Raw genomic sequence first — 57,671 nt, forward strand, 5'->3', positions numbered from 1 at the left:
GTCTCCCGTAAAGCTGGCGAGGAAAAGGCCTTCCGTTGGACGAGTGACGGCAAATCCGGTTTCGAGCTTGAACCGGCAGAGCGCTCCTCCTTTGGTACTACTGTGCTGCTGCACTTCAACGAAGAAGGCGCCCAGTATGCCAACAGCTGGCGTTTGCAGGAGATTGTCAAGCGCTACTCCAACCACATCGCTTTCCCGATCTTTATGACCTACGACAAAAGCGAGTGGAACGAGACCGAGAAGAAGTCGGAGAAGAAGCGCACCACCGAACAGGTCAACGCAGCCAGCGCCCTTTGGCGCCGTTCGAAGAGCGAGCTGAAGGACGAGGACTACAAGGAGTTCTATAAGTCGATCTCGGGTGATTGGGACGATCCGCTCTTCTGGTTCCACACCAAGGCAGAAGGCAGCCTCGAGTACACAACACTCTTCTATATCCCGTCAAAGGCTCCGCTCGATCTCTATCAGGCGGAATATAAGGTCGGCATCAAGCTCTATGTCAAGCGCGTCTTTATCATGGACGACTCGAAGGAGCTTCTACCGCAGTATCTGCGCTTTGTTCGTGGAATCATCGACAGCGAGGACCTTCCGCTGAATGTTAGCCGTGAGATTCTGCAGCAGAACCGGATTCTGACCAACATCCGCACGGCCAGCGTGAAGAAGATTCTTACCGAGCTGAAGAATGTCTCCGAAAATCAGCCTGAGCAGTACATGAAGTTCATCCAGGAATTCAACCGTCCACTGAAGGAAGGTTTGTATGGAGACTTCGCCAATCGTGAGACGCTGCTTGAGCTCGTCCGCTTCAAGTCGACAAAGGTGGACGGCCTTACCAGCCTTGCCGAAGTGAAGTCGAGGATGAAGGCGGAGCAGAAGAGCATCTACTATCTCACTGGCGGCTCGGAGGCTCTGCTTCGCACCTCTCCGCTGCTGGAGATCTACAAGAAAAAGGACATCGAAGTCCTGATTCTCGATGACGACATCGACGAGATTGTCTTCTCCGGCATCGAGAAGTACGGCGAGATCGACCTGAAGGCCGTCAATAAGGCTTCTACGAGCGAGGATCTGAAGGACGAAACCGAGCCGGACAAGTCCGAAGCCATTAAGCCTCTGATCGAAAAGCTAAAGACCACACTCGGTGATCGAGTGAAGGATGTTCGTGCCTCGGTACGACTGGCCGATAGTCCCTCCTGCATCGTCTCCGACGAGACAGAGCCCTCGTTGAAGATGCAGCAGATGCTTCGAGCCATGGGCCAGAAGGATCTGCCTGTCGCCAAGCCGACGCTGGAGATCAATCCTGATCACGAGATCATCAAGAAGCTGCTTGCGCGCCAGGAGGATGAAGTTGCCAACGATGCCGCATGGTTGCTGCTCGATCAGGCCCTGTTGATGGAAGGTGTGCCCCTGCAAGATCCGGCAACCTTCGTCAAGCGCTTGAACCATGTGCTGAGCATCTCGATTTAGCTAAAAGAACATTACCTACCGGCTGCCGTGGAGGTTTCGCAACGCCTCCACGGCGGTAATCCTTGAATATCCTCTCCTGGGATTTCCTTCATCCATTTTCAAAATTCGGGCGATACGCACTTGATGTAGGACTGAACTTGTCGTATTTTGAATGAGGCAATAGATTCTTCAGTGGTTTATACTATTCTTAAGATGCAACACTGTTGCAAGTAAGAAGCTCTGCGAGAGCTGAAGGCCTTGATTACCTGATACAGAAGTGAAATTGCTTTTTCAGAGATAGGGGAGTTTGAACGGAATGTATCCTGACGTGTCGTTTTATGTTGCAACTCGATTGCATTAACTTTCCGAGCTCTGAGTTTCGAGCGAGAGTTTGTTACTTGTTCTTGCTTAAATAAACCTCCTCGAGCGAATAGCTGCCTTGAGGAGAAAAATTAGAGAGGCTGTTCTATGTTCTTTTTGTCGCGTTGGCGGCTGGGGAGATCCCTTGCCATTTTCAGTTGCGCATTGTTTCTTTTTTCCCTCACCGGCTGGAGCCAGCACGAACACGTGCGTGAGATTCGTGGATCTGTATTAACCCGTCTGGATCATTCGGTTCTGCCTGGAGCAGAGATCTCTATTGCCGGCAGCGGTACCAGCGAGGTGGCTAAGGGTACAGCCGATGCCAACGGCTCCTTTTCTGTACAGCTTCCCGCCGCCATGCAGCCACCATTCGATGTCTCAGTGCAGACACCCGGCTTCCGTGGAGTCCGCATTACGCTAGATTCGCTCTCCAGGCAGACATCGAATCTGGAAATTGCCTTGGATGTAGATAGTGTAAATACGACAGTCACTATCGACGGTGAGACAAAACCTCTTGCTGAAGATGCACCCGTTATTTCGCAACTCATCGATGGGCGGTCACTGGATGCGTTGCCGGAAAATGGACGCAATCTTACTAAGCTGACCTTGTTGAATCCGCAGGTGCGCAATACCGCAGGCTTAGGCAGCGATGCAATCAATGGCGCACGACTGAACATCAATGCCGATATCTTCCGGCTTACGCGATACAGTATCGATGGCAGCACGAATTATGAAGTTGTTTATGGCAATGCTCCGCTGCAAGCGTTACCCATCTCGGCGATGTCTGAAATGCAGGTTCTTACGAACCAATACGATGTGCTCTATGGAGGCACGACGACAGGCATTGTTGCTACCAGCTCTCGTGCCGGAGGCCCCAAGTATCACGGAGAGATGGCCTTCTTCGGGCGTCCGAGTGGTCTGCAGTCGGCTCCTCCTGTCTCGACCGTTCGCATGCCAAATCGCATGATCGACGGTTATGGACGCCTGGGCGGGCCGCTTCTGGATAACAAGACGCACTTCTTTGCAACGCACGAGCAAGATAGCTTTCGGCGCGGTTCCTATATCCAGTCGCCCAAGGCGATGGTCTATATGGGGGAGGGATCGGATTTTTACACTCTCGGACGCCTCGACCGCCAGCTTACCAATCAACATCTTCTTACGTTGCGTGTAAGTGGACACAGAAGCTTCAGCAATAATCCAAATGACCGCGTGGGTGGAATCGTGCAGCCCTCCGCCGGACAGACGAATCGGACACAGTCCATTGGGACACAGGGCTCGCTGATTTCAACCTTTGGAGAAAAGATCAACACGCTGCAATTTGAGTTTGTACATGCCTTGCCCTATGTGCTGACTCCGAATCAGCCCTCGATTGGCATCTCTCGTCCCGGATATAGTACCGAGGGCGGATCGAACTCCTTGCACCTTCAGAGCAACACCGAAGATTTGAAAGAACAGTTAGGCTGGCGTTTAGGGAAGCATAGCCTGACGGCAGGTGTTGCGGGAACCCGGACACAGGCAATAAATACAAGTACGACGCTCTATGGGACCTATACCTTTCCTGCTGGTGCGCCGACTGCGGGAGAACAGCCCAGCAGCTATACCCAGACTTTCGGTGCTGCCCATGTCCGTTTAAAGAATTCTTTTGTTGCTGGATTTATGCAGGACACCTGGAGAGCCTTGCCGGGACTTACTTTGACCATGGGTGCACGCTACGAATATCAAGGCTTTACTCGCGATACGAATAACATCGCTCCGCGCATTGGTCTAGCATATGACGTCCTCGGAACAGGGAAGACGATTCTGCGTGGTGGCTTTGGCTTCTTCTTTGGTGAATCGTATTTGCAGATTCCCCTGAATGCACAGCTCCAGGGAGTAGATTCCCCAACCAAGACTTATACCTTTACCAAGGGTCAAGCCGGGTTTCCGACTTTTCCGAACAGCCTCACTTCGATTCCCTCGACCGGATTGGGCAAGCGGGATCTGTTTCTTATGTCGAACAATCTGCTCAATCCCTATAACATGCAGACGACCTTAGGCATCGAACAGAGCTTGGGCTGGGGATGGATGCTTAGCGTAAATGGCATTCATGGGATTACCCGCAAACAGTTTTCTTCGATCAATCTGAATGCGCCGTACTTTGTTCGCACAGCAGCCGGTCAGACGAATAAGAATGTGGTGCGTCCCTTTGCGACGTATCAAGGTATAGCCGTCAACAATGTTATTGAGATTCACAACAATAATTCCACCTCCTACGATGCTTTGCGTGTGGATCTGATCCGGAAGTCAGGCAGGTACTTCGATTGGAATACCTCGTATATCTATTCTGCGGCATTGACTTATAGCGTCTTTCAGGGCGAGGCTACCACGGGAGTTCCGAACGATTGGTACCATCCCAAGCAGGGAGAGTATGGGCCGACGGACTTCAATCAACGTCATCGTTCCGTTAGCTATGGAACCTTCCGCTTGCCCTACGAGACACACGTAACCGGAGTCATTACAGCTGCCGCCGGATTGCCCGTGAATCCAATCACGGGAGTCGATAACAACGGCGATGGATATACGACTGACCGTCCTGTTGGGCTCTCTCGCGATTCCTTCCGTGGTCCGAAGCAGGTGAGCATCGACCTCTCTGCCGGAAAAACCGTCCGCTTGAGCGAAAGGATTGCCGCCGACTTTCGCGTAGACGCCTTCAATTTGTTCAACCACAGCAATTACGTGGTTCTGAATAATGTCTATGGAAATGGAGCGACACCTGTAGCAACATTCCGTGCTCATCAGGCCGGTTTGTCTAACTCCGATCCCGGTAGGCAATTACAGTTTGGAACAAGAGTATCGTTCTAGACTGTGCAGGAGGTGGCGGTTTCTGACCGCCACCCGCTTCGCAACTTGAATGCAGAAATCCCATAGAACATCTTCCCTTGACGGAAAAGCCGTTCTTGGGATGTGTATATATAGGTTCTTAGTTCTCTGTAGGGCTTTTCTCGATGCCTTCAACAATAAGCTGCTGGATGTTGGCTTTGTCAGGAGTCAGTTTGAGGCCAAGCTTTTCTACAGAGGCGAAGACGGTTGCTCCTCCTCCCGGTTCGGGAAGGGCATCCGTTGAAGGTCCTTGCGGTATGTTGACTCCCGCTGCTCGCGCTTGCGCCATCAAGTCGGCAAGAGAGATATCGATTGCAACCTGATAATTGCCCTGCAATCCAGTCTTATCCACTACTTGACGTTTTGTGTCGCCACCCATCTGTAGCACTCGTGTCAGCATATCGGCAAAACCGGACATGGTTACCATGCTTGAATCAAGATGAAGCACTTTGGATTCCAGATCCATCCGCTGCGTGACCACACCCTTCTTCCCCATGTTGATGGTGACTGAACCATCGGAATTTTTCATCATGCGCATGGGACCATCCGGTCCATCCAGTTTTGTCTCCCCTGGCTTTAAGGGGGCCGTTTCATCGATTGGAGCCATGGAGGCGGGAGACTCTTTCATTGGCAGGGGACGTTTATTCACTACCAATGCGAGTACTTTGTGCTCCTGGGTCTCTCGATGAGCTTTCAACTTGAACCTGTCGATAAGTAGCTGCTGCAACATAGCAGGTGCATCGTCTTTGGTCGATCCTTCTGGCATCTTCGCCACAATGTCGAAACGCTGGCTGGCTAGCCATTCCGGTCCCGTAATCTGATAAGTCTTGATATCGAAGGCGAGGGCAATTAGCTCGTTGAGCGGCATGTAAATATACTCTGCTCGGGTGCCAAGGACATGTGCACCCAATCTAGGCATTTTCCCTGCTTGTACATCCGCTGCCAGCTTCATCATATCGAGAGGCGCAGACGGTCTTATTGTTGCAACCTCAAAGGATGGTTTTCCGGGAGCACTCTGCCCAAAGACAAAACTGTTGATAAAGATACTGAGGATTAGGGCAAACCACACCCGATGTCGTGCCATGATTGCATTTTCTCCTGAGGGAATGCTGATTCCATATCGAGGTTCGTTTATTCATAAGACAAATGGATTCGAGCAATCTGGATTTCTGTTTCGCAAACCTTAATTGGAATTACTACATAAGTTTGTGCTAAATGATAGCGGCACCATTCTAAAGCTTTGAATGTCCAGACGATAGACAAATTTCAGGGTTTCATGGAAATGTAAAGGGAAACGTCGATTTTCCTGGAGACTTTTCTCAAGGATGTAGACCCAGTCACAGTAGCTTACGCAGCGTCCGCCAAAGACCGGGGACCTCTGCAGATATGCCTTTGTGTTCTGCTAAGGTAGAGAGAAATGCTCGTCACCGTCTTCTTCAAGTCTATATCGGTGAGGGAAATCCTCTGACAGGCTCTTTCGTTTAATTGAGAGAGAATACCCTCTTTGCCTGAAGAAGGTGGGCTTTCGCATTCAATTATCGAATCGCAATTTTATACAGGGACCCAACATGGCTTTGAAGTTCACGACTTCCTACATTGAAGATTCTCTCTCATGGCTCCGCTATTACAAGAACTTGGCGGAACGAGCGATAGCGCAAGTAACGGATGAGCAACTCCTTCTTGCTCTCGATGAAGAAATGAATTGTATTGCTACGATCATGAAACATATCAGTGGCGGCATGCGTTCTCGCTGGACTGATTTTTTGACGAGTGATGGAGAAAAGCCAGATCGTAACCGGGATATGGAATTCGTCGATCCTCCGTCGACAAGAGAAGCCCTGCTCTCTGGATGGGAAGATAGCTGGAAATGCCTCTTCTCTACAATAGAAGCTCTTACCGAAGACGATTTACAACGGACGGTGACTATCCGAGGGGAGGCCCACTCCGTCTTGCAAGCCATCAATCGTCAGCTTACTCATTCGACGTATCACTGTGGGCAAATCGTGCTATTGGCCAAGCACTTTCAAAGCAAAAGCTGGAAACCTCTAACTGTTCCCCGCGGGCAATCTGCCGAATTCAATCGCCGGGTTTTGGCTGGGGAGATCAGCCAGCGTTAGGCATTTAGCCTGGATGATTCCTATGTATAGATATACGGGATGATATCGCTGTAGCGTGAAAGGGGATGGCCCAATATTCGCTTTGCTCGCGGAGATGGGCCATCGGGACATTCCTTGTGGATCTGGCCTAGTTCTCTGAAGGTCGTTCAATATGATCGATGATAAGGGTATCGACTGGTGCTGTTGTCGCTTTCAGCTTTAGTCCGAGCTGCTCTTTGATTGCACTGAGAAAAGAGGGACCTTCTGTCACGTCTTGGCTGGTGCTAGAAGTAGACGGTGCCGAGGCAAAGGTGTCGGGTGCCCATTCCAGGGTGAAGTCATATCGGCCACTAAGCCCTGTTTGGTTGTTTACGGGACGAGCAAGGGGAGAAACCGTCATCAGCATGGACGAGAGGAGATCGAGAGTTGTATTTCGAGATCCCAGAAGAAGGTTTCCAGCAGAAGCGCGTTTCATGGCATAGACATCACATTCAAGAGGGAATGTTTCTCCTAGTTGGCTGGAAGGGGTGTCACAAGCGGGTCCTTCCTTATGAGGCTTAAGCTTGGGTCCTATCTTTCCAGGATTCTCGAGAATAAGGGCGTAAACCGGTGTTTCCCTCTTCTCAAAGTGAGCCTTCAATTTGAAGCGGTCGGTTAGCAGGGCTTGCATCATCAGACGCATCTGGTCTTTGGTTGGCTTGCCCTCGGCTTTTGCATCGATTCGAAAACTGTCGTTTGCAACCCATTGGGGGAGATGTGCAAGTAGCGCTTCTTGTTGCTCACGGGACAAAGCCAGTTTGTAGGCAAATTGAATATAGACGGTGATTGGAAACTCCGCTGTAAATCTGCCTGGGACTGATGTATAGGAATCGTCGATGCTTAATGGGAAGTTTGGCGGATGGAAGTTGTTCGGATCTGCCAAATGGATAGAGGCTACTTCAAATGCCATTTTGCCTCCCGCCAATTTTTGCCATTCCGGACTGTAGCCTGTAGCGTTCGAGGCTAACTGTGCGTGCGCGTTATTGAGGCACGAAAGACAAGAGCAAAGAAGAAACCAAAACAATACGGCGACAGGGCGGTGAATCGAGAGAGAAACCCTTTTGTCAAAAGCGTGTTTCCCAAACGTTACAGCTTCTTGTTCCATTTCCTAGATCCTTTCGACTGCATCTCCGCAAAACCGTGTCATTCTACTCCCGCGGTCTTTAATAGAACCTGAAGGGGAGTGCTATTCCCGTATTCCTAAGTCACCGTGGTCGTGAAAAACTAGTCTTTCGATAGCAGACATATCTCTATTCACTCCCCTATGTAGTATGCTATATTTAAGCACGAATGGAAAGTTGAACAGGGAATTGCGACGAAATGTAAGGCAGGGTAGTCATAGTTAGGGGGAAAGGTTGGCATCGATATGTTCGATATGCAGAGTTCCGGACGAATGACAACAGACGGCTCGTCTGAGCTGGAGGAACAGCAGCAGATCGTCTCTCCCTGGTATCCGATTATCGCCGGAGTGATAGGGGGCGTGATCTTTGCATACTGGTTTTCCTTGATTTCACGATCACCGTCTACAGGATTTCCTTCGCTTCTGGCATTTTCGTTGATCTACTTATCGATGGCTTTGATTGAGCCGCGCCCACTCGCTAACGGTTAGCTTTGGAGGTGGAGCAAAAACTTTGGCGGCGTTTCTAAAGCAGATTTCGAGAGAGACTTTACCCTCAGGAGACGTCGCCAGCATCAGAGCCCTCAATATGGATGACTCCAGCCGACACGATTAACTCTCCGAGGATGGCCAGAATCTCATTCTCCACAATGGCTTTAGCCTGAGCGGGTTTGCTGGTATTTGCCAAATTTTGAGCCAGTTTTGCGGGCATCGAGAGGAGTCGACACCGGACAGTAGCAAAACAGCTGGAAAGAGCGTGCTCGATGTCTGCAATAGCGGCTACTTCTCCCCGCTCTCTCGCCAGCTTCAGTTCGGCCCGTTGAGCCTCAAACTCATACTTCCTCGCCTGAGCTTGCTCCAGGTCTGGGTGCTCGACTGAGGTGGATTTGGCTTTCGCGGCAAGCTGGAGCTTGTAATCCAGGTACCATGGAAACACCTCGCTCCAGATATAAAAAACTTGCTTGCCATTTCCGTGTTTTTTCAATCCCCGCTCGACGAGGTTCTGAAGCTGGCGCGTCGTAAGTCCTAATCTTTCAGCAACTTCCTTCGGTTTTAATCTTTCTTCTGCCATTTTCTGACCCTCCAGATGGAGGAAACGGAAACGCGCCTAAAATTTGCCATCGGTCCAAGCAATGTGTGCGGTGGCGCGTCACCCGCATACGCAAAGGTCTGGGAAGGACCCGCTATTTTTTTCCGTATTTACATATGAGACCATAGCCTAAAGCTCTCCCTTCCCTTGTTTAATAGCGCAAGTGTAAGAATTTGCACAATTTAGTTTCTTTGTGGGCGGCGATATACGTCATATCCTCATTGATTACTTGTCGTTGGCCCGTCCAGATGTCATGCTGTTTTTATGAGTACCGCGCGCCGTACAGTTTCACTACTAAAGAGTCACATCCAACGAGACGATCAAGAGTTCTTGTCGGTTGCGATGGAAATTGCTGCTCATGAGGCGCGTCTGGGGCATATTAAGATTGCCCAGCAGATACGTGATTTGATAGACAAAGCGCGGACCAAAGGGAGTGTATTTGACCCCAGACCCGTTTTAGTTCTTCCAGACAGGAGTGAGCTCTCGGGACTACTCTCCACAGAAAACTCGGATATTCGCCTGTCGAGCATGGTGCTCAGTGAAGCTATAGAAAAGCGGTTATCTCAAATTCTCCTCGAATATCGGCAACAAGATCGTCTCCGAAACCATGGTTTGCGCCCTCGCCGAAAGATTCTGCTTGTTGGTCCCCCTGGAGCTGGAAAGACCATGACCGCAGCTGCGCTCGCAGGTGAGCTAAAGCTTCCGTTCTCGACGATTTTGCTGGAAGGACTAATTACTAAGTTTATGGGCGAGACAGCTGCAAAACTCAAGCTCGTGTTCGAGACAATTGCTCACTCCGAAGGTGTTTATTTATTCGACGAATTTGACGCACTCGGCGCAAAAAGAACACAGCTAAATGATGTAGGTGAGATTCGTCGCGTCCTTAATAGCTTTTTACAGTTAATGGAAAAGGATGATTCACAAAGCTTGATCGTGGCTGCTACGAATCACCCTGGGATGTTGGATCATGCTCTGTTCCGCCGTTTCGATGATGTATTGGAATATGAACTTCCAGACGAGATGACTATTCAACGCATACTCGCCGCTAGGCTTGTGACATTTCTTCCTAAACGTTTAGACTTAGAACCCTTTACGAACGAAGCAAAAGGGCTAAGTCATGCAGATATCAGCAGAATCGCCGATGATTCGGCGAAACGTGCGATACTTGCAAATCGCCATTCTGTGACTTCCGACGATATTAGAGAATCGATGAGAGAACGATTAATCGCAGCTCGCAAGTTTGATCCACTGGAAAACATAAATGCCTGACCTTGACCGTAACCTCCCTCACCTATACATTGAAAAAACTGCAAAACCTGAACTTTACACATCCAAACTTCGACCGCAGACACCCCCTCCGCCTCATGTCAATCGTGAAAAACATGCAAAACATCTTATAAGCTCCCTTAATAAAGCTCTTGCTCAGCTTGATGAAAACATCTCAGTACGCCAGCAATCAGGGCAAAGTAACCTCGACGGATTCTATCTAGAATTCCAGTTACCTTCAGGTTCTGAGCGATTTGTAGAGAAGCTTGAGGATCGTCGAAAAAGAATCGAACTAGTATCGGTACGCAACGAAAAAGATCATGGTTATGCTGCGACGGTGTATGTGCCTTTACATGCAAAGTCACATTTTTTAGACAAGATCAAACAATACCGCGCAGAGAATACCAATTCTGAAAATCCCCGCCCTCGGCACGAAGATTTGGTTTCCCGAATACAGATGATAGCGCTGGGGAGTTTCAATTCTGTTTTTATTGGCGAAGCTGAAGCATTACCTAAGACCAAACAGAATGTATGGTGGGAGGTTTGGTTAAGGAATGGCCATCATGATCAATTTCTAAAAACAGCACGCACGCTAGGTATTGAGCTCTCTCCTGAAAAAATAATTTTCCCAGAGCGTGAGGTTATTCTTGCCTATGGAACTAGCGTACTGATGGGAAGGGCTGTCATCGATTCTGGCGCTGTTGCAGAGATTCACAGGGCACAAGATACACCATCGTTTTTTACCCAAATGGGAAACGCAGAGCAGGCTGACTGGACCTCCGATTTGTCCGAACGAATCACAAAAAACAAATCAGACGATATTGCTGTCTGCATATTGGATAGCGGTATCACCAGAGAGCACCCCCTACTTAAGGAAGGAGTTGCCAACAGCGATATCCATCTATACGACCCTAATTGGCCCAAAGGCGACAGTTCTGCATGGCATGGACATGGTACGGCAATGTCCGGCTTAGCTCTCTACGGAGATCTTTTCCCCCTTCTGAGCGGAAAGCAAAAGGTCGAGATGAGCTATGTTCTTGAATCGGTAAAGATGCTCCCACACGATGGAAGCCAACACGATCCTAAACTATACGGGGCAATAACTGCAGAATGTCTAGAACGCCCCGAAGTATCGAAACCTAAGCGTCGCCGTATTCACTGTATGGCTATAACTGCTCCAGACTTGCGCTGTAATGGTAAGCCATCCTCTTGGTCTGCAGCTATAGATAAAGCAGCTTGGGGCGATGAAACAATCCGCCGTCTCATCATACTGTCAGCTGGGAACATTGACGTTTCCTCTATAACCAGCAGGGAATATCTGAATCTAAACGACACCGAACCGATCCAAAACCCGGCACAAGCATGGAATGCGCTAACAGTAGGTGCTTATACAACAAAAACACAGGTCTCCGACGATTCTTATAAAGGTTGGTCTCCAATTGCTCCGGTAGGGAATCTTTCTCCGACAAGTTGTACATCCGTAATTTGGGAAAAGCAATGGCCTGTCAAGCCAGATGTCGTCCTAGAAGGCGGGAATTTATTGTCGCTTAAGGACAAGACAACTGCTGCAGACGACCTCTCGCTGCTCACTACGCACTACAGACCTAATATTAAGTTGATCGAGACTTTTGGCGACACGAGCGCGGCAACTGGCCTTGCAGCACGTCTTGCGGCATTGATTTTAGTTGATCGCCCAAAAGCATGGCCGGAAACCATACGGGCATTGATAGTGCACTCGGCGCAGTGGACCTCTTCTATGCAAGCAGCATTTGATTCGGCCAAAAGTGAACAGATCAAGCGCACTCTCTTACGACGTTACGGATATGGTGTTCCCAGAATTGAGCATGCCATTCGTAGTGCAAAAAATGATGCAACCATCGTCGCTCAGGAATACCTTTACCCTTATAGAAAGTCCAATGATCGAGTGTCCACTTATCAAATGAACATTCATGAACTTCCATGGCCACAAGAATTATTGCAAAACTTGGGGGCGAAGGATGTTGAGTTAAAGGTGACACTTTCGTATTTTGTGGAGCCAAATCCTGGGGAACGTGGTTGGCAATATCGTCATCGGTATCAATCTCACGGGCTGAGGTTCAAACTTCAACGATCCGGAGAGACGAGGGACGCATTTTTCGCTCGCGTTTCTGCTGCTATAAAAACCGAGGACGAAGATGAAGGGGCAGTGGAGGAATCGGATAATTGGACCCTGGGAAGAATTCGCGATTATGGTTCGATCCACTCAGATATGTGGAGCGGATCTGCCGCTGAACTGGCACGTCGAAATCATCTCTTAGTTCATCCGGTAGGGGGATGGTGGAAAGAAAAGCCCTATATGAGGCGCTATGACCAGCAAGTCCGGTATAGTCTTTGCGTTTCCCTCCGTGTTCATTCTGAAATCAATATCTACACCAGCATCAAAAACCTTGTAGAAGTCAGTACCAAGGTACAAACACCCATCATTATTGAATAATAATTCACTGTTATCGAAATAAGAGGAGTTACAGCCAGCAATGGCGTCTCCTCTTATCCTCTCCGCTTGCAACTTGCTCTCCCACTGTTAATCATTCCCGTGATCAAATACGCGATTTTCTTCAGAAAACTGCCGAGCGTCTCTTCTCTGTCCCGATCGGACAGCGTGACTTCGAAGCGATTCTCGACCGCTACAATGGACATGAAAGCTTCTTCTATCTGAATCCCCCTTATGTGCAGTTCAAAGACAATGGCAGATATGGACCGCTCTCGTCTCAACAGCGAAAAGCTCTGTTTGAGCGTTTAGCCAAACTCAAAGGAAGATTTCTGTTGAGCTTTGATGTCTGTTCGGAAAGTATAGACCTTAGCCGGTCCCATGAATTTTGGTAAGAGGTGTAGGTGTTCGCTACACGTTAGATGGAGCAACTAAACGAACATCCGCACAGTAAGTGATGATCAAGAACTACACTCTTGGGGCATAGAGGTGCGGACGCTGAGCAACAACTGCACTGCGTCCGTTAGTAGCTCCTTGTATTGCCTCTCAAAATCGCCACGTCATGTCTTCTTCCCGCTAGATTTCGCATCATTTCTAATCTTGTCTGCCGGATTCTTGGGTGTATTTCGAACCGCCAATAGAACACTGAGCGCATTCTGAATTTCCCTTGTGTCTTTAGTTGCTTCTGCTGCCTTCTGAGCAAGTTCTGCCAAGACGACTCGAATACTGCGTGCTAACTCTAAACAATGAGCATCTGTCATGTCTGGATTATGGAGCCCTTTGCTCAGAGCGGAGTGAAGCAGCGTTAACGGATTCTGACCATTGATCAGAAGTGTTTGCGGAATAGAATCTTTGGCCATAGATCTATGGGTGGCCCACCTTTGCGAGCGAAGTGAAGCGAAGGGCAGCAAAGGCTGGATAAGCGGGGGCTTTCATATTGGTAATCTAACGATAATTTGAAGTGTAACTTTGTCCTGCTATCGATATGGAAAGTTGTGTTTCCCCTCCCTTAACTCGTTACGCCCCTGAAGATGATCCCCGAGATTTGCTGTGACGTCACGCCCCTACAGATATACCATAAGTTCAGATCCATGGTCCGCGATGTGCAGTGCAGTTCTCTCTTGCTCTGATGAAAAAAAGAGCAATCAATCAATCGACAGTAAAAGCACATTCAATGTTCTCACCCCTCTTCCTGGTTGATGTTGGAATGCTTCAACCAGGAAGAGGGATTGCGAGCGTTTGTTTATTTTGTGGTTTTGAGAACCAAAACTGTTGCGATTGGATCCAGCGCTTTTGCCGGAAGCTGAATGTCGAGATTGTTACCCTTCTGTGTCAGCTTCAGAGGCTTGTGTGCTGGATCTGCCAGCAGATAGGCTTTTGTGACCTTGCGAGTCAGTTTATTGAGATGGAAGGTGCCATTGGGCCATTTGAAAATCTCAATAAAGATCTTGTCCGCAGTGGTTGTAGAACGCCAATCCCATGCCGGAATGAACTTTGGATTCCCCTCCTGATCTTTCTCTGTCTTGCTGAGGGTTCCGGCCTCATCCCCGAAGAGGGTTGGCTGCGTATCATAGATCGCTTCACCATTGACGGACAACCATTTGCCCACTTCCTGAAGGCGCTCGACTTCGGCGGCTGGAACAACGCCTTTGGAGTCCGGACCGATATTAAGAAGATAGTTTCCTCCCTTGCTGGCAATGTCGATCAGATTCCTCAGCAGGGTTTCGGTGGACTTGAAATTCATGTCGTCTGACTTGTATCCCCAGGTATCGTTGATCGTCATGCAGGACTCCCAGTCGCGACCAGGGAAGCCCTTCGCCGGGATGTACTGCTCCGGCGTTTCGGTGTCTCCCTTATAACTTCCTCCCAGGCGGTTATTCCAGATGAGGTTCGGATGCTGATTGAGAAGAGAAACGACTTCTCCTGCAAGTTGCGGCGTCATGTTTTCGGTCGGTGTATCGAACCAGATAACGGCGGGGAACTCGCCGTAGTTTGTCATCAGTTCCTTCAATTGCGGAATGGCTTTGGTGTGGAGGTAGGTAGCGAAGTCGCCATCCTGCGCTGGGTCCCAATGATTGCCGGGTCGGTCGTGATGATCGGTTTGATAAGCCGATCCGCCGGGAGCTGTCCAATCCTGATCCTGCGAATAGTAGAAGCCGAGCTTAATCCCTTGCTTGCGACACTCTTCCGCGAGTTCCTTTAAGGGATCGCGATGGAAGGGTGCTCCTGAGACGATATTGAAGGAGTTGGCTTTGGAATCGAACATTGCAAAGCCGTCGTGATGTTTAGCGGTGATGACGATGTACTTCATGCCTGCACCTTTTGCTAAGGCGACGATGTCATGAGCGCTGAAAGCTGTGGGATTGAATTGCGAGGCGAGAGCCTTGTAATCGGCGACGGGAATGGAGGCGTTATTCATGATCCATTCCCCGATACCGGGAATGGGTTTCCCTTGCCAGCTCCCCGCGGGAATCGAATACAGACCCCAATGAATGAACATGCCGAAGCGGGCTTCCCGCCACCATTGCATGCGGGCATCGCGTTGAGCCGGTGTTTCCGTGTTCTGAATAGCCGGGACGGGGTGCTGCCCGGTAGCTGTATTGAACTTGTCGCCTTCCAATTGCGCATAGGCAAGGGAAGAGGCGGCCAGTAGGGAGAGCGCGGCGATGATGCGAAAAGATCGATTCAAGATTGCTCCTTGACTACGATTCTGTGCAGACAAATTGTACAAAAGGTGACGAAACTCTGCGGCGCATCCGGGAGTTTGCTCTGATCCAAATCGCAACCAGGCCTGTAAGTAATGAGACTGGGCCTCAAGTCCTATGATTCTCTATTTTTGCCCTATTGCAACTATATCTGTTTACTACTGGAATTCCAGCGTATCCCGGTAACAATGAATGAGTTTCGCCTGGGTTCTGCAGGCTTTTCGTGATGTGAATAAGATATTTTGTTGCGGCTTGGTTTTGTAATCTCAAAGGGTGTAACTTGCCACCGTAGGTCTGTTCTGCTTGCTCGTTGCGCTTTTTCCCCAGTCTTCCTGTTTGTACTAAAACATCTCAATCTGTTTACTCGTCTCTATGCGGAAATCCCGTGTGCGACCCAATACAAAGGAGGAAGACTATGTACCGTGTGTATGGCAAGCTGTGCTGGCAATTATTGTTTGGCCGGCAAGTGGCTCTGACTGCGATTACGATTCTCGCGTTACTATTCTGTGTAACCGCAACTTCTTCAGCTCAACACGTCGCCAATCCCTACGCGGGAGCGACACAATATCTAAATCCTGACTACACCAAGGAAGTTCAGGCAGTAATTGCGCAAACAAGCGACGCTACTCTTAAGGCTCAAATGGGCGTAGTTGCTACCTATCCAACTGCGGTCTGGCTTGACAGTATGTCTGCCATTACCGGCAACTCCGCCAACGGTGGCCGCCTGGGTCTGGCCGGACATCTTGATGCTGCCTTAGCTCAGCAGAGCGGATCCCAACCTGTTGTGGTAACACTTGTTATTTACGATCTACCTGACCGCGATTGTGCCGCACTGGCTTCTAATGGAGAAATTAGTATAGCGGCTAATCCTCCGACACAACCTCTAGCCGGGATTGACACTTACAAAACAAAATATATCGATCCTATTGTTGCTATCCTGTCGAATTCCAAATACTCCAATCTTCGTATTGTGGCGGTGATCGAGCCTGATTCCATACCCAATCTGGTCACAAACACGGGACGCAGCTTCACAATTCAGAATTGTGTGGATGCACAGACGAGCGGCGTTTATGTTCAGGGTATTCAATATGCAATCAATAAGCTTCATGCACTGTCGAATGTGTATCAGTACCTGGATATCGGGCACTCCGGCTGGTTGGGGTGGTCCAGCAACTTTACTCCTGCCGTCACGGAGTTTACTCAACTGGTTGGAGGTACAACGGGCGGCCTGAACTCAATCGACGGTTTTATCAGCAATACCGCTGGTTATACTCCCACAAAAGAACCGTACATGACGGCGACTCAGAGTATAAATGGCCAGCAAGTTATGTCTGCCAATTTCTATCAGTACAACCCCTATATCGACGAAGGCTCTTTCGATGCGGCGATCTATCAGGCCTTTGTGAATGCTGGATTTCCTGCCAGCATTGGCATGCTGATCGATACCTCGCGGAATGGCTGGGGTGGTGTGAATCGTCCATCTGGGCCTGGCAGCAGCACCGATCTTAATACCTACGTTAATGCTACCCGGATCGACCGGCGAAATTCCCGGGGACAATGGTGCAACCAGAGCGGTGCAGGTTTGGGCGTGCCTCCAGTGGCCAATCCCTCGGGATACTTTGCACAATTACAGGCATTCGTCTGGATCAAGCCGCCTGGGGAATCTGATGGAACCTATGCCGAAAGTTCGCAGTATGTTTCCGGCGAGAATAGCGACGAGAATTGTAATCCCACACATGTGAATGCACTGGCGAATAATACCGTGACCAATGCTTTGCCGAACTCTCCTGTGGCGGGTTCGTTCTTCCCGACGGAGTTCTCGATGTTGATACAGAACTCTTATCCCGTGGTGCCAACCAGTCCTGGAGGGACCTGTACTACGGTACCATCGGCTCCATCGTCGCTGTTGGCAACAGCCACCTCCTCCAGTGCCGTTACTCTCACTTGGGGGGCCGTAACTCCACCGACAAATTGCGGCATTAGCGCCTACTACGTCTATCGCAGCACGGTCAGTGGTTTTACGCCATCAACAAGCAATCTGGCAGGGACGGTAACGGGCACAACTTTCTCCGACGCCGGGCTGGCGGCCTCTACAACCTATTACTACAAGGTTGTGGCGGTCGATAGTGCGGGTTCGTCCGGTGCCTCTGCGCAGGCGAGCGTGACCACGAAGGCAGGTGGCGGTAGTTCCAGCTGTCATGTAGATTACACAATCTCCAATCAATATCCAGGAGGGTTCCAGGCTGGAATTACGATTACGAACAATAGTTCGTCGGCAATTACCGGTTGGACGTTGACCTGGACCTTTGCTAATGGCCAAACGATCTCGCAACTCTGGAATGGATCGGCGAGTCAGAGTGGCGCGAATGTGACAGTCACCAGCCTCAGCTATAACGGAAGTATCGCGGCTGGAGCCAGTTATAGCGGGATGGGATTTAACGGGACTTGGAATAATACAACCAATGCCATTCCCGCATCGTTTGCTCTCAACGGCACAACGTGTAACTAAAACTTTTCAGGCTCAGTGCAGGCCTGATGGGGACGCTCGCGTGGCTATTCCTAAAAGGAATGGTTGCGCGAGCCAGAGATCTTCTCTCAAAGAGTAGAACAGAAGAGCAGCATTTCGGCAGTTTCCGCCGAGCCCAGATTTTCTGCAAACACACCCTCAATTACCACAATCCTTCGGATAGAGCAGATCGCCGCGACAGAACTTGTGAAAAGTTGCAGTTTTCTAACGCGATGTCTATTCCTGCCGTGTTCATCGAAGCCAAACAGTTATTCCAAAGATAATAGTTGGTGTCCCTGTGTGCTGGTATTTGGGATTTCAGTGAATATTTCTGCATAGGGAGGAAGTCAGATTCCTTCCCTAGATAGTTTACTGTTTGCTAATCAACACTCACAGCCTATCTTGAGCTATAGAAAATGAAAGCTTGCAAAGCCTACATATAAAGATAAAATTGGGCATACTATAGCAATTCCGGCGTTACTATGTCCGATCAGAGTGCGGTTAGGTGCCGCTTCCTTTGGCGGAAAACGGCTTCGAGCTTCGCAGCTCTCGGATATAGCTATGCCGGAATTACTATAAGCGGGTTTGAATGGATCGAATTGTAATCAGTCATAGCGAGCTGGCTGAGGCTCCAGGTTCAGCTACTTCCTCGGCGGCTCCCTCATTAAGGTTGGACCCGCCTATTCGCTGGTGGGCAAAGACTTGCATTTGGTTGCTTATCGTGGTACTCCCGGTTCTTTGCCTTGTAAGCGTAATTCTCCGGGTGGTGTATCGTAACGCGGCTCCGCGCGTTAAGCAGGCTTGGTTATCTCTTCTGGCAACAGCGCTAGCTGTTAGCGGTATCTTGTCATCGGCAGGAGGGGTGATTGCTTTTTTTGCGTCTCCGGTCCAACCTGCGAGCTTTAGCGAAGGTTTGGAAGAGTTCGATAGCCGGACAAAGTTCCCAGCGGTGTCTGCACGCCAGGATCTGACAACGGAAGAAGCGGCGGCACAATTGAAGCCATTAGTTACTGTAATTACACCGGCGAGGAAGAACTGGTTTTCAGGTAAAGATATTCCGTCTTCCATTCTGGGAGCCGGAATACTATTGCAGGCGACTAAAGATGGTTACCTCATTGTTACTGCCAGGCACGTTATAGATGGAGGCTTGGTTCCTACTAATCAAGAGCGGGCATTGGTTGCATCCACTTCCGGAACCTGGGCGGAGGCGCGGGTCCTGGCACGGCATTCCAACCTGGATCTAGCTCTTTTGTGGCTACCTCGTGTCCAGGGAGATTCTAATTTTGCTCTTCCCGTTATGAAGGTCGATCAGGTAAAAGACGGGGCTTCCATTTATGTGATCGGCCACCCGCAGGGGCTACGTTTCACGCTGAGTACTGGTATCGTTTCGCGAAAGGATAAGGATCTGATTCAGATTACAGCCCCCGTTAGTCCTGGGAATAGTGGTGGGCCTCTGTTCAATTCCCGCGGAGAACTTGCTGGAATTGTGACTTCTATGGTGGATCGGAGTCGCAGCCCGAATGCCGAGAGCCTGAACTTTGCTGTTCGCGCAGATGCACTGCTGGACTCTTCCGGATGGAAATTCCTTGGTGATGGGCAACATCGTTTAACGCTATTTCAAGAAAGCCAACGCACAATACACACAGAGGAAGAAAAGTGAATGGCAACGATTAATGTGACAGTTTATGACTCTACCGAGAATAAAAGAGTTCCCGTGGAGCTTCCGGACGATGCCCCTTGTAACAAGATCATTGCGGTACTAATCCAAAAGCTGCAGTTGCCAGTGAATGGCCCCGACGGTGCGCCGCTTAGTTATAAGTTCCATCATAAGAATTCCGGACGTCAGATTTTGGATGGGCAGACCCTCGCTGAAGCGCAGGTAAAGGATGGCGATATTCTTCGCCTGCAGCCGGAGATCACCGCTGGCGGTTTCTGAAAGGATTGGGATGGAAACTTCTTCGCAGGTTGACGCGCTTGAAGATCGTTACAGCCGTTTACGGCTGATTCCGTGGTGGGATCAAGCACGTATAGCTGCGAGCCGGATTCTGGTAATCGGTGCCGGTGCTCTCGGGAATGAGATTTTGAAAAATCTCGCGCTCCTGGGCTGCAAGCAGGTTGTAGTCGTCGATATGGACCGAATCGAGGTTTCGAATCTATCTCGGTCGATTCTTTATCGTGCATCCGACCTTGGAGAGTTTAAGGCCGTTGCTGCTGCCAAGGCCTATCGGGAGATCTTCGCAGAAGCAACGGTAATTCCTCTTGTTGCCCATGTGATCCATAGCTGTGGTTTGGGGCTCTTCGAATGGGCAGATGTGATTATTGCAGGCTTGGATAATCGCGAAGCCCGGCTCTGGATCAATCGCGCAGCTTGGAAGATGGGGCGCCCTTGGATCGATGGCGCAATCGAAGGCGTCAATGGCGTCGCTCGTGTCTTCCTTCCGGGACAGGCTCCTTGTTACGAGTGCACGCTTGGTGAGATTGATTGGGCAATTCTGGATAGAAGAATGTCCTGTAATCTTTTGGCTCATCGGAAGGACGTGGAGGGAAAGGTTCCAACCACTCCGACAATTTCTTCGATCATTGCGGGAATTCAGGTGCAGGAAGCCATTAAGCTTCTCCATGGTCTGCCGACCCTAGCCGGACGCGGTTTTGTCTTCGAGGGTATGAATCATACCTCTTATACAGTCGAGTACACAGAGAATCCGGATTGTATGAGCCATTACACTCTTCCGCAATTAATTCGGCTGGAGGAACGGTCTGAAGCCTGTACGGTAAAAGGGCTTTGGCAACGCGCGCAAGAGGATTTAGGAACGGAAGAGGTAACAATCGAGTTTAGCCGGGATGTCCTTTGGCGATTGCAATGTCCTCGTTGCGGCCAAACAGAAGAGCGGTTTGTTCCTGTTGGCAGTGTTCTTTATGAAGAGGGTGCTTGTTCCTGCGATGGACAGAGACGCATCGTAGAGACGATTCATGGATACACCGGCAGCGAAAGCTGGGGGGATCGTAACCTGACCGCGTTAGGTCTGCCCCTCTGGGACGTATTTGTAGCTCGCAGTGGCGAACGCGAAATTGGCTATCTTTTCGATGGCGACCGGGAGATGGTTTTGCAAGCAGTCCCGGCAAAAGAGGGCACGGAGGCATGAAACAGAAGCCAGGAAAAGTAAAGGGCATCGTGTTGCATATTCAATGCGAAGCTGTGCGACAGATACGGCAGCATGCACGCTCTTCCATGAAAGCCGAAGTTTGTGGGGTTCTTATCGGTTCGGAAGGGGGCGGAGTAACGACGGTTGAGGCTAGCATTCCCGGAGCAAATGCCGTGCAGGCCGGAACGCATGTGACCTTCACTCAGGATACCTGGGAGCACATCTATCAAATTAAAGATCGTGATTTCCCGGATGCTCGGATTGTGGGCTGGTATCACTCGCATCCCGGTTTCGGAGTATTCCTTTCCGATCACGATACCTTTATTCACAAGAATTTCTTTTCGTCTCCGCAGCAGGTGGCCTGGGTTTTCGATCCTCACTCGGATGAAGAAGGCTGTTTTGGGTGGGTAGGAGAGGATCTGGAACGGCTGGAGCAAATTACCTGGATTGACGATAAGGGTGGAGAGGGTGCAGGGGAGACAGGTAAACCCGAACCGCTAACGATAGGGGATGAGGAAGAAATAGAGGAAGATGAAACGAAGAAGGATGAAGATGGTGGCAAGCTGCTGCTTCATCTGGCCAGTGCGACGTTAAAGTATCTTCTTGTTTTTGTCGCCGGATTCTTTCTTTCCTGGTATCTGTTTCCGCGTGTGGTACCTATTCCTGTCGATCCTCACACCGGCCGGCCTCTTTTTAGTTCTCAACCTGATGCGGGAGGGGGGCTATCTGCTCAACCGCAAAGCGATGGTTCAAAGGCTGGAACGCCTGACGCCACTTCTGCCCCACAAGATACGAAAGGGAAGCCATGACCGACGGTACTCCGAAGGATGGAATTAAGATCACGCTGGAGGATCTCGATAAGGTACAGGTTCCTGAGAGTGCGCCCCAGCCAATTCTGCCCGCAGGCCCGGAAGCTCGTTCGTATGGCAGTATTACGGATGCTTCCGGCATGGCACCCGCTATAGAACATGAGCGCGGGAGCTTGTTTTTGCAGGGGTGGTTCTATCTCGGAGTAGCGGGACTACTTGGGGCATTTCTGGGATGGGCCATTTGTGAGCCGGGGTTTACCGATGGGATAGGACGAGGCTCCTGGGGCAATCTCATCCTGATGCCAGCAATTGTAGGTCTTATGACAATCGGCTTCGGGCTTGCAGAGAGTTTGGTTGAAAGATCTATACAGAAGGCCCTTCTGCGCACTGCTTTTGCTATTCCTCTCGGCGCCGTCCTGGGATTTGTATTCTTTGTTATTGCCAACATCGTCTTTAATATTGCTATTGGGATTACCTCTGCGGTGGGCATTCACTCGTATCGCAACCCTGTCTTCTGGTTAGCACGTGCTATTGCTTGGGCTGTTTTTGGCGCAGCCGGAGGTATCGTTTATGGCATCGTTGGACAGTCGTTCAAAAAGGGTAAGTTCGGAGTTCTCGGAGGCATAATTGGCGCCGCCTTGGGAGGCTTTCTCTTCGATCCGATCTCGATATGGACAGGAGGCCCTAAGGCTGCGGTGAGCCGCGCTGTAGGGTTTTCGATCCTGGGATTATCTACGGGCGCAATGATGGGCGTGGTGGAAAGCGCACTCAAGGATCGCTGGCTTTATGTGACGGCAGGACCGCTTGCAGGGAAGCAATTCATCTTGTACAAGAGCCGGACTCTGCTTGGCAGCAGCCAGCAATGCGATATCTATCTGTTTAAGGACCCCTCCATCCTGGCGCAGCATGCTGTATTTGAGACAAATGGAGCACGAATAACATTACGAGCTAGCGGACAGGCTTTTGTCGGAGGCGTTCCGGTTGCAAGCCGAGTTCTTCTCGATGGAGATCTGATACAGATTGGGCGCTATGCGTTTCGTTATAAGGAGAAGGTCCGGTGAGTGCGAATGCTGTATGCCCTTATTGCCGTACGGCAGTTGTAGAGACTGAGTCGGATTTCCTCCTGTGTCCTGGGTGCGGGACTCCTCATCACTCCGACTGCTTTGAAGAGAACGGCGGCTGTACTGTCTTCGGTTGCAGCGCTGCTCCGGCAAATGAACCGAAACTTAGTATCAGTGCTCCAGATCTGGAGGCGGCAAATCAGGTAGCTGCCGTATATCCTGCCGTAGGTGCATCTCGGCCTGTTCCACCGCCTCCTCCACCTCCTCGCCCTGGTGCGGCAGGGAACAATAGCGCTTCCTTCTATACCCCCCAGTTATTCAGCTCTACAGGATACTGCCCTCCGCAGTCTCCTGCTCCATGGGCTGCGGCTCCTGTGTTTCGTGTAGATCCCACGTTTTTGAATGCGCAGCAGGTGTCTACGAGAAACCGAACAACATATCAGCTGCTAGGAGTATTTCTTGGTCCGTTGGGCATTCATAACTTCTATGCAGGCTTCAATACGAAAGCACTCGTTCAGGTTCTGATAACGGTTTTCACCTTCGGGATTGCAGGGTTTATGGTGTGGATCTGGGCGCTGATCGACATATGCACTGTTACCAAAGACTATGACGGACTTCCATTCCGTATTTAGAGGGGGCGAAAGTTTTGGAATATCGAATTAAGCGTGGAGACCAGGAGTTCGGTCCATACAGCCTTGCGGATTTACAGCAGTATGTGCGGAGCGGCAATATAGACAAAAATGATTTAGCCAAGAGCGAGGGAATGGACAACTGGGTTCCGGTATCGCAGGTCCTGGGCGATATCCTTGCTCCCGTAACCTTTACGGCTCGAACAAATTTCTCGTCTGAGGCAGAGATGCCACCTTCGGGAGAATTCGTCGCTTTGCCTCCCAATCTGCATTGGGGGTGGGTATTAGCTCTAAATATTGTGACTCGTTCCGTCTTTAATATGATCTGGGCATTGATACAGGCAAATTGGGCCAGGAAATTATCCGGCAAGAATACCCCGATGGTTCTGATCGCTATGTATCCAGCAAGCATTGTTTGCGGAGTTATTGTTTCGGTAATTGGTGGTGTTCAGGATATGCAGGCATTTCAACTTCTGGGTGGGTGGTTTTTGCTTATGGGGTTGGGCTGTATGATCTTTGGTGTTTTCAAGATTAAGGACGCGATGGAAGAGTACTACAACAGCGTTGAAAACATGGGTCTGTATTTGAGCGGGGTGATGACCTTCTTTTTCAGCGTGATTTATCTTCAATATCACATTAACCGTATCGCTCGCTGGAAGAGGGAAGGCGTTTTCTCATAAACCTCTACTTGATTGGAAAAATATGTCGTCTCCACGTACACGCAGACTCTTGATCGATGCCGAATCGTTACAACGCCGCCTTGCCAATTGGCCGTTGATACAGATTAGTGGCCAGTCCGGTATTCCGCCTGAGATCTATCGAATCACGTACCACCTGAAGGGATTATGTGTCGATGCGGGAGGGAAGATTGTCGAACGCGATACTCATCTACTAGAGATCAATCTTTCTCTCGGCTACCCGAGGCGCGCACCACAATGCAGGATGTTGACTCCCGTCTTCCATCCAAACTTCGATGATACCTCTGTCTGCATTGGTGACTTTTGGGCCGCATCGGAGGGATTGGATGATTTGGTAATCCGAATCGGCAGGATGATCGCCTACCAGGAGTACAACACAAAGAGTCCACTCAATGGTCTGGCTGCAAAATGGGCTGCACAGAATACCCATCTGCTTCCTATCGATGGCCGGGCGATCTCTCCACCTCTTTCGTCGGATACTATTCCCGAAGCCGCTACAGGAGAGGTGAAGCCGCAGAGTCCTTCTGTCGAGACGGTAACATCGGCTTCGGTCGAAGCTGCGGCAGAAGCTTCCGATCCGTGGAATGAGAAGATCGTAATTCAGTCTCTCGGATAGAAAATAGCTCGCTAGGACAGTACGACTGCCTCCGGATCCTTCCTCCGGTGGCAGTTCATATTCGTTTTGGTTATTCAGCAGAGATGTAGAATCGCGGTTTCCCGGAACAATTGGTTTCCAATTGGCGTATGCCTTCATGAGGAAACCAATGAAAGTTTTGGTTGCATTCTTTGCAGGTGTGATTCTCTGCCTGTCTGCGTGGGGGCAAGACCGTGGACCTGATGTTCCCGCCCCGATTATCGATATACATATGCACGCTGTTTCTGCTGACTCACAAGGGCCGCCGCCGGTGAGTTATTGTGCGCCTCCGACGGTCTTCCCTCCTGCGGATTCGGGAAGCACCTGGGGGAAAACCTTCTTCGACATGATGAAGAATCCTCCGTGCGCGCATCCCCTTACTTCGCCAACGACGGACCGCGAGATGATGGATCGCACCTTGGCAATCCTACGTCGCTGGAATATCTACAGCGTCACGAGCGGTCCTCTGGTGAAAAAATGGCACAAGGAAGGTGGAGACCGCATCATTCCCAGCAGGATGCTTATGCTTGGTTCCGATGCGCCTTCGCTGACAGATCTTCGCGCTGAGTTTAAGAGTGGACACTATGCGGCGCTGGGCGAGGTCGGCATTCAGTATCAGGGAATCGATCCTAGTGACTCGCGTTTCGAGCCTTACCTAGCCTTGGCTGAGGAGCTGGATATTCCCGTAGGAATTCACATGGGTCCAGGGCCTCCGGGAGCGCCTTATTTCGCCTCGAAAGACTATCGGGCTCGGTTACATTCTCCGCTGTTACTGGAAGAAGCACTGTTGCGGCATCCAAAGGCCCGGATTTACGTTATGCACGCAGGTTGGCCCATGCTCGACGATACCTTGGCTCTGCTATGGACGCATCCCCAGGTTTATCTGGATACGGCCGTAATCGATTATGTGATTCCGAGAGTGGCATTTCACGACTATTTGCGCAGAATCGTGGAAGCGGGCTTCGGGAAGAGAATCATGTTCGGTTCCGACCAGATGGTATGGCCCGGCGCGATTGAAGTCGGCATCGATTCCATCGAGAAAGCAGATTTTCTTACTCCTGAACAGAAGCGGGACATTCTTTATAACAACGCAGCTAGATTCCTGCGGCTGACTCCGGAGCAGATCTCGCGACAGCAACATGGGGAATGATCTGCCATTCTTCGATACCGAATGTGGAGGGCAATATAGAAACTTCATACTCCCATCTACGAAATATGTGGATGGGAGTATGAAGTGAACGATGTGCATTCTCTGTGCATCCATACCGCTAAAGCTTATGGCCCAGCGGGCAGTTTATTGGTGCTGGTCCGAGCCCGAGGTCATCGGGATAATGAGCTCATCTTTGCTATTGAATTCGAAGTCCGTCACGATCAATCCCTGCTCCGACCGGTAAATACAGAACTTGGCAAAGATCGGTCCTTTGTCTAGGTCTATTACCAGGTAGATGACCCGTGCTCGCGGCGAGATTTCGCGGTGTCCAACGACTTCGAAACCCTGATAAGCGCCATAGAGATCCTGGATGTGGTGCAGTGAGATGGCCTGGTTGAGGGCAGATTTGTTTCCTTCGAGAGGGCCATCCTTGATCCAAGTCCGGATGGCTTCTTCGGGGCCTTTGGTCCGGTATGCGTCCAATCCAGCCAGAATGATGCGGGGCAGCCTGTCTCCAAACCGCCTGTCACCGGAGTCAGGGGCCTGAGCTGACAACGTTGGGTGCGCGAACAGCACAGTGCCTATGAGAAGAAAGAAAAAGATTCTACGCATATCGGGAGCAATTTAGGTCCAGCATTTTCAAATTCAGAGCCAGAGAAATGTAGCCGTTCATCGTTTGATCTATGCCGAACCCAAGCATTACCTTTCGTGAAATTTCAATCGCAAATTCTGAAAACAGATAGTAATTCGAGCGGACCTTTCAGTAAATGATTGGCTCAAGGTCAGTGTCCGGAGCAAATGCAGTACCACTTACAAGCTGTACACAGGAACGACGCAGCAAGATTGAAAGCGCTCTGAAAATACAGCGGAAGGGAAGATGGTATGGCTATAAACAGATAGAGCGGGGTTATCGAACCCCGCTCTATAGACTAGTCGTACTCTGTAGGTTGAATTTACTGCACGGTCAGGTTGACTACAGTGGTTGCTGTAGTTGAACCGGAAGTGCCGGTTACGGTGATCACATAAGCACCCTTTGTAGTGCCGGGATCGGTGGTAGTTCCCCCCGAGCCTCCCCCTGTGGTGCTGCCTTTCGAACCTCCACCGCAAGCGACCATGCTTCCCGTAATAACAATCAGGAAAGCCATTACTCCCAAGGTTGTTTTCCAACGACGGCGTCCAGGAATGAAGATCAGGACACAGGCCAGCGTTGCGCTTCCGGCTGCATACCAACGAAGGGCCGGTGCCGAAGATGCGAGCTGAGCCGATGTCGTGGGTGCAGTTGTCGAGATCGTCATCGTTGCTGTGACGGGATTGGTACCCGAGATTGTGGCTGGGTTGCCGGAAGTGAATGCGACGGTTGGCACATGCTGAGCGCCAGACGGGCTGGAGGTCACTGCTGCTGTCAGTGTTACGCTGCCGGTGAAGCCTCCGCTAGGCGTCAAGGTGATGGTAGAGGTGTTAGAAGTTGCCGATCCTGCGGAAACGGATGTAGCCGTTCCGCTTAGGGCAAAGGAGGCAGGGACCGCCGCGTTTACCGTGAGCGAGGCTGAGGTGGAAACCTTGTTGTAGTACACGGCACTTGCCGTATCCGGAGTATAGTTGGCCGGGATAGAGTAAGTCCCTGCCGTAAGCGTTCCCGCGGGAATAGTGAGAATTGCCTTCCCTGAGGAGAGTTGCACTGCCGATGCACTGGCAAAGCTACCGAAATCTACAGAACCTGTCGGGGTGGGCAGACCCGTGCCCCCGGCAACAGTGACCGTTACTGTTAAAGATTGCGTAGTAGATATGGTGGAAGCCGAAAGCGTTTCGGTTATTGTGGGATTGACCGGGTTCTGGGTGACAGACACAGAGGTTGTGCTTGTGGCCGTATTGTAGGCTGTGGAACTGGTTGTGTCCGGAGTATAGGTTACTGTGAAGGTGTGATTCCCCACAGTCAGGGAGCTTCCGGGGATGGAGATTGTGGCAGATCCTCCGCTAAGAGTTGTAGCTGCCGAAGTGTAGGTTCCATCGCTTGCGGCTACAGAGCCTGTTGGTACCGGATTTCCGCTGCCATTGGAGACGTTGATTTTCAGCGAGAGTGTATCGGTAAGAGCAATACTCGTTGCTGAGGGCGAAATCGTTATAGAAGGTGTTGCCTTTACAGAAACTCCATTAATAAAGGCATTCACATCGAAGGAGCCGAGGCCGGTGACAAGGTCGTAGCCATCTGTGACCAGATATCCCGCCTGCCCTCCGGTTAATCCGGTGGGAGAAGGAGCACTGTTGTTGCACATGCTCGGCGTGTTTACGCTACAGTTGGTGACTCCGCTGGTAGCGACAGTGACGTCGTGGAAGATGCTGGGGCTGCTTGCCGCCGTTGAGTAGAGCGCAGGATTCAAATTGCCCAGTGCTGACCCTTTCTTCTGATCGAGGAGCGCCGTAATTCCAGCCATGTCGGGTGCCGAGGCGGAGGTTCCGGAGAACAATGTAAAGTAAAAAGTTCCTGCTTGTGTGACGCAACCCCCTCCTCCTGCGGCAAAGCATCCAAAATAGCTATCGTGGTTGGCCCCGGAGAAGGAAACATCGGGTGTGTATCGTCCTGCTCTAGCAGTCGGAACGCCGGTTCCCGTTTGCCAGGATGGGGTTGCGATATAGGAGCTGACACCGCCCCCCGAGGATGCGACTACAGGGGAGTTGGAGTGCAAGGGATCGTTCCAGCCGCCTTCCGGAATATAACGCAGTGCCGACGAGAGTCCTGTGCTGTTGTTCGAATCCCAATAACTGCTGGGTGAGCTTGTGTCGGCAAACTCCGTTCCACCAACGCAGGTTACATAGCTGGAAGAGCAGATATAGTTCGGACTGTTCGGATTAGGATTGGCAGGAGGCGTCTCAAAACTCGTGTCACAGCCTGAGGCCCCGGAGTCACCGGAGGAGACGAAAACCGAGATTCCCTCGCCTGCAGCCTGTTTGAAGAGCGAATCCCAAAAGCCAACGTTCACCGAACCTGCCGCCGATTCGCATTCCCCGAAGCTGATGTTTATGATCTGGGCAGGAAGCGGCGACGTGTTCACCAGATACTGGACGTCGGCCCCGATGCCTCCACTGGCGTTTGTGGCTACAACCAACAAAATGTTGGCGCCCGGAGCAACACTACCTGCACGTAATACATCCAGTGTTGCCTCCTCTTGGTCGACAATATTTCCGGAGGCCGATTGCGTGGTGAGTGCAGGACCAGGATCAACTCCTCCATAGGTTGTTGGAACAACTTCCGTGGGCAAGTTGAAGTTGGTATTGGTCTTGCTCATGAAGTTTCGGAAATCGTCCATGTTGGTGCGTGCACGACCGACAATACCAATCGTGTAGCCGGTACCGTTCAGATTGGAAGGCAGATTATAGATGGTTGCGAAATCGGCTGGCGAGATGTAGTGTGTTCCACTTCCAAACGTTGCATTAGGGGATGACGTTTCCAGCGCTTCCATATGGTGGGCCGGGCGATCTTCAACTGTGTATAGACCCTGAATAGATTTTACGGCTGGAGCCAACGCGACAGGGATCATCGGATCGGTAGTTACCGACATGCGGTCGGTATTGTTTACCCGATAGTTTCTCAATTCTGTCTGAAAGGCACGGTTGATGTCGGCTGCCTTTCCACTGAAGCCGATGAATGTCTTACTAGGTGAGATCCAACCGACATTTAGTCCTTGAGATTGCAGCCATCCTGTGATGTTGTCAATGTCCTGTGCTGCCAGCCCGAAGCGTTCGCCTATCTCGATAGGTGTTAACCAGTGGTGATATTGGGGCGAGCCGGGGTTCTGTTGATCGGCAAGGAGTTGCTCGAAAGCAGCCTCTTGCTGCGGAGAGCGAGCCAAGACCATCGTCAGCTGACTGATTGTCTGGTTGGGAGAAACCAGCCCGATGCTGTTGCTCTCGTTTGCCCACTGTGGATGATGATGCGCCAAAGGCCTTACCTGCAGAGATGTTACCGGGCGCGTCAGCAGACTGTTCTGTGCCTGGATCACAGAACAGGACAGAAGGATTGCTATAGGTAGGGAGAAGATCGACAAGGATCTTATCCGACGAGAGAACTTATTTAGGCAAAGGCCTGCTTGTGAAGGCAAAAATAAGGTGAGAGCGTGCTTCAGAAGTCGCATTCAATAGTCTTTCTTTTTAGGCGCTGGTTCTTCTGTTATACGCTGAAACAGAGTCTTATCGATAGACTTACCCTGAGGGTATTAATGAAACAATTATGAATAAACTTACTTACTTGTTGATGTATTGTGTACGGCGGCTGCGGCAGACAAGACTACGATTTTAGATAGTGATGCATAGCTTTGGCGCGGAGTTGGTTGTAGTGACAATTTCTTAGGAGGAGCTATCATTGCTCCGTTGAGGGGCATCTTTTCCTACGTTACTTAAGTTTTTCGAGTGGATAAAGTGTTACATATCGGTAACCTGGGAATTGTCCCTCCCTCCTCTGATGATAGTGGGGCAGATGAAATCTATTGCACAGTGATGCTGATGGTTTGGCTGACCGTAATTGTGCCGGATATTCCCGTGATGGTCACAAGATAGGTTCCCTTGGTTGTGCCTGAAGTACCTGTATTCCCGGAACCTGCCCGGGCAACGACGTTTGCTCCGCATCCCACGGTGACGAAAGCAGTAGCAATAACAAGCAGAAGAAGTCCAAACGGCTTACTGGTCCGAAATCCTAGAGGAAGGCAGATAAGCAGAGCCGCCATAAGCGTGGCTGCCTCTACCGGTTGGTTTTGTAGCAGTGCCAGGACCGCAGGTCTTGTAGTGGAGATAGTCAGCTTGACTGTTACCGGAACATTTCCGGTGATCGGCACTAAATTGGATGGTCCGAAGCTCAACGTGGGAAGATTCTTGGCCCCGGAAGGGCTGGAGGTTATCCTGGCCGTTAGTATTACCTCGCCCGTAAAGCTCCCATTAGGAGTTAACGTAATGGTCGAGCAGATCCCTGCTGCTCCCTGTTGAAATACAACCGGAGTTCCGTCAATGGCAAAGGTAGACGCCGTGGTCACCGGTTCAACGACGGTGATCGTTGTGGAGTCCGATGCGTGATTGTAGACCGATGCGCTAACTGCATCTGGAGTGTAGATAGCGATTAGCCTATCCGAACCTGTGTCGAGCGATTGGGCTGTGACTGTGATGGTTGCGCTGCCGTTGTTCAGCGGCGTTGCCGCAGAGGTGTAGCTGCCACTCAAGAGTGTTACGACGCCGCCAGGAAGGGAATTTGTCGCCCCGCCGCTTACATTCACGGTTACCGGAAAGCTCTGCGCTTTTGAGACGGTAGCCGACAGCGGGATCACCTTCACGGCAGGCGTTAGCGGAGCTGTGCCCGATACCTCAATCGAGCGGGAATTCGAGGTACTGCTAAAGACCGGAGATCCTTGCGCGTCGGGAGTGTAACTTACCGTCAGAAAATAGCTCCCCGAGGGAAGGATTCCCGCTGGGAGCCGAAAGGATGCGTTTCCTGCAGACAAGGTCTTTGTGTCATTGTAATTAGCCACGAAAAGACCTACGGTTCCCGTCGGAAGCCCGGCGTCGGTTTCGGCAGAGAGTACGACGTTTACGGTCACATCTTCGGCGGTGGTAAGGCGGGATGCGGATAGCGTTACGTTTATCGCAGGAACAATTCGGTTCACAACCACCGTGCTGGAGCCGGAGGCGCTGTTAAAGATTGAGGAACTGATAGCATCGGGCGTGTAATCTACCGTCAGCTTATTACTGCCTAGCTGTAGCGATTCCGCCGGAATACTGATCGTTGCTCTGCCATTATTGAGCTTTACCGCTGTGGAGGAGTAGCCGCCGCTGGTTAAGACCACGGAACCGGTCGGCGCTGTCTGGCTGTTGGGACTTGAGACGGAAACTGTGACAATAAGCGATTGCAGAATAGTAATGCTCGTTGTAGAAGGCGTGACGGTTACAGCCGGGACAGGTTTTGCTGAGAAGTTTGCGAAGAAAGCTTGTACATCGAGCGATCCCAGGCCGGTGACAAGGTCATAGCCACTCGTGACCAGATATCCTGACTGCCCTCCGGAGAGTCCTGATGGAGAGGGCAGGCTGTTGTTGCACATGCTTGGTATGCCGGTGCTGCATCCTTCTACACCGCTTGTGGCAACAGTTACATCGTGGAATCCGGAAGCGGTTGAGGCTATTCGATAAAGTGCAGGATTCAGATTGCCCAGTGCCGTACCGATTTGTTGATCCAGCAAAGCCACTATTCCTGCCATGCTGGGTGCTGCATTCGATGTTCCACAGAAACCGAAAAAGCTATAGCTTGCGCCCTTGCTTATGCAACTGGCTCCACCTGCGGCAAAACAACCGAAGTAGGCGTCGTGGCACGAAGAGGAGAAGGCGAGATCGGGAGTATAGCGTCCGGCTCGCGCCGAGGGCACTCCGTTTCCTGTCTGCCAGGATGGAGTCGGGATGAAGGAGCTGACCCCGCCTCCCGAGGCTGCGGCCTGCGGATTGGCGTTGGCATCCAAAGGCTCATTCCATGCGCCTTCCGGTATGTAGTGGAAGGCAGAGGAGAGTCCTGAAGCATTTGTCGTGCTCCAGTAATCCGTGTAGTTCGCATCGTTGAACTGCGTGCCTCCGACGCAGGTAGCGTAGCTTGAGGAGCAGATGTAATTCGGGCTGATGCGAGTGGGGTTCGAGGGCGGCGTAGCGAAACTGGTATCGCAGCCTGCCGCACCCGAATCACCCGACGATACGAAGATGGAGATGCCTTCGGCGGCTCCTTGTTGAAAGAGAGAGTCCCAGAAGGCGACTCCGGCTCTTCCGGTGGAAGATTCGCAGGCTCCGAAGCTGATAGTCACTACCTGTGCGGGCAAAGGCGTTGTCTGGATCAGATATTGTGCGGCGGCGGCTAGCCCGCCTCCTGTCTTACTAGCGATGACGAGAAGTAGATTTGCCCCGGGAGCCACGCTGCCCGCGCGCAGTACGTCGAGCGTTGCTTCACTCTGGTCGTCGATGGAGACCCCGGCCCCCGGAGGTGTGGTGAGCGCAGGGCCTGGGTCCACGCCTCCGAAGTTTGTCGGCACAATTTCAACGGGAAGCATGAAGCTGCTCCCGGTTTTGTCCATAAAGTTTTGGAAGTCGGCTGGGTTTGTCCTGGAGCGGCCCACGATGCCAATCGTGTATCCGCTGCCTCGCAGGTTTGCTGGCAGATTGTAGATGGTCGCAAAATCGGCAGGAGAGAGATAATGCGTTCCATTCGGGATCGACATCTGCGGAGAAGCCAGCTGTGCTGCTGTTACAGCATGGGCGGGGTGTTCTTCCAAGGTATAAAGACCATGAATTGCGCGGATCGTAGAGGCCAGCGCCGTTGGAATCATTGGTTCGGAAGAGACCGACATCCGCTCTGTACCATTGACTCTGTACTTACGTAATTCAGTGTGGAAGGCGCGTCCAAGGTCTGCTGCTGTACCTCCAAAGCCAAGGAAGGTCCGGCTCGGGGAGATCCAGTTCACATGTAAGCCCTGCGACTGGAGCCATCCGCTTACAGTTGCGATATCCTGCTCTGCCGGTCCAAAGCGCTCTCCGATTTCTGCTGGTGTAAGCCAATGGTGGTATTCGGGTGCCGCAGGGTTCTGCTGCCCAGCAAGAAACTTCTCAAAGGCAAGTTGTTGCTCCGGAGATCTTGCGAGCACAAGTGTTATCTGATCCAAGACCTGATCTTGAGGGAGTAAGCCGATGCTGTTGTTTGCATTGGCCCAGAGTGGATGATGATTCCCCAAGGTCTGTAGCGCTGGTCCATCGGGTTGCGTTGCGATTCGATTTGACGATTGTGCCCGCAGGTTTGTGCCAGGAAGCCCCATGCTGATCGAGAGAAGATAGAGAAGAATGCACCAGATGCCAGGGAAGAGACGCTTCTGCAACGACGCCGTGCGCGTATCGATAGAGAATGCGGAACTGTGTACTGAGTAGCGCATACGATAGCTTTCTTCATCTCGGAACGCGCATGCACGGGAAGCTGGAGTGGTGAGGTTATCGTCAGGAGAAAAGACAATAGAACCGTTGCAGATATGCTGCCCGGCAATTCCGATGAGCAAGTCAGTTCACAAAACCCCCGTTGCGGAAACGGAGATATCGTTCAAACCGAATTCGATTTCGGTTTATATCTCTGCTGCCTGGTAACTAAATCAATGAAATGGTGAGAAAAGTGTAAGCCTGTGAGGAGGTAGTGCGCGGGGATATTCTCTTGCAAAGTTCCAATTTAGGTCGGGAATTGCGGTTGTCTCATTTTTGTAAAGAGAACTGTGATTGCTGGCATGCAATCAGTGGCGGAGGTACTTGACTTTTAGAGACTCACCTCGTTCTGAGGTGCGCCTCCGGTGATAACCGGACTACAGATAGGTTAAGAATCAAGCTAGTTACAGACGCCGTACTGTCATCCTTTTTCTCTGGCGCTTATGTAGCAACTTAAGCAGGAAGGCGCCACGGATATGTCCTACTCGGCTTGATGATGGTCAATGCTGATCACCCGAGTAATCTTCCATGTGCCATCTTTATAGCGCCAGATGTGCATGAATTTTGCTTCTCCCACGACGCCGTGGTCCTGCGTCCAGGGGTGAAGGAAGCGATGAACTCCAATCTCGACCGCTCCATAACCCGCGATGCTATACACCTGGAGAGTGCCGGGAACCAGCTCCCGCTTAACCTTTCCACAAAGGTTGTTCTTGATGGCATCGACAATTTGCGCTCCGCCCACCGTTAAGCCATTTTTATCGTGGTAGAACTCTGCGTCATCGGCCCAGAAGGAGGCCTCGGTTTTCATGTCGCATCGGTCAATCGCATCGAAGAGCTGATGATCAAGCCGTGAGATGGTTTGGAAGAGCTCCTCCGGGGGCTGGCCATTGTTTTCGCGGGCCGGGGACTGTGCAGCTGTTGTTTGGGCAATCAGTGGATTGCTCTGCAGAACGCATGACGAAAGTAAACCAATCAATAGGCCGGTTTGGAGTCGGAGATTCAAGTGGGTGCCTCCCTGGAGGGCAATAAAGTGCGTCTGCTCTGGATACGTCAAAAGCTCTGCAATCGTTCCAGGTCTGTGAATTGGCCGATGCCAAACTGGTTTTTGCAGTGTCTTGAGACTGTATCCACAGGATGGTTGATCCCAATCTCTCTGAAAACGGTATAGTTATTCAAGTGAACGGGCTTTTGATTTTAGACAAACCCGGCGGCATGACCTCTCAGGACGTGGTAACCCAGGTCCGGCGGCTGACCGGTGAAGATTCGATTGGACATTTGGGGACCTTGGACCCCATGGCGACTGGAGTTCTGCCTCTTTTATTAGGTCGCTATACGCGATTGGCTCAGTTTTTCTCCAAGGCTGAGAAAAGCTATTCCGGAACCATCCGTTTTGGCTTTGCTACCGATACTTATGATGCCGACGGGCAGCCGTCCTCGGCTCCTAACCCGATCAAGCTGACACTGGAAGAAGTTCGCAAGGCTGCGGAGCGTTTCCATGGACCGATGGAGCAGATGCCTCCTCCTTTCTCAGCGAAGAAGGTAGAGGGGAAGCGAGCCTATCAGTTGGCGCGGGAAGGGAAGCCTGTGACTCTGAAGCCCGCCAAGATCGATATCTTGCATTTCAGTATCGAGTCGTTCGAGGGCGACACGGCCAGTTTCCTTATGACAGTCAGTGCCGGTGGCTATGTCCGTTCCGTTGCGCACGAACTGGGGAACGATCTGGGGTGTGGAGCCCACCTCTCCAGTTTGAGGAGAACGGCTGCCGGAGACTTCTCGATTGAGCAGGCGATCTCTTTCGAACGCTTGCAGTCACTGGTTCGTGAGGGAAAGCTGGAAGCGTTCTTACCGCATCCCCGGCGAATTCTGCCGGAGTTTCCTTCCGTGAGTGTGGATGAGGTTACTGAAGGACGAGTGCGCAATGGAAATCAGGTGAACTTGCCTGAGTTCACTACGGCTCCGCTGGTGAAGGTCTTCGTCGGGCAGAGACATCTCTTGGCGATAGGGAAGCGTGTTGCCGGGACACTGTTTCAGCCGATTGTTGTCTTCGGATAGCCTTTGCCGAATCTATGGCCTGAAGGATATCCGTGCGGTATCCTTCAGTGCTCACTTTTAGGTCGAGGAAGTCTGTACTTTTGAGTTTGGTTGGATAAATAGCTCCATCCCTGCTTTGCAAGCTGAATTCGACTGACCGAACCAAAACGGTCCAATGGTTCAGCCCCCCAATTTTAGATACCAGCTTCTACACCACCTGACTCGGCAGAGTGCCTCTCCTCCATTTTGGGATTACACAAAAGTGCATAACCAAAGAGAACCTGTTCTTTTTAGGAGATGCCCTCAATAATAGTGGCACGTGAATCTGTCACCAAAGTTTCTCCGGGGTTGTGTCCCTCTGATCGCCCTGTTTGGCTTCCTGACAATGGGCTGGGGGCAGCACGTGCCGCTAAAAGTCTATGGCAGAATCCAGGGGCTTAAGAATCTGGATGTCAACTGCATGATTCAGGACCGTACGGGCTATCTCTGGGTGGGAACTGAAGATGGACTGTATCGCTATGACGGCAAGCACTTTCAGCGATTTACTCCGAAAGACGGCTTGGCGGATACCAATATCACCAATCTTGTCCAAGATGAAGAAGGAACAATCTGGATTGGAACTGCGATTGGAGTATCGGCCTGGAAGAACGGGCATTTCTATACCCTCCCTGATAGTCGCATTACACGCGGTGTAAGAAGCAACTCCTCGCTAGCCCCTTGGAAAGGTGGGGCGGTATTCGTGAGTTTGCAGACCCTCTGGCATGTGCGATATGAGTCGTCACCAGATACACAAGAAAAGCATTGGTTTCTCACTCCCTTTGCCCGCGATCATCTGGGAGAAGGAAGGGCTCGAAGTGCTTTTCGAGATATAACGGGTATTTTGTGGATAGGTTGCGATGAAGGCATCTGCCGTATCGGTAACGAAGCGGCTGGCGGTTGGTCCCAAGTTCCCTATATCCCGAAAGACAGATGGACAAGATTCGTTCAAACCAGGGACGGCGCCATATGGGTACGGGGTCAAAAACATATTCTCTATCTTCCTCATGGCAGCTCGAAATTTGAAGACCGTACTGGAGAGATCGGCTCCGAACTTATCGCTGACAATGGAGGCCCGATGGTGGAAGATGCTTCCGGTCGCCTTTTGGTCGGGATAAAAGGAGGCATTGTTTGGTGGAAAGATCGAGCATGGCAAAAGGTAGGTTTGTTTGACCGGCAAAGTCGAAGCAAGGTCTTCCCTTTAATTGGGGATAGAGAAGGCAATCTTTGGCTGCGAGAGGCCGGGCACGGAATCATTCGCGCTCTTGGCTATGGAAGATGGGAGAGTTGGACAGAAGAAGAAGGAATCATTGGTGGATCGGTTTACGGCATCCTCCACGATAGTAAAGATCGCCTTTGGGTAGCTAATCGTGAGGGACTTTTCATGAGCCCACCGCCGCATCGGCGGTTTCGGCACTTCTCTCCAGAGTTGCATTCCGCTGTGTTTCTGAAAACGATTGTTGAGACCAGTGATGGTGGGATCTGGGTTATGAGCGAGTCTGGAGCAGTTCTTTATATCGATCCTCAGACACTGCAAGTAACGGAAGTCCCAGTAGGGCCAGAACGAAGCTTACAGAAACTTGTGGGAGTGCCAGATGGTAATCTCTGGGTAGCCACTCGCGACGGTATTGCGATTCTCCAAAAAGCAGGAAACAGCTTTGCCGTCAATAAACTGTCTGATCCTGCGTCCCCTCAAGGCAATGTTATTGACATAGCCCGAGATAAAAATGGCGACCTTGTTGCACTGACGGCCGACAGGATATATCTCTACTCTCACCATCAATGGACTACGGTTGCTAAACCAAGCCGCTTGGCAAAGCTGGATCTCGACACTGTTGCTGCAACGGGAGACCATGCGATTTGGGTGAGTGCAAACGATACCCTTGGACGTCTAAAGCTGGAAAACAATACAGCTGGAAATCTCCAGTTGTTTCCCTCACGAGATCTGGTATCTAACATAGTTAATTTTATTGGAGCGGATTCGCGAGGGAATGTTTGGGTTGGAAGTGATAACGCTGTTATTCGCTATAGCGGAAACAATTGGCGAATCTATAGTACCGAAGACGGATTGTTGTGGGATGATACGGACCGGCATGCTTTCTTTGCTGATCGTGACGGGAGTGTATGGATTGGTACCGCCGATGGATTGAGCCATTTTCAGCCAGCAGGCCAAAGCCCTGAAGAGAACTTTCTCCCAAAGCCGATCATAGAAGCCGCCATGGGAAAAGAAATTTTAGGGACATCAGGCTCTTCGGCCTTTCCCTGGAATAATTCTACGCTTACGGCAAAGGTCTCCTCTCTGACCTATGTTCATGAATCGTCCATAACCTTTCAATACCGTCTTGTTGGGCTTGAAAAAGTCTGGACGTCGAGTGAGGATGGCATAATTCGCTATCCCAATCTGGCGCCAGGTACATACACACTCGAAGTGCGCAGCGTCGACGATGAACTGCATCGCGTCTCGGATGTATGTTCAGTATCTTTTACAATTTACGCTCCATGGTGGAAGCGGTGGCCCGCAGAAACGGCTATGTTATTGCTAATTCTTCTGGCGTTCATCTTCCTCGTACGCATCTGGGTTCGATATCTTCTAAAGCGTAAGTTACTCGAAGAACAGGCAACCAAGGATGGTCTGACGAAGTTGTGGAATAGAAATGCGGGAATCGAGATCTTTCGAACCAAGTTGATTCGAGCCTCACATCAGAAGAGCACCCTGGTGTTTGCCATGGTAGATATCGATTATTTTAAGCAGGTTAATGATTCGTATGGCCATTTAGCCGGGGATATGGTCCTGCGCGAAGTTGCTTCGCGTTTGCAATTTCACATCCGAACCGATGATACTGCTGCCCGTTATGGGGGAGAGGAATTCATCCTGGTCATGTCCGGCCTGACTGAAGAAGTGAGTATGCAACGGCTCTCTGCGGTTCACGAGGCTATTCGAGCCACGCCGATAGTATGCGGGGAGATTTCGATTCCAGTGACCTGTAGCATCGGTGCGCTATTTATCGACACGATAACAACAACTGCTGTCGAATACTATCTGCAGCGTGCAGATAATCTGTTATATGCAGCAAAGCACTCGGGGCGGGATCGAATCGAATTCGGCCATCTGTACAGCCAAAACGATGTGGGAATAAGCTTCTCTCCTTTCAGGGCGGTGGAGGAAGATAAGAAAGAGCAACACGACGAGCTGGTGATCAAGAGAACTTAATTCAGACTTCCTCTCGAAACTAATTCGACCAAGCATTACTGAAGGGGCTTGAAGGCCGACAAAGCTCCTCTTTCTATCCTCGCTCAGAGCTTTGTTTTTTGTCACTCCTCTGATAGAACCCGAATAGTTGTTTCCAATTAAGCTGTTCGAATGCCTCCACCGATGATTGCTGCCGGGATATCGTCAATGGGAAGAACCTGCTGGCACGCTCCTAGCAGTACTGCTTCTTTGGGCATTCCGTAGACCACACAGGTTTGTTCGTTTTGTGCGATGGTAAAGGCTCCGGAATCCTTCATCTCCTTTAGTCCATGGGCTCCATCATTTCCCATGCCTGTCATGATGATGCCGAGAGCGTTGCGCCCTGCATATTTCGCTACAGAGCGGAAGAGTACGTCTACGGACGGGCGATGACGATTTACTGGCGGTCCGCTGGAGATCTCCACTTGATACTGTGCCCCGTTGCGTCGTAGAGACATGTGCCGTCCTCCGGGAGCAATCAGTGCCCGGCCAGGAAGCACGCGGTCTCCACTCTGCGCCTCGCGCACTTCGATCTCGCAAAGCTGGTTGAGTCTCTGGGCGAAGGCCGCAGTGAATTTCTCCGGCATGTGTTGGACAATTACGATTCCGGGACAGACCTGAGGCAGTGCGCTCAGAACATATTCCAATGCCTGTGTTCCACCGGTCGAAGTTCCGATGGCGACGACAACATCTGTCGTTTGAGCCATTGCATTGGACGATGCTTTGGCCTGAGGGATCGATTGCCTTCGAGGCAGCTGCTTCATATTCGATTGCGCGGCCGACTTGATTGCATGGATCAGATCTTCGGCGGTGTCGGTGAGGAATTGCTTCAATCCTTCGGTTGGTTTAGCTATGACAGAAAAGGCTCCGGCAGCGAGAGCCTGCATGGAACTCTCCGTGCCCTTCTGTGTAAGTGTGGAGCAGACGATCACCGGAGTGGGATGCGTCTCCATGATCTTTTTGAGGAAGGTAATGCCATCCATTCTCGGCATCTCCAGATCGAGAACAATAACGTCGGGCCATTCCTTTTTCATCTTTTCCATAGCGAAGAGGGGATCCATCGCGGTGCCGATGACTTGAATGCCAGGATGCTCAGCGAGTATGCCGGTAAGGACCTGGCGTACCACGGCCGAATCATCGACCAGTAAAACCTTAATGGGTGACATTTGTGGGACCTCCGTTACTTTTAAGCCTGTGGGGAACAAAAATCTTCTAAATTTACAAGATCGGTAGTGCCTGTATTGGTAACTGTATTTGGAACACAACGGGATAACTACTTGGGTTTCTGATAAATCGAAGGCTTGATCAGCTTCAAAGTGTCAGTGATTCCGTTCAAACTTTCCGAATGGCTGACGATAAAGTATCCTCCCGGGCGCAATTGTTGTAACACGCGGCGTACGACTTTGCGTTTGGTTTCAACGTCGAAGTAGATCATGACATTGCGCAGAAAGATAACGTCGAAGTCGCCGAGCGCGGGAAGCGTTTCGTTCAGATTTAGGTGAAGAAAACGCACCCGATTACGCACAACGGAATCGATCAATACCTTCCCCTCTTGCGGTCCAATGCCCTTGAGACAGTATTTGATGAGCAGGTGCTTTGGCACATCTTCGACTTCCTCCAGGGTGTAAAGTCCGGCATTGGCTTGATCCAGAACACGCGTACTGATATCGGAGCCGATAACCTCCCAGGCGCGTTGCCCGAGGGTCTCTAGTAGAAGCATGGCGATGGAGTATGGTTCTTCTCCACTGGAACAGGCTCCACTCCAGATTCGTATTGAGGCCTGGCTTCGAATGTGCGGAAGGATCTTGTCCCGCAAAAAGTCGAAGTGTTTCTCCTCGCGAAAGAAGTAGGTTTCATTTGTAGTCAGCAGGTCTACAGCAGTCTGGAATTCGTCATGATCACGCATCAGGAGCTGGAAGTACTCTCCGTAGCTCTTCATGCTTTGATGTCGGATACGTTTAGCCAGCCGGCCACTCACAAGAGACATTTTTGTTTCGGCAAGGTTGATTCCGGCAGTCTGATAGATCATGCTCTGGAACTGCCGGAATTCTTTGTCGGATAGAGGAAGTGGTTCTGCGTTCAAAGGTCCTTACTCCGTGATCGATGCGAAGCTCGATAGTTCCTCGACAGAGAGCACACGGCCAACATCGAGGATGACGACAAATTTGTTGTTCATCTTGCCCATGCCTTCGATGAAGTCCGTGCGGATTTTTGCTCCGAAGGATGGAGGCGGTTCGACGTCGCTATCGGCCATTTCCAGTACTGCACTTACGGCGTCGACGACGACTCCTATATCCTGATGTCGCTCTCCATTCTCAACTTCGAGAATGATGATGCAGGTGCGGCGATAGATCTCCGTTTGCTTGCCATAGAAACGTGCTCCGAGATCGATCACCGGAACCACAGAGCCGCGAAGGTTGATGACACCGCGGATACTGTCCGGCATCATTGGAACTGTCGTAAGCTGTCCGTATTCGATGATCTCCTTTACATTTAAGGTGCCGACGGCGAAGGTTTCGCCGCCGAGCGAAAAGGTTAAGTACTGCTTAACGTCTGCTTCAGCGTCCGCAAGAGCTGTCGATCCTGAGTGAATGCTTTCTCTCATGCGTCCTCCCTAGAATCGAACGAATTCTGCCGGGGCAATGGCGCTATGCCGTGAGGCCGCTGGCTTGTTCGGTGTGTGTGCGGTATAGGCTGGCTCCGGTTTGTAGCTTGTGGAGACCTTTTGCCGTGGAGCATGGGACTCTCTGCCTCCAAGACCTTTGTCGGTCCTGAAGAAGCCCATGGTTTCCTGTAATTGCTCGGCCTGGCTGCTCATCTCTTCCGCCGTAGCGGCAAGCTCTTCCGAGGCGGAGGCATTTTGCTGCGTGATGAGAGAAAGCTGGCTCATTGCTGTATTGATTTGTCCTACACCGCTCGATTGCTCCTCCGATGCAGAAGCAATCTCCTGAACCAGATCCGAGGTCTTCGAGATACTCGGAACGATTTCGGTAAGCAGCGATCCTGCACGCTCGGCGAGAGCAACGCTGTTCTTGGCTACTTCGCTGATCTCTTCTGCCGCGACCTGGCTGCGCTCGGCAAGCTTGCGAACTTCGGCAGCGACAACGGCAAATCCCTTTCCATGCTCCCCGGCTCTTGCTGCCTCAATTGCGGCATTTAGAGCGAGAAGGTTGGTCTGATAGGCGATGTCGTCGATGATCCCGATCTTTTCGGCGATACTCTTCATCGCGCTGACGGTTTCTTTAACGGCATTGCCACCTTCAACTGCTTCCTTAGAGGCTTTGGTCGCCATACCATCGGTGACCTTTGCGTTCTCGGTATTTTGGTTGATCGATGCGGACATCTCCTCGACAGAAGAAGAGGTCTCTTCAACGTTCGCTGCCTGCTCGCTTGAAGCCTGGCTTAGACTCTGGGCAGTAGAACTTAGTTGCTCGGAGGCGCTGGCCAAGGCTGTTGCGGCTCCACGGACTTCCGTAATCGTCTGTGCTAAACGTGTAACCGTGTTGTTGACGCTCTCGCAGAGTTGGCGCAACTGTCCACGATATTCTTTGTCAATGGTCTCAGTGAGGTCTCCATTTTCGATGGCGGCCATAACGCGGGTAATTTCATTGACGGGTCCGACGATAGCTTCCATAACTCCGTTCAGGCCATCGACGATCTTGCGGAAGTCGCCCATGTGACGGCTCGCATCGGCACGGACGTCGAGTTGTCCCTCTACAGCTGCACTCGCCAACAGGTTGGCATCGGCGATTAGGGCCTTGATATTGTCCCTCACCTGCTCGATGGTGTCGTTGATGAAGCGCTTCTTGCCGGGGAACTGTTCAAGTGGAGCTTCAAAGTTGCCTTCGCCGAATTCCTTGACACAGGCCATGGCCTTTTTCTTAACGGTGATGTGGCCCTGGACCATGTTGTTGACACCGTTAGCCATCAGTTTGAAGTCGCCCTGGAACTTCGAGGCGTCGATAGTAACATCGATATCGCCCTTATCGTGCTCGGCGGACATGTGGTTCATGTCTACGATGAAGGTCTTAAGATTGCCGCGCATCTTTTCGATGGTGTCGTTGATGAAGCGCTTCTTGCCTGGGAATTGTTCGAGGGCGGCATCGAAGTTGCCTTCGCCGAATTCCTTGATGCAGGCCATGGCCTTTTTCTTGACGGTGATATGGCCCTGGACCATGTTGTTGACACCGTCGGCCATTACCTTGAAAGTGCCCTGGAACTTCGAGGCATCGATGGTGACGTCGATATCGCCTTTATCGTGCTCGGTGGACATGTGGTTCATGTCTGCGATGAAGGTCTTGAGGTTGCTGCGCATCTTTTCGATAGTGTCGTTGATGAAGCGCTTCTTGCCTGGGAATTGTTCGAGGGTGGCATCGAAGTTGCCTTCGCCGAATTCCTTGATGCAGGCCATGGCCTTTTTCTTAACGGTGATGTGGCCCTGGACCATGATGTTGACGCCTTCGGCCATCAACCGGTAGTCACCTTGAAACTTCGAGGCGTCAATGGTGACATCGATATCGCCCTTGTCATGCTCGACGGACATATTGTTGAGGTCGGCAATGAAGATCTTGATATTACTGCGCATTTTTTCGATGGTGTCGTTAATGAAGCGCTTTTTGCCGGGGAACTGTTCGAGTGCAGCATCGAAGTTGCCCTCACCGAATTCCTTGATACAGGCCATGGCTTTTTTCTTAACCGTGATGTGGCCGTTTACCATGTCATTGACGCCGGTCACCATGGTTTTATAAGCCCCTTGATACTTGGAGCTGTCCATGATGACGTCAATATCGCCCTTGTCATGTTCGGCGGACATGTGGTTCAAATCTGCCATCAAGGTTTTCAGTGTGCCTGTCATCTGACGCATGGCATAAAGAAGACTGCTGTTATCTCCTGGCTGTGTGTGGATCTCCGTGGAGAGATTACCCTGAGCAATATCATTTGCGATCTGCGTTGCCTGAGAGGGGTCACCACCTAGCTGGCTTTTCAGACTGCGATGAAACCAAAAGCCGATACCTCCGGTTACAGAGAGAGACAGCAGGGTTGCGATCCAGATAAAGCCTGCGCCGGAGGCTGTTCCCGTTTGCTGACACGCTAGTCCGAGCATATGTTGGCTTACTCCGGCCAGGAGCAGCGTTCCGAGGAAGGATGAGACCAGAAACAACGCGATTTGCTTTGATACTTTCATGATTCAACTTTTTCTCCTAGAGTCTTGGAAACTTTGATCGTTTTGGCTAGTTCGCTTCCGCGTACGTTGCCTGGTTTGGATTTCGAGAGCCGATGCCTGTTATTTGCCTGACGATTCCGGGAACATCGAGGATTAAAGATACTTCTCCATCTCCGAGAATGGTGAAGCCGCTAATCCCTTTCAGATGGCTGAAGAGTTGCCCTAATGGCTTGATGACGGTTTGGAACTCGCCCATCAATTGATCGACGACGAGTCCGACTCGCTTGTCTGCATACTTTACGACCACTACGTTTTGCCTGCGCGCCGGTTCGTCATCGATCTCGAAGAGATCTCGTAACCGTATGAATGGCAATACTTCGCCACGTAGATTGAGATAATCGTGTCCGCTTTCAAGTTCCTGGCAGTCGCGTGGCAGTTCGATGCACTCGACGACCATATCTAACGGCACAACATAACTGGCGCCGCCCACACCGATCAGGAAGCCGTCAATGATGGCTAACGTTAGCGGCAGGCGAATGCGAATGGTGGAGCCCATTCCTGGGACACTTTCAAGATCTATGCTTCCGCGCAATGCCTGGATGTTCTTTCTGACAACGTCCATGCCAACGCCCCGGCCGGAAAGATTGCTGATCTGGTCGGCGGTCGAGAATCCCGGCTCGAAGATCAGGTTATAGATCTCACGATCGGTAAGGTTCGCTCCCTCCGGAATGAGTCCGCGATCGATGGCTTTGCTGAGGATCTTCTCTTTATTGAGTCCACCACCATCGTCGGAGACTTCAATTACGATGCTGCCGGAATCGTGATAGGCATTCAGAAAGACAGTTCCTTGAGCGGCCTTGCCTCGGGCAAGACGTGTTTCGGCCGGCTCAATTCCGTGATCCATTGAATTGCGGACGAGGTGCGTGAGGGGATCGGCGATCTTCTCCACGACAGTCTTGTCCAATTCCGTCTCGGCTCCGCCGATCTTGAGGCGAATATCTTTGCCCAGCTCTTTTGAGACATCTCGCACGACACGTTGAAAGCGGTTAAAAGTAGCTCCGATCTGGACCATACGAAGATTTAGAGCCGAGTCGCGCACATTCTCGACCAGCCGGGAAAGATCTCCGGTGGCTTCTGTCAGGGATGGAATTGCTTCACGACGGGCCAGAAGATTAACCCCAGCTCCGGCTATGATAAGTTCTCCAACCAGATTGATCAGGTTATCCAGCTTTGCGGCATCAACGCGGATCAACGTGTTTTCCGTCGCTATAGATTTTGCCGCGGTTGCTTCGGTCTTTTCCTGGATTGCTCCGGTTGTGCTTCCATCTGTAGTGGAAGATTGTGCAGCTTCAATCGGGCGGTCCCGTAACTCCTCAGCCGTGAGCGTTCCACATTGGAGAAATACTTCTTCCAGGTATCCGTTCTCTTCCGGTAGGTCTGTGATCAACTGTTTGTATGCGGAGATTACACTCTGCGGCGGCAAGACGTTGATCCGGCTCTCGTCGCGTACAAAGTCAAAGGTTTCGTCGATCTCCGCTTGGGTGGCATCACTCCGATAGCTAAGTTCGAAGCCGAGATAACAATTCTCCGGGTCCATTTCGGCCATCGGTGGTATCGAGCCTGTCATGGGAACGATGTGAACGATCTTTCCAATGCTGTCCAGATAACGAAGGCAGGCCAGAGGGTCCAAACCGTTTCGCATGATATTTCGTCCGAAACGCAACGAGAGATGCCAGTTTTCGGTTGCAGCGCATTGTCCTTCTTCTGCCGATGACTGTGTTTGCGGGGCTTCGAGGACCTCCGGTTTTTCACCGGAGGCCAGATAGACTTGCATACGCGCGGATAGCTGTTCGCTCTTGCGGGCCGTTTCCGTATCGAGCTTCTCACCTTGAGAAGTTTGCAGTACCAAGACTCCGATCTGATCGCACACTTCGAGAAACAGTGCCGTCAGCTCTTCGGTGAAGGGAAGTTCGCCGCTACGCACGCGATCCAATACACTTTCGGCCACGTGCGTAAAGCTGACTACTGTTTCAAGTCCGAAGAGCCCGGCAGAGCCCTTGATGGTGTGAGCTGCGCGAAAGACGGAGTTGACGATATCGGGATCGGGCTGCGAATTCTCGATCCTTAATAACGCCTCTTCCATCTCTTGCAACAACTGCTGGCTCTCGACCACGAACGTCTTGAGTACCTCGTCGAAGTTCATGCTATTTCCTTAGCTTCGAGTTCGGAGTAGAGATCGTTACAGAAGTAAGTCTGCAAACCGCTCATCTCCAATGCTGAGGCAACGGACGGACTGACCTGCGCCAATGTAAATGCTTTTCCTCTTAGGATTGCTTCCATCTTTGTGAGGACCAGGAGCTGTAGTCCTGCGGTATCGATGGATTCAATATAGGAAAGGTCGAGATTGACTCCGCTGTCTTGTTCAAAGGCTATGTCCAGTAGCTTTTTGCATTCAGCAGCGGTGTAGATTGTTAGTTCGCCGGGGAAGAAGACCCATAAGTGCTCGTTTGGGGGTGTCATGCTGTTCGCCATAGTCGCCTCTCTTTGTGATTCGTGGTAACGGGAATCCCTGCAATGATTCGTAAATCGAAGACAAGGATTTCCCGTTTCCCTCGCATACGTATCTTGCGGGGAGATTGTTGGAGTCGTTTGTATACTTCAGGTTGTGTAAATGGTTATTGCATTAACAAGAGAGATGGTTCCCGGCATGCTCTGGGAAATGAGTTGCCGGGATCTCTAGAGGCTAAGGCAATATCAGTCTGGAGACCGCTGTTAACATCTGTGCGGGCTGAAAGGGTTTGACTACCCAAGCTTTTGCTCCGGCAGCCTGACCCTCCTGTTTCCGTTTGTCGCTGGCTTCGGTGGTTAGCATGATGACCGGAGTGAACTTATATAGCGGCAACTTCTTAATCTCCTTTACCAGTCCGATTCCATCGAGATTTGGCATGTTTACATCGCTGATGACCAGATGAATCTTGCGGCCATCGAACTTCGTTAACGCATCTTTTCCGTCGCAGGCTTCAAGGACTTCATAGCCTGCGGATTTGAGAGCAAGTTGGACTACCTGACGCAGAGAAGTGGAGTCATCGACAGCCAAAATTGTTTTCGCCATAGTCGTTTCTCAAAAGAAGGTGATATCTGAGTCGGCGGCGGAATTGACCACTACCTCTCCGTGATGTGCTGCGTGCTGTTGCGGCATGGTGTACGTGTTGGCCAGATCCGATACCCACTGGCCAATATCGATAAGCTTGCGTGTTTCGACTGTGTCCTGCTCCGGACGTAACTCGGGAAGATGATGCTCGAGCTTTTCAATATCCTCTCGAACGTGAGTGAGAATCTGGTTTACGCGATCCTGGAATTGTAGAGAGACGATGAGCTGCGAAATCTCATTCCCGATCTGTTTATTTTCTTCCTGCATGTTGTGTGCGGAGCTGACAATCGCTGTCGAGGTCGAGTGGAACTTGGCTAGAACCTCTTCAATCAAGTGCTCCGAGTTGTTGATGATCTCTTCATCCTTCTGTGAAAACTGTTGTGAAACTTGAAGCGTCGAACCGATGGCATTACTCACGACTCTAACTGTTTCTTCAATCTTCTTGCCCGTTTCAGCCGAGAGCGAAGAGAGCTTGCTAATTTCGCGAGCCACAACGGCAAAGCCTCGTCCCTGTTCTCCGGCATGAGCTGCTGCGATGGCGGCATTAAGAGCAACCAGGTTGCTCTTCTTTGCAATGTCTCCTACATCCTTAGCCATCCGCTGCAGATTCGTTGCCATCTGTCCCAGAGAAGCTACTTCTTTGAGTAGGGAATCGCGCGAGGCTACGGTTGAACGTAAAGATTGAATGATGGAATCGAGCTTTGTCTGGCTCTCGTTCAGCAATTCAATCAAGCTGCTTCCCTCGCTACCTCCTGCCGACTCCTGCGAGGCCTGGACTGTAGATTCCACCCGCTGGGAGAGCTCTGCGAACCGGAATGTTAGTGCATTGATCTCTTCTTCCGTGTGTGTCCTTGCCATTTCAATTTGGCGGCACCAGACAGGCATTACCTCACGGCAGAGATCGTTGAGATTATGTGCTTCTCCTTCTGCTGAAGGCAGTTGGAGAGATTCTTCTTCGAGTTCGGCTTTCATGGCTTCCGGCAAAGGGTGATGCTTCCGGGTGCTGCTCCTGAAACTGAGCAGAGCTCCGGCAATAAGCATTCCAGCAGCCAGAGATCCGCTCAAATATGTAAACCCTCCGGCTACGGGAATCGAGATTGCTCCTGCTACGCCGAGAAGCAGCGTCGGGAGAGATATTCCCCGGCCTCCATTTTGTGCGACACTCTCGGTCAAAATCGTTTCTCCGCCACGATCCGCGCAGCACGGGAAAAGGGAATCTGTTATTCGCTCCAGATAGTCTGGTCGAACAGAATACGGTTATAGAAACTGTTTAGGTTTTGGGGAACTGTTCCACCTATCGGCCCTTTATTAGAGTTCTTTAGGAAAAATTTGTATCTATGAAAGAGCTTTTCTAAATTCGCTGAAAGAGGGTGGAAGATATATACCTCTTTAGTTGTAAGTGGTGGTGTACGAAAGAGATGCAGTAGGTGGTTATCAGGCCGCAAAATGAGTGGTGGGTGTCCGGAATGTAGAGAGAATTTGCGAAAATATTGGCATTCGGAAAGATTTTTCCGAAAATGTTTGGTATGTAAAAAGCAGTGTAGAGCTTGGTGACTAAGGGCTGTTTCTTTGGTAACCGATAAGTGCGGATAAGTTGTACGACTTATATAAGTAATAAGTGACTAATCTGAATTCCAATATTCGATTTTGCGAATATTTAGTAGATGCTTTGGGGTGAATATTGTGAAGGGAAGGTCAGGGCTTTAGCGACTTCAGTCGCAGTAGAGTCTTGCTGCAAGCGCCGCCCATCTCCGTGGTGCGAAACGCACGGAAACCTCCAGTTCTGAGGCTTTCGCCTACTCTTTCTTCAGGAGAGGCGTTATCAGGGGAAGCAGATTCTTTGCAACCTGCTCGTTACCGGTGGCGGTGGCGTGGATGCCATCTTCCTGCATTCTGCCTGGGACTCCGTACACATCCCGTAACAGGAAGGGGAGCCAAGGCAGGCGGTACCGTTTGGCAGCTTCGGAATAGATGCTATTGAACTGGCGGATGTACTCGGGGCCGTAATTGGGCGGCAGGGTAATCCCTCCGAGCACGAGTTGAGCTCCGGCATTCTTCAGGGTACGGATGATCTGGTCCATATTCTCCCGGGTAGCGCTCAAAGGTAGGCCTCGCAGGCCGTCATTGCCTCCAAAGGCCACGATAACGACCTTGGGTTTGAGGGCGAGTACGTCCGGAAGACGGTCTACTCCGTCTTTAGTAGTGTTGCCGCTGATCCCGGCGTTGACCACACGGTAGTGGTACCCGGTCTGGTCCAGGTCCTTCTGGAGATAGTCCGGATAGCTCTTGCCCGGGTCGGCGCCGTATCCGGCGGTGAGGCTGTCGCCAAAGGCTACAATGACGGGACGGCGATCTTCCGGGGCATTTGCTGTGGCAGGTGCAGCGGCAGAAGAGGGAACTGACGACGCCGCATCCTGCGTATCGGTAGCAGGGACGGGCGTGCTGTTTTTCTTGCATCCCGAGAAGCAGAAGGTTGTCAAAACCAGGAGGAGTACGCAGTGTCTCACAGGCCAAATTTATTCGCGGAGTCACGATGATTCAAGTTCGCGGGCTGAAAAAGTCCATTCGCAACGGCTCTCGAACCGTTGAAATTTTGAAAGGCATCGACCTGGAGATTCCTGCCGGGCAATTTGTCTCAATCATGGGAACCTCCGGTAGTGGAAAAAGCACTCTGCTTGGCCTGCTGGCTGGGCTGGATTCCCCGACTGAAGGAGAAATCTGGCTCGACGGTACCGAAGTCAGCAAGCTCAAGGAGGACGAGCTTGCTCTGGTTCGCGGTCGCAAGATCGGTTTCGTCTTCCAGTCCTATCAGCTGATTCCTACCCTTACGGCACTGGAGAATGTCCTCCTCCCTTATGAGTTGAATGCCGAGGGCGATGGGCTATCCCGCGCCCGTTCGCTGCTTACCGAAATGGGCTTGGCCGACCGCATGGATCACTACCCAATCCAGCTTTCAGGCGGGGAACAGCAGCGTGTAGCACTGGCTCGGGCTTTTGTTGCCGATCCTCCGATTGTGATGGCCGATGAGCCTACCGGGAATCTGGATTCGACCAATGGCCAGCATGTCTTGCAATTGCTTCTCGACAGGCAGGAGAAGGCGGGTGCCACTCTGGTTCTGGTTACGCATGATCCTCAGATTGCCGAGCGTGCCGACCGTCGCATTGTTCTGCGAGATGGGCGTGTAGTTTCGGATGTGCTTGCGGAGCTTCGGGTATGAGCGAGGCCACGAAACGCCCGATGAGTTGGAGGCGGGCCGCAGCTATAAGCTGGCGCGAGGGACGTTCGACGCCCGGAAAGTTTCTCTTCGTGATTATCTCGGTGGCGATTGGCGTCGCCGCCCTGGTTGGAGTGCGTGGTTTCAATGAATCTTTCCAGCGGACGCTTCTAGGGCAGGCTCGGGCACTGATGGCAGCCGATGTTTCGGCGCGACTGATGCGGCGGGCCTCCGACGATGAGATGCAGAAGCTCGATGCTCTCAAGAAGCAGGGAATCGACGAAACCTGGGTAACCGAGATGATCTCCATGGCCTCGACGCCTTCCGATCCGGTTCCATTGCTGGTTTCGCTGAAGGCCGTCGATCCGGCGAAATATCCGTTCTATGGAAACGCCGATGTGACGTCGGGCGTAAATATTCGCGATGTTTTGAAGGAAGATACCATCGTCGTCGGTGAGGATCTGCTGATTCGCCTGAAGATTCGTGTCGGCGACACGTTGCAGATTGGCAGAAGCGACTTTCGTATTGCTGGCGTTATACAACATGAGCCGGATCGGCTCACTGCCTCCGCCGGTCTGGGACCGCGCGTGATGATCTCCAGCGCCGGACTCAATCGGACAGGACTGCTGCAGGCCGGGAGTCGGGGAAGTGATCGCTTGCTCTTACGCTTGAGTCCTCAGAGTGGAGACGTTGCAACGATTCGCAAGACGATTGAAGGAATTCTTCCCGAGGCCTATGTCACGGATTTTCGGGAAAGCAATCCCTTCCTGACCGAGCGATTGAATCATGCCACGGAGATGCTCAGCCTGATCTGCCTGGTGGCAATGGTACTCGGGGCAATCGGCGTGGCGATGGCGATGCGCGCACATTTGCAGCAGCATATGGACACGCTGGCCATCATGAAGTCCATTGGCGCGCGCTCGTCGGATATTCTTCGCATCTACGGCCTGCAAACTCTGATGCTGGGTGTTGCTGGCGGCGTGCTGGGGGCCTTCTTCGGCCTTGGCGTCGAATGGATTCTTCCTGCATTTCTGGTTAAGCTGCTTCCGCTTCGTCCTGAGATGCATTTCCCGATCCGCTCCATACTGGGAGGGATGGGGACAGGAATCCTGACGACATTGCTCTTCTGCATCCCTCCGCTGCTCGATGTCCGCCGAATTCGTCCCAGCCTTGTACTGCGGCGTGCTGTGGAGTCGTCGGAAACGCGTGAGACGCGTTCCCGCCTCTCCTGGTGGCGGGAACGCAAGGCGCAGATTGCGGCGGGTGTGGTTCTGCTGCTTGCTCTCGGCGGAGTCGCGGCCGCGCTGTCCGATTCCTGGCTGGTAGGCCGCTGGTTTGCTATCGCTCTGGTCGGGGTGCTGATTGTTCTTCTCTCCCTGGCTTCAGGAGTTTTGCGAGCCTTGCGCTTTCTTCTTGGCAAGATTCGTCTGCACCTTCCCACGGCCTTACGCCATGGCTTGGCGAATCTCTATCGTCCGGGGAACCAGTCTCCGGCAGTGCTTGCGGCTCTGGGAACAGGTGTCATGCTGATTCTGACTGTCTACCTGATGCAGAGTTCGTTGATCCGCGACATTAACCAGACCATCGGTTCCTCAATTCCGAATGTCTTTCTGATCGATATCAGTTCGCGAGAACTGGCTGGCGTTCAGCAGATCCTCGGCGGTCAACCTGGAATCTCCGGGCGTGCCGAATTCCTGCCCGTTGTTTCGGGGCGAGTGAGCGCCATTAACGGCGTTCAGGAAGAACAGTTGAAGCTGCCGAAATACCTTACCCGAGGTTCGGGGTTGACGTGGGCGGACGGAGTTCCTGTCGGCGACCGGGTCGTAAAGGGCAAATGGTGGAAGCCGGGTGCCGACAACGGTGTTGCTGTCGATGAGCGTACTGCACAGCGGCTGCATCTCGAAATTGGGACCCCGATTGTATTTGTAGCAGGAAGCCGCACAATCACGACGCAGGTGGCGGCCATCTATCATTCCGATGGACAGCATATCTACGGTCGCGCAAACTTTGTTTTTCCCGAGAAGGCGCTGAGTGGACTGCCTGTGATCTGGTACGGCGCGGCGCATGTCATTCCTCAGCAGGTTGCTCCGTTGGAGAGTGTGCTCTTTGCGCGTTTCCCAACCGTTACGGTGATCAATATGGCCGATGTCTTTTCAATGATTGAAAGCGTCGCGCAACAGATTACCGTAGTGGTGCGTTTCCTGGCCGGATTCTCAATGCTGGCCGGAATCATGATCCTGGCATCGAGCGTTGCCAGCACTCGCTTCCGTCGCATTCGCGAGGTCGTGGTGCTGAAGACGCTCGGTGCGACAAGACGGCATATCCTATCTGTCTTTAGCATTGAGTTTGTCGTGTTGGGCCTGTTGGCAGGTGTGGTTGGAGTGGTCTTTGCCAATCTACTTACCCGAGTCCTGCTACACAAGATGCAGATGGGCTTCCATGTGGAGTGGTTAGCTGGTGCTCTGGCCCTTGTCGGTACAGGATTACTGGCTACGGCGACAGGCTGGGTAGCCAGCTATCGCCTCCTTGGCCAGAAGCCCCTTGAAGTGCTGCGCGAAGAGTAAAGTCGGAGAGATTCTGGCACCTGTCGTCAGAACGTAAACAAAGACGAAGGAAGGTGGCGGTCAGAAACCGCCACCCGCTTCGCCGATTGCTCCTCTTTGCCATGTCCCAATGTCAAATGTAGTGGACTCCCTCCTCAGTTTTCGCTTCCTTGATTCTGTCTGCGTTGTTTGAATTCCTCGCGCATTTGCTGCTCAAGTTGCGCGTATTGCTGCCGCTGTTGATCGTTCAGGATTGCATTAATCTTCTTATCACTTTCCTGGACGATAGATTTCATCTTGCGCATCTTTTGCATCCGACGCATGGATGTGTCGGCGCGTAACGCGGATAACTGCTGCTGGCGATCAGCAATGATCGGAGTTATCTGGTTCTTCTGCTCGTCTGAGAGGTTGAGTTTGGTTGCCAGGCGATTCACTACAGCTTCCGGAGTGCGGGAAGCCATAGTGCCTTGTTGTGTGTCTTGAGCTGTGGTCGCTTCTTGTCCAAAAGCAAAGGCTGGTGTGAGGGTACCAAAGGCTCCGGCCAGAAGGATCAGATTCAATGCGGAGGAGCGATAAAAGTTCTTCATAAGTACATTTCCTTTAAATTGGGAAGTTAATAACAATCTTTAACTAGCGCTTGCAGGGGATGACATTGCCGCTGGCGTCCATACATGTTGCTGTGTGCTGTGCGCCATCGCCTTTTTGCCAGTTTGTTGTGCCGTTGTAGGTGTTACCGTTCTTTCCTGTAACCGTGGTTGTGCGTTGTCCTGAGGCAGATCCATCGGCATTGCGCTGCGATGAGCCGCTGCTTTGGATCGAACCGTTTGCATCGGAGCCTCGAAAGCTGCTCTGGTGTGTTGCGCTTCCGTCCGGGTTGATGGTGGTTTCGCCAGCGCGTGCAGCTTGTCCATTGGGGCCTTGGATGGCGCTGCCGCTTTTATGTGTGAAGCTGCCATCGGCATTCGAAGTATTGCTGGCTCCGCGAACGCCCCTGGCTCCATTGGGGCCGGAGATGGCGGTGCCGCGATACGCTGTCCGGTCACCCGCTGCGTCAGTTGTGATACCGCGTCCATGGACTACAGCGCCATTTGGTCCGGCGGCAGCGGTGGAGCGGCTGGCGGTTACTCCACCACGAGGATTCAGGTGTGCAGCTCTGCGATGCACAATGGCTTGAGCGTCCACTTCGATTGCGGTTGCCACAAGAACTGCCGTAGTTGCGATTAGCATCATTCTGGAAAAGAGCTTCATTTGCGTCCTTTCTCGATCGGGCAGGTGATTCTACTGATTGCCCGTACATCCTCTTTAACACCGGTTCCGGAGAGGAACGTGTAAGGAAGTGTCAAGAGTTATGGATCTGAGGACAAAGTACTTATCGGGAGGCCCTTGCGGGTACTTGCTATTCCGTCACAATATGAGCAGTGCTGCCATCGGTCTGGAGCTTATATGCCAACAAGAAAGCGTCCAATTGCAGTTACAGGTATTAGTGTCCTGATGATCGCTGCAGGTACATTGACCCTGGCACGTCTTTTTATCGAAGGAAGGAATCATGCTGCGTTTCTGGCGAATGCAGGCATATGGATTCTTCTGGTTGGTCTTGCCGGGATTGTCTGCGGAGTCTTTATGTTAAGAGGCCATAGCTGGGCACGATGGCTGACACTTGTCTGGATAGCTTTCCACATCTTTGTAAGCTTCTTCCATTCCGGACGAGAGATCTGGGTGCATGTGGTTCTCCTTCTGCTTATTGCCTATGCACTCTTCCGCCGTGAGGAACGTGCTTACTTTCAACATGAAGACTGAGGAGATGCTTGCACTCTCCTCTCCGAGTTAGTTGAAGCGGCAGGCAACAGGATCTCCATCGTGAAGCCGCCACCCTCCCGATTCCGGGCGGAGATTTGGCCTCCGTGCAGCAGCACGACCTTCTGTGCGATAGAAAGCCCCAGCCCTGAGCCTCCCGACTCCCGTTCGCGGGCCCCCGAGACACGATAAAAAGGTTCAAATAAGCGGGGAATTGCTTCGGCGGGAACTCCCGGCCCCCGGTCCTGAACTGTGAGCTGCGCCATCGGAGAAGGTCCTGAGCTTAACGAAAGGTTGATTTCTACCGCGGTCTGCGGTGCCGTGTAGCGAAGAGCATTGCGGACGATGTTCTCAATACAGCTGCGGAGCAGGTTTGCATCGCCCATAATCCAGCATTCGTCTGCTTTCCGGATAGCAACCGACTTCCCGGCATTACGGCCTTCAAAGTTTGCATCTTCCGCAACGCTCTCGATGATTGCCCGCAAATTGACGGCGTTTCCGGATTTTATGTTCTGCTGTAACTCCAGGCGCGTAAGTGTAAGGATCTGTTCGATTAAGAGGTGGATGCGATCTAGGTCGAGCTGCATGCGTTCGAGAGCATCGCTTTCGCCACGCCGTGCCAATTCGAGAGAGACGGAGAGACGGGTAAGCGGCGAGCGCAGCTCATGGGAGATGTCGCCTAGCAACTCCTGCTGTTTTTGTAACAGCGACTGAACCCGATCGGCCATACGGTCGAAGTCGCGAGCCAGATCGGCCAGTTCGTCGTTGCGGGGCGGAATGGCAGGAGTGGCTCGCGCGGTGAGTTCTCCGGCTGAGATTCGACGGGCAACGGTCTGCAGTGTCCGGATCGGGGCCGTGATGTGGCGGGCAATGAGCCAACAGAAGACTCCGACCATAATTAAGGCGAAGCTCCACCGGATGATCATGATGAGCCAGCGCTCGCGACTCCAGAAACCTCGCATGGGGTGGACCTGTGCGACCAGGATGAAATCTCCCTGTGGGGTCTGGACCACGGAGGCGGCTGTCCACAAAAGTCCTGTGCGAAATTGCGACTTTCTCGTTTCCTGCGCGTTGTGCAGAACCTGCCTGGTGAAGCGAGGAAGCCCCCGGCCCAGGAGGTCATTCCCCTGGGGATCGAGCAGAGTTGCTTCAATGCCGGAGGTCTTTGCTGCGTCGTCCAGATACTGCTGTAGCAGCGGCTTGCCTCCATGCCGGTAGAAATCGACCGAACTCCGTGCATAGAGATCGATGGTGTGGCTCAGCCAGCGGCGGTTCAGCGGCTGAAGTCCACCAATGAAATTGACTACAACGATTGACAGGGCGACAGCAGCAATCGAGACCCAGAACCAGGTAAGGATTTTGGCGAAGAGGGTGCGCATCTTACATGTCATCCCCGGTGTAGATGTATCCGGTTCCCCGCAGATTACGAATGCGTTCCCGCCCATTCACCAGCGGCCCAAGCTTTTTGCGGAGATTGCTGATGTGGTTATCGATGCTGCGATCCAGTGGCGCAATGGGGCGTCCTAAGGCTGTTTCGGCTATCTCCGAGCGGGTAAGGACCTTGCCCGCCGACCTCAGCAGCAATATGAGGATGTCGAATTCTGCGCCTGTAAGGGAGAGTTCGTTGCCTTCCTGAAGAACACGACGGCTTTTGCAATAGAGTTCGAGATCGTCGATCTTGATTACTTCCGCAGCTGCTTCCGGTTCCTTGCGGCGAAGGACGGCCCTCATTCTAGCCAGGAGTTCGCGCGGGCTGAAGGGCTTCGGCAGGTAGTCGTCGGCGCCGGCTTCGAGTCCGGAGATGCGGTCGGACTCGTCTCCACGTGCGGTAAGCATAATGACCGGGACCTGCGAGGTAAGGCGTATCCGGCGGAGTACCTGACGCCCGTCTCCACCGGGAAGCATGATGTCCAGGATCACCAGCTGATATTTGTTTGTCAGTGCTTCGTTGACGGCTGACGAGGCTTCATGGACAGAGGTAACCTCGAATCCTTCCATATGGAGCAGTCGTCCGAGCGAGGAGCATAGCTCGACATCGTCGTCCACGAGCAGAATGGGTACGGAATTCATGGGCTCTCTGTAACTTTATCGAGTCCGGTCTGCCTGGTGAAAGAAAGAATTGTCAGGAATTGTCTGGATGGAGGGTGGAATCAAGATATTGCCTGGTTCTTGATTCTGGATGGCACTCGGGAGAGCCTCACACGCTCGGCCCCGATTGCTGGTCGAGTCGTGTGGGGCTTCTCGGTTCGCTCTGGGAGAGGGAACTTTACCTTAACCGCGACTGTTGGGATGCACTGGAATATCGTGCCAGGGTTTGAATAAAGGGCTCGGCATCGGCAGGTACTCGGACACTACCAGACAGGAGCTGATTTGTCGTATGCGGTGCACCGTAGAAGGTATCGGTTGCATCCTGATTTTGCGAAACAGAGGTGCCCTTCAGATCGATACCTGCGAGCAGTCCTTTGCTAC

At 51.8% G+C, this 57,671-nt stretch carries 44 protein-coding genes (2 of these 44 running past the window's edge); 21 read left to right on the forward strand and 23 right to left on the reverse strand.

The window, feature by feature from the left end:
* Both htpG and AC6I7T_RS29705 read left to right on the forward strand, forming a co-directional pair.
* On the forward strand, positions 1-1,458 hold the 3' portion of the coding sequence (gene htpG, locus AC6I7T_RS29700) for a molecular chaperone HtpG (RefSeq protein WP_497791476.1). The gene continues 408 nt to the left of window position 1, outside the view; only the last 1,458 of its 1,866 coding nucleotides appear in the window; the start codon falls outside the window, past its left edge; the stop codon is at positions 1,456-1,458.
* A gap of 546 nt (positions 1,459-2,004) precedes the next feature.
* A complete protein-coding gene (locus AC6I7T_RS29705; protein WP_497791477.1) occupies positions 2,005-4,638 on the forward strand; it encodes a TonB-dependent receptor in 2,634 nt (877 codons plus the stop codon).
* A 118-nt stretch (positions 4,639-4,756) separates the two neighbouring features.
* Here the strand turns inward: AC6I7T_RS29705 and AC6I7T_RS29710 are convergent, their stop codons facing one another.
* Complete coding sequence (locus tag AC6I7T_RS29710; RefSeq protein ID WP_497791478.1) at positions 4,757-5,740, reverse strand: TIGR03435 family protein; 984 nt, start codon at positions 5,738-5,740, stop codon at positions 4,757-4,759.
* Positions 5,741-6,224: 484 nt separating this feature from the next.
* Between AC6I7T_RS29710 and AC6I7T_RS29715 the strand changes: the two genes are divergently transcribed.
* Positions 6,225-6,773, forward strand: a complete 549-nt coding sequence (locus AC6I7T_RS29715; protein ID WP_497791479.1) for a DUF1572 family protein — start codon at positions 6,225-6,227, stop codon at positions 6,771-6,773.
* Positions 6,774-6,900: 127 nt separating this feature from the next.
* Here AC6I7T_RS29715 and AC6I7T_RS29720 read toward each other — a convergent pair whose 3' ends face one another.
* Positions 6,901-7,701, reverse strand: coding sequence for a TIGR03435 family protein (locus AC6I7T_RS29720; RefSeq protein WP_497791480.1), 801 nt, complete (start codon positions 7,699-7,701; stop codon positions 6,901-6,903).
* Between the two features lie 456 nt (positions 7,702-8,157).
* Between AC6I7T_RS29720 and AC6I7T_RS29725 the strand changes: the two genes are divergently transcribed.
* Positions 8,158-8,400: a hypothetical protein gene (locus AC6I7T_RS29725; protein WP_497791481.1), complete on the forward strand. Its 243-nt coding sequence runs from the start codon at positions 8,158-8,160 to the stop codon at positions 8,398-8,400.
* 64 nt (positions 8,401-8,464) lie between these two features.
* Here the strand turns inward: AC6I7T_RS29725 and AC6I7T_RS29730 are convergent, their stop codons facing one another.
* Entirely contained in the window at positions 8,465-8,980 is a 516-nt protein-coding gene (locus tag AC6I7T_RS29730) for a DUF1441 family protein (RefSeq protein WP_497791482.1), read from the reverse strand.
* Between the two features lie 282 nt (positions 8,981-9,262).
* Between AC6I7T_RS29730 and AC6I7T_RS29735 the strand changes: the two genes are divergently transcribed.
* Together AC6I7T_RS29735 and AC6I7T_RS29740 are read left to right on the forward strand one after the other, a co-directional pair.
* On the forward strand, positions 9,263-10,267 hold the full coding sequence (locus AC6I7T_RS29735; protein WP_497791483.1) for an AAA family ATPase: 1,005 nt from the start codon (positions 9,263-9,265) through the stop codon (positions 10,265-10,267).
* Positions 10,260-12,737, forward strand: coding sequence for a S8 family peptidase (locus AC6I7T_RS29740; RefSeq protein ID WP_497791484.1), 2,478 nt, complete (start codon positions 10,260-10,262; stop codon positions 12,735-12,737). The genes AC6I7T_RS29735 and AC6I7T_RS29740 overlap by 8 nt, the downstream gene beginning before the upstream one ends.
* A gap of 554 nt (positions 12,738-13,291) precedes the next feature.
* Here the strand turns inward: AC6I7T_RS29740 and AC6I7T_RS29745 are convergent.
* Complete coding sequence (locus AC6I7T_RS29745; protein WP_497791485.1) at positions 13,292-13,591, reverse strand: hypothetical protein; 300 nt, start codon at positions 13,589-13,591, stop codon at positions 13,292-13,294.
* A 383-nt stretch (positions 13,592-13,974) separates the two neighbouring features.
* Positions 13,975-15,420, reverse strand: coding sequence for an alpha-L-fucosidase (locus AC6I7T_RS29750; protein ID WP_497791486.1), 1,446 nt, complete (start codon positions 15,418-15,420; stop codon positions 13,975-13,977).
* A 431-nt stretch (positions 15,421-15,851) separates the two neighbouring features.
* Here AC6I7T_RS29750 and AC6I7T_RS29755 point away from each other — a divergent pair, with 431 nt between their 5' ends.
* The 10 genes from AC6I7T_RS29755 to AC6I7T_RS29800 all read left to right on the forward strand — a co-directional run bounded on the left by AC6I7T_RS29755 (position 15,852) and on the right by AC6I7T_RS29800 (position 26,066).
* Complete coding sequence (locus AC6I7T_RS29755) at positions 15,852-17,945, forward strand: glycoside hydrolase family 6 protein (RefSeq protein WP_497791488.1); 2,094 nt, start codon at positions 15,852-15,854, stop codon at positions 17,943-17,945.
* A 586-nt stretch (positions 17,946-18,531) separates the two neighbouring features.
* Entirely contained in the window at positions 18,532-19,602 is a 1,071-nt protein-coding gene (locus AC6I7T_RS29760; protein WP_497791489.1) for a S1C family serine protease, read from the forward strand.
* A complete protein-coding gene (locus AC6I7T_RS29765) occupies positions 19,603-19,878 on the forward strand; it encodes an EsaB/YukD family protein (protein ID WP_497791490.1) in 276 nt (91 codons plus the stop codon).
* Between the two features lie 10 nt (positions 19,879-19,888).
* Positions 19,889-21,085, forward strand: a complete 1,197-nt coding sequence (locus AC6I7T_RS29770; RefSeq protein WP_497791492.1) for a HesA/MoeB/ThiF family protein — start codon at positions 19,889-19,891, stop codon at positions 21,083-21,085.
* On the forward strand, positions 21,082-21,894 hold the full coding sequence (locus tag AC6I7T_RS29775; protein WP_497791493.1) for a M67 family metallopeptidase: 813 nt from the start codon (positions 21,082-21,084) through the stop codon (positions 21,892-21,894). Before AC6I7T_RS29770 ends, AC6I7T_RS29775 begins: the two co-directional genes overlap by 4 nt.
* Positions 21,891-22,955 (forward strand): FHA domain-containing protein, encoded by a 1,065-nt coding sequence (locus AC6I7T_RS29780; protein WP_497791494.1) that lies wholly within the window; start codon positions 21,891-21,893, stop codon positions 22,953-22,955. The genes AC6I7T_RS29775 and AC6I7T_RS29780 overlap by 4 nt, the downstream gene beginning before the upstream one ends.
* Positions 22,952-23,587, forward strand: a complete 636-nt coding sequence (locus AC6I7T_RS29785) for an NINE protein (RefSeq protein ID WP_497791495.1) — start codon at positions 22,952-22,954, stop codon at positions 23,585-23,587. The genes AC6I7T_RS29780 and AC6I7T_RS29785 overlap by 4 nt, the downstream gene beginning before the upstream one ends.
* Positions 23,588-23,601: 14 nt before the next feature.
* Entirely contained in the window at positions 23,602-24,264 is a 663-nt protein-coding gene (locus AC6I7T_RS29790) for a DUF4339 domain-containing protein (protein ID WP_497791496.1), read from the forward strand.
* A gap of 22 nt (positions 24,265-24,286) precedes the next feature.
* Positions 24,287-24,898: a ubiquitin-conjugating enzyme E2 gene (locus AC6I7T_RS29795; RefSeq protein ID WP_497791498.1), complete on the forward strand. Its 612-nt coding sequence runs from the start codon at positions 24,287-24,289 to the stop codon at positions 24,896-24,898.
* A gap of 148 nt (positions 24,899-25,046) precedes the next feature.
* Entirely contained in the window at positions 25,047-26,066 is a 1,020-nt protein-coding gene (locus AC6I7T_RS29800) for an amidohydrolase family protein (RefSeq protein ID WP_497791500.1), read from the forward strand.
* A 144-nt stretch (positions 26,067-26,210) separates the two neighbouring features.
* Here the strand turns inward: AC6I7T_RS29800 and AC6I7T_RS29805 are convergent, their stop codons facing one another.
* From AC6I7T_RS29805 to AC6I7T_RS29820, 4 genes are all read right to left on the reverse strand, one after another.
* Positions 26,211-26,678 (reverse strand): hypothetical protein, encoded by a 468-nt coding sequence (locus tag AC6I7T_RS29805; protein ID WP_497791501.1) that lies wholly within the window; start codon positions 26,676-26,678, stop codon positions 26,211-26,213.
* A gap of 341 nt (positions 26,679-27,019) precedes the next feature.
* Positions 27,020-30,109 carry a S53 family peptidase gene (locus tag AC6I7T_RS29810; protein ID WP_497791503.1) on the reverse strand — a complete coding sequence of 1,030 codons (3,090 nt, stop codon included), beginning with the start codon at positions 30,107-30,109 and terminating at the stop codon, positions 27,020-27,022.
* Between the two features lie 435 nt (positions 30,110-30,544).
* A complete protein-coding gene (locus tag AC6I7T_RS29815; RefSeq protein WP_497791505.1) occupies positions 30,545-34,003 on the reverse strand; it encodes a protease pro-enzyme activation domain-containing protein in 3,459 nt (1,152 codons plus the stop codon).
* A gap of 518 nt (positions 34,004-34,521) precedes the next feature.
* A complete protein-coding gene (locus AC6I7T_RS29820; protein ID WP_497791507.1) occupies positions 34,522-35,043 on the reverse strand; it encodes a nuclear transport factor 2 family protein in 522 nt (173 codons plus the stop codon).
* 131 nt (positions 35,044-35,174) lie between these two features.
* On the opposite strand from AC6I7T_RS29820, the gene truB reads away from it, so the two are divergent.
* Together truB and AC6I7T_RS29830 are read left to right on the forward strand one after the other, a co-directional pair.
* The gene (gene truB, locus AC6I7T_RS29825) at positions 35,175-36,092 is read left to right on the forward strand and encodes a tRNA pseudouridine(55) synthase TruB (RefSeq protein ID WP_497791509.1); all 918 of its coding nucleotides are present in this window, start codon (positions 35,175-35,177) and stop codon (positions 36,090-36,092) included.
* A 382-nt stretch (positions 36,093-36,474) separates the two neighbouring features.
* Entirely contained in the window at positions 36,475-39,318 is a 2,844-nt protein-coding gene (locus AC6I7T_RS29830) for a diguanylate cyclase (protein ID WP_497791510.1), read from the forward strand.
* Positions 39,319-39,455: 137 nt separating this feature from the next.
* Here AC6I7T_RS29830 and AC6I7T_RS29835 read toward each other — a convergent pair whose 3' ends face one another.
* From AC6I7T_RS29835 to AC6I7T_RS29875, 9 genes are all read right to left on the reverse strand, one after another.
* A complete protein-coding gene (locus AC6I7T_RS29835) occupies positions 39,456-40,502 on the reverse strand; it encodes a protein-glutamate methylesterase/protein-glutamine glutaminase (protein ID WP_497791512.1) in 1,047 nt (348 codons plus the stop codon).
* Between the two features lie 107 nt (positions 40,503-40,609).
* Positions 40,610-41,419, reverse strand: coding sequence for a CheR family methyltransferase (locus AC6I7T_RS29840; RefSeq protein ID WP_497791514.1), 810 nt, complete (start codon positions 41,417-41,419; stop codon positions 40,610-40,612).
* Between the two features lie 6 nt (positions 41,420-41,425).
* Positions 41,426-41,941 (reverse strand): chemotaxis protein CheW, encoded by a 516-nt coding sequence (locus AC6I7T_RS29845; protein ID WP_497791515.1) that lies wholly within the window; start codon positions 41,939-41,941, stop codon positions 41,426-41,428.
* A gap of 9 nt (positions 41,942-41,950) precedes the next feature.
* Positions 41,951-44,521 (reverse strand): methyl-accepting chemotaxis protein, encoded by a 2,571-nt coding sequence (locus tag AC6I7T_RS29850; protein ID WP_497791516.1) that lies wholly within the window; start codon positions 44,519-44,521, stop codon positions 41,951-41,953.
* A 46-nt stretch (positions 44,522-44,567) separates the two neighbouring features.
* Positions 44,568-46,703, reverse strand: a complete 2,136-nt coding sequence (locus AC6I7T_RS29855) for a chemotaxis protein CheA (RefSeq protein ID WP_497791517.1) — start codon at positions 46,701-46,703, stop codon at positions 44,568-44,570.
* Positions 46,700-47,032, reverse strand: coding sequence for an STAS domain-containing protein (locus AC6I7T_RS29860; protein WP_497791519.1), 333 nt, complete (start codon positions 47,030-47,032; stop codon positions 46,700-46,702). The genes AC6I7T_RS29855 and AC6I7T_RS29860 overlap by 4 nt, the downstream gene beginning before the upstream one ends.
* A gap of 211 nt (positions 47,033-47,243) precedes the next feature.
* Entirely contained in the window at positions 47,244-47,612 is a 369-nt protein-coding gene (locus AC6I7T_RS29865; protein WP_497791521.1) for a response regulator, read from the reverse strand.
* Positions 47,613-47,621: 9 nt separating this feature from the next.
* A complete protein-coding gene (locus AC6I7T_RS29870; RefSeq protein WP_497791522.1) occupies positions 47,622-48,824 on the reverse strand; it encodes a methyl-accepting chemotaxis protein in 1,203 nt (400 codons plus the stop codon).
* Positions 48,825-49,447: 623 nt separating this feature from the next.
* Positions 49,448-50,158, reverse strand: a complete 711-nt coding sequence (locus AC6I7T_RS29875) for an arylesterase (RefSeq protein ID WP_497791523.1) — start codon at positions 50,156-50,158, stop codon at positions 49,448-49,450.
* Between the two features lie 26 nt (positions 50,159-50,184).
* On the opposite strand from AC6I7T_RS29875, the gene AC6I7T_RS29880 reads away from it, so the two are divergent.
* Positions 50,185-50,868 (forward strand): ABC transporter ATP-binding protein, encoded by a 684-nt coding sequence (locus AC6I7T_RS29880; protein WP_497791524.1) that lies wholly within the window; start codon positions 50,185-50,187, stop codon positions 50,866-50,868.
* A complete protein-coding gene (locus tag AC6I7T_RS29885) occupies positions 50,865-53,429 on the forward strand; it encodes an ABC transporter permease (protein ID WP_497791525.1) in 2,565 nt (854 codons plus the stop codon). Before AC6I7T_RS29880 ends, AC6I7T_RS29885 begins: the two co-directional genes overlap by 4 nt.
* Positions 53,430-53,563: 134 nt before the next feature.
* On the opposite strand, the gene AC6I7T_RS29890 is transcribed toward AC6I7T_RS29885, so the two are convergent.
* Both AC6I7T_RS29890 and AC6I7T_RS29895 read right to left on the reverse strand, forming a co-directional pair.
* On the reverse strand, positions 53,564-53,995 hold the full coding sequence (locus AC6I7T_RS29890) for a hypothetical protein (protein WP_497791526.1): 432 nt from the start codon (positions 53,993-53,995) through the stop codon (positions 53,564-53,566).
* A 43-nt stretch (positions 53,996-54,038) separates the two neighbouring features.
* Positions 54,039-54,656 (reverse strand): hypothetical protein, encoded by a 618-nt coding sequence (locus AC6I7T_RS29895; protein WP_497791527.1) that lies wholly within the window; start codon positions 54,654-54,656, stop codon positions 54,039-54,041.
* Positions 54,657-54,851: 195 nt separating this feature from the next.
* Here AC6I7T_RS29895 and AC6I7T_RS29900 point away from each other — a divergent pair, with 195 nt between their 5' ends.
* A complete protein-coding gene (locus tag AC6I7T_RS29900) occupies positions 54,852-55,205 on the forward strand; it encodes a hypothetical protein (protein WP_497791528.1) in 354 nt (117 codons plus the stop codon).
* Here AC6I7T_RS29900 and AC6I7T_RS29905 read toward each other — a convergent pair.
* The 3 genes from AC6I7T_RS29905 to AC6I7T_RS29915 form a co-directional block, all read right to left on the reverse strand.
* Positions 55,190-56,581 (reverse strand): sensor histidine kinase, encoded by a 1,392-nt coding sequence (locus tag AC6I7T_RS29905; RefSeq protein WP_497791529.1) that lies wholly within the window; start codon positions 56,579-56,581, stop codon positions 55,190-55,192. The two genes, AC6I7T_RS29900 and AC6I7T_RS29905, sit on opposite strands and share 16 nt — an antisense overlap.
* Before the next feature lies 1 nt (position 56,582).
* Positions 56,583-57,272 carry a response regulator transcription factor gene (locus tag AC6I7T_RS29910; protein WP_497791530.1) on the reverse strand — a complete coding sequence of 230 codons (690 nt, stop codon included), beginning with the start codon at positions 57,270-57,272 and terminating at the stop codon, positions 56,583-56,585.
* Between the two features lie 196 nt (positions 57,273-57,468).
* On the reverse strand, positions 57,469-57,671 hold the final stretch of the coding sequence (locus AC6I7T_RS29915; RefSeq protein ID WP_497791531.1) for a lipid-binding SYLF domain-containing protein. Its footprint extends 751 nt past the window's final position; the window shows 203 of its 954 coding nt (coding positions 752-954); the start codon falls outside the window, past its right edge; it ends in the stop codon at positions 57,469-57,471.

It is taken from the genome of Humiphilus diazotrophicus, assembly GCF_059726315.1.

Bases quoted from the DNA above. Each gene is read 5' to 3' on its own strand.
- AC6I7T_RS29720 (WP_497791480.1), bottom strand. From the start codon at position 7,701: ATGGCATTTGAAGTAGCCTCTATCCATTTGGCAGATCCGAACAACTTC.
- AC6I7T_RS29765 (WP_497791490.1), top strand. From the start codon at position 19,603: ATGGCAACGATTAATGTGACAGTTTATGACTCTACCGAGAATAAAAGA.
- AC6I7T_RS29885 (WP_497791525.1), top strand. From the start codon at position 50,865: ATGAGCGAGGCCACGAAACGCCCGATGAGTTGGAGGCGGGCCGCAGCT.
- truB (WP_497791509.1), top strand. From the start codon at position 35,175: ATGGTTGATCCCAATCTCTCTGAAAACGGTATAGTTATTCAAGTGAAC.
- AC6I7T_RS29725 (WP_497791481.1), top strand. From the start codon at position 8,158: ATGTTCGATATGCAGAGTTCCGGACGAATGACAACAGACGGCTCGTCT.
- AC6I7T_RS29815 (WP_497791505.1), bottom strand. From the start codon at position 34,003: ATGCGCTACTCAGTACACAGTTCCGCATTCTCTATCGATACGCGCACG.
- AC6I7T_RS29905 (WP_497791529.1), bottom strand. From the start codon at position 56,581: ATGCGCACCCTCTTCGCCAAAATCCTTACCTGGTTCTGGGTCTCGATT.
- AC6I7T_RS29740 (WP_497791484.1), top strand. From the start codon at position 10,260: ATGCCTGACCTTGACCGTAACCTCCCTCACCTATACATTGAAAAAACT.
- AC6I7T_RS29910 (WP_497791530.1), bottom strand. From the start codon at position 57,272: ATGAATTCCGTACCCATTCTGCTCGTGGACGACGATGTCGAGCTATGC.
- AC6I7T_RS29835 (WP_497791512.1), bottom strand. From the start codon at position 40,502: ATGTCACCCATTAAGGTTTTACTGGTCGATGATTCGGCCGTGGTACGC.
- AC6I7T_RS29900 (WP_497791528.1), top strand. From the start codon at position 54,852: ATGCCAACAAGAAAGCGTCCAATTGCAGTTACAGGTATTAGTGTCCTG.
- AC6I7T_RS29855 (WP_497791517.1), bottom strand. From the start codon at position 46,703: ATGAACTTCGACGAGGTACTCAAGACGTTCGTGGTCGAGAGCCAGCAG.
- AC6I7T_RS29880 (WP_497791524.1), top strand. From the start codon at position 50,185: ATGATTCAAGTTCGCGGGCTGAAAAAGTCCATTCGCAACGGCTCTCGA.
- AC6I7T_RS29770 (WP_497791492.1), top strand. From the start codon at position 19,889: ATGGAAACTTCTTCGCAGGTTGACGCGCTTGAAGATCGTTACAGCCGT.
- AC6I7T_RS29780 (WP_497791494.1), top strand. From the start codon at position 21,891: ATGACCGACGGTACTCCGAAGGATGGAATTAAGATCACGCTGGAGGAT.
- AC6I7T_RS29710 (WP_497791478.1), bottom strand. From the start codon at position 5,740: ATGGCACGACATCGGGTGTGGTTTGCCCTAATCCTCAGTATCTTTATC.
- AC6I7T_RS29735 (WP_497791483.1), top strand. From the start codon at position 9,263: ATGAGTACCGCGCGCCGTACAGTTTCACTACTAAAGAGTCACATCCAA.
- AC6I7T_RS29890 (WP_497791526.1), bottom strand. From the start codon at position 53,995: ATGAAGAACTTTTATCGCTCCTCCGCATTGAATCTGATCCTTCTGGCC.
- AC6I7T_RS29860 (WP_497791519.1), bottom strand. From the start codon at position 47,032: ATGGCGAACAGCATGACACCCCCAAACGAGCACTTATGGGTCTTCTTC.
- AC6I7T_RS29730 (WP_497791482.1), bottom strand. From the start codon at position 8,980: ATGGCAGAAGAAAGATTAAAACCGAAGGAAGTTGCTGAAAGATTAGGA.
- AC6I7T_RS29895 (WP_497791527.1), bottom strand. From the start codon at position 54,656: ATGAAGCTCTTTTCCAGAATGATGCTAATCGCAACTACGGCAGTTCTT.
- AC6I7T_RS29795 (WP_497791498.1), top strand. From the start codon at position 24,287: ATGTCGTCTCCACGTACACGCAGACTCTTGATCGATGCCGAATCGTTA.
- AC6I7T_RS29755 (WP_497791488.1), top strand. From the start codon at position 15,852: ATGTACCGTGTGTATGGCAAGCTGTGCTGGCAATTATTGTTTGGCCGG.
- AC6I7T_RS29745 (WP_497791485.1), bottom strand. From the start codon at position 13,591: ATGGCCAAAGATTCTATTCCGCAAACACTTCTGATCAATGGTCAGAAT.
- AC6I7T_RS29865 (WP_497791521.1), bottom strand. From the start codon at position 47,612: ATGGCGAAAACAATTTTGGCTGTCGATGACTCCACTTCTCTGCGTCAG.
- AC6I7T_RS29775 (WP_497791493.1), top strand. From the start codon at position 21,082: ATGAAACAGAAGCCAGGAAAAGTAAAGGGCATCGTGTTGCATATTCAA.
- AC6I7T_RS29715 (WP_497791479.1), top strand. From the start codon at position 6,225: ATGGCTTTGAAGTTCACGACTTCCTACATTGAAGATTCTCTCTCATGG.
- AC6I7T_RS29850 (WP_497791516.1), bottom strand. From the start codon at position 44,521: ATGAAAGTATCAAAGCAAATCGCGTTGTTTCTGGTCTCATCCTTCCTC.
- AC6I7T_RS29760 (WP_497791489.1), top strand. From the start codon at position 18,532: ATGGATCGAATTGTAATCAGTCATAGCGAGCTGGCTGAGGCTCCAGGT.
- AC6I7T_RS29805 (WP_497791501.1), bottom strand. From the start codon at position 26,678: ATGCGTAGAATCTTTTTCTTTCTTCTCATAGGCACTGTGCTGTTCGCG.
- AC6I7T_RS29800 (WP_497791500.1), top strand. From the start codon at position 25,047: ATGAAAGTTTTGGTTGCATTCTTTGCAGGTGTGATTCTCTGCCTGTCT.
- AC6I7T_RS29845 (WP_497791515.1), bottom strand. From the start codon at position 41,941: ATGAGAGAAAGCATTCACTCAGGATCGACAGCTCTTGCGGACGCTGAA.